This is a genomic window from Chryseobacterium phocaeense (assembly GCF_900169075.1).
Classification (GTDB): domain Bacteria; phylum Bacteroidota; class Bacteroidia; order Flavobacteriales; family Weeksellaceae; genus Chryseobacterium; species Chryseobacterium phocaeense.
Map to the genome: position 1 here is coordinate 692,057 of NZ_LT827014.1, position 57,671 is coordinate 749,727.

At 39.9% G+C, this 57,671-nt stretch carries 52 protein-coding genes (2 of these 52 running past the window's edge); 26 read left to right on the forward strand and 26 right to left on the reverse strand.

Annotated features, from left to right (window positions below):
• The 10 genes from B7E04_RS04675 to B7E04_RS04720 form a co-directional block, all read left to right on the forward strand.
• A protein-coding gene (locus B7E04_RS04675) for an MFS transporter (protein WP_080777591.1) crosses the window boundary here: on the forward strand, positions 1-316 show its final stretch. Its footprint begins 971 nt before the window's first position; the window shows 316 of its 1,287 coding nt (coding positions 972-1,287); its start codon lies off the left edge, out of view; the stop codon is at positions 314-316.
• A 42-nt stretch (positions 317-358) separates the two neighbouring features.
• Positions 359-1,330 (forward strand): glycoside hydrolase family 130 protein, encoded by a 972-nt coding sequence (locus B7E04_RS04680; protein ID WP_080777592.1) that lies wholly within the window; start codon positions 359-361, stop codon positions 1,328-1,330.
• 130 nt (positions 1,331-1,460) lie between these two features.
• Positions 1,461-3,692, forward strand: coding sequence for a GH92 family glycosyl hydrolase (locus B7E04_RS04685; RefSeq protein WP_080777969.1), 2,232 nt, complete (start codon positions 1,461-1,463; stop codon positions 3,690-3,692).
• A gap of 32 nt (positions 3,693-3,724) precedes the next feature.
• On the forward strand, positions 3,725-5,152 hold the full coding sequence (locus B7E04_RS04690) for a glycoside hydrolase family 125 protein (RefSeq protein ID WP_062651375.1): 1,428 nt from the start codon (positions 3,725-3,727) through the stop codon (positions 5,150-5,152).
• A 29-nt stretch (positions 5,153-5,181) separates the two neighbouring features.
• Complete coding sequence (locus B7E04_RS04695; RefSeq protein ID WP_080777593.1) at positions 5,182-7,506, forward strand: PIG-L family deacetylase; 2,325 nt, start codon at positions 5,182-5,184, stop codon at positions 7,504-7,506.
• A gap of 79 nt (positions 7,507-7,585) precedes the next feature.
• Positions 7,586-9,733: an endo-beta-N-acetylglucosaminidase H gene (locus tag B7E04_RS04700; protein ID WP_139785339.1), complete on the forward strand. Its 2,148-nt coding sequence runs from the start codon at positions 7,586-7,588 to the stop codon at positions 9,731-9,733.
• A gap of 49 nt (positions 9,734-9,782) precedes the next feature.
• Positions 9,783-12,194: an endo-beta-N-acetylglucosaminidase H gene (locus B7E04_RS04705; RefSeq protein WP_080777595.1), complete on the forward strand. Its 2,412-nt coding sequence runs from the start codon at positions 9,783-9,785 to the stop codon at positions 12,192-12,194.
• A gap of 192 nt (positions 12,195-12,386) precedes the next feature.
• Complete coding sequence (locus B7E04_RS04710) at positions 12,387-13,262, forward strand: ROK family protein (protein WP_080777596.1); 876 nt, start codon at positions 12,387-12,389, stop codon at positions 13,260-13,262.
• 4 nt (positions 13,263-13,266) lie between these two features.
• Positions 13,267-15,537 carry a GH92 family glycosyl hydrolase gene (locus B7E04_RS04715; RefSeq protein ID WP_080777597.1) on the forward strand — a complete coding sequence of 757 codons (2,271 nt, stop codon included), beginning with the start codon at positions 13,267-13,269 and terminating at the stop codon, positions 15,535-15,537.
• A gap of 48 nt (positions 15,538-15,585) precedes the next feature.
• A complete protein-coding gene (locus B7E04_RS04720) occupies positions 15,586-16,083 on the forward strand; it encodes a cupin domain-containing protein (protein ID WP_080777598.1) in 498 nt (165 codons plus the stop codon).
• 179 nt (positions 16,084-16,262) lie between these two features.
• Here B7E04_RS04720 and B7E04_RS04725 read toward each other — a convergent pair whose 3' ends face one another.
• The 5 genes from B7E04_RS04725 to B7E04_RS04745 all read right to left on the reverse strand — a co-directional run bounded on the left by B7E04_RS04725 (position 16,263) and on the right by B7E04_RS04745 (position 22,516).
• Positions 16,263-18,950, reverse strand: a complete 2,688-nt coding sequence (locus B7E04_RS04725) for a TonB-dependent receptor domain-containing protein (RefSeq protein ID WP_080777599.1) — start codon at positions 18,948-18,950, stop codon at positions 16,263-16,265.
• Positions 18,951-19,018: 68 nt separating this feature from the next.
• Positions 19,019-19,378 (reverse strand): hypothetical protein, encoded by a 360-nt coding sequence (locus B7E04_RS04730; protein WP_080777600.1) that lies wholly within the window; start codon positions 19,376-19,378, stop codon positions 19,019-19,021.
• A gap of 18 nt (positions 19,379-19,396) precedes the next feature.
• Complete coding sequence (locus tag B7E04_RS04735; RefSeq protein ID WP_165439409.1) at positions 19,397-20,032, reverse strand: hypothetical protein; 636 nt, start codon at positions 20,030-20,032, stop codon at positions 19,397-19,399.
• A gap of 79 nt (positions 20,033-20,111) precedes the next feature.
• Positions 20,112-20,798: a response regulator transcription factor gene (locus B7E04_RS04740; protein ID WP_002982671.1), complete on the reverse strand. Its 687-nt coding sequence runs from the start codon at positions 20,796-20,798 to the stop codon at positions 20,112-20,114.
• Between the two features lie 170 nt (positions 20,799-20,968).
• Positions 20,969-22,516: a sensor histidine kinase gene (locus B7E04_RS04745; protein ID WP_080777602.1), complete on the reverse strand. Its 1,548-nt coding sequence runs from the start codon at positions 22,514-22,516 to the stop codon at positions 20,969-20,971.
• A gap of 202 nt (positions 22,517-22,718) precedes the next feature.
• On the opposite strand from B7E04_RS04745, the gene B7E04_RS04750 reads away from it, so the two are divergent.
• Positions 22,719-23,201 carry an SRPBCC family protein gene (locus B7E04_RS04750; RefSeq protein ID WP_080777603.1) on the forward strand — a complete coding sequence of 161 codons (483 nt, stop codon included), beginning with the start codon at positions 22,719-22,721 and terminating at the stop codon, positions 23,199-23,201.
• Positions 23,202-23,368: 167 nt separating this feature from the next.
• Here the strand turns inward: B7E04_RS04750 and B7E04_RS04755 are convergent, their stop codons facing one another.
• From B7E04_RS04755 to B7E04_RS04775, 5 genes are all read right to left on the reverse strand, one after another.
• Positions 23,369-23,707 (reverse strand): hypothetical protein, encoded by a 339-nt coding sequence (locus B7E04_RS04755; protein WP_062651353.1) that lies wholly within the window; start codon positions 23,705-23,707, stop codon positions 23,369-23,371.
• A 157-nt stretch (positions 23,708-23,864) separates the two neighbouring features.
• The gene (locus B7E04_RS22345; RefSeq protein ID WP_228439817.1) at positions 23,865-24,041 is read right to left on the reverse strand and encodes a four helix bundle protein; all 177 of its coding nucleotides are present in this window, start codon (positions 24,039-24,041) and stop codon (positions 23,865-23,867) included.
• A gap of 90 nt (positions 24,042-24,131) precedes the next feature.
• Positions 24,132-26,174, reverse strand: coding sequence for a S9 family peptidase (locus B7E04_RS04765; protein WP_080777604.1), 2,043 nt, complete (start codon positions 26,172-26,174; stop codon positions 24,132-24,134).
• Positions 26,175-26,314: 140 nt separating this feature from the next.
• Positions 26,315-27,055 carry a uroporphyrinogen-III synthase gene (locus B7E04_RS04770; RefSeq protein WP_062651351.1) on the reverse strand — a complete coding sequence of 247 codons (741 nt, stop codon included), beginning with the start codon at positions 27,053-27,055 and terminating at the stop codon, positions 26,315-26,317.
• Between the two features lie 12 nt (positions 27,056-27,067).
• Positions 27,068-27,754, reverse strand: a complete 687-nt coding sequence (locus B7E04_RS04775) for a DUF4271 domain-containing protein (protein WP_317043782.1) — start codon at positions 27,752-27,754, stop codon at positions 27,068-27,070.
• A gap of 59 nt (positions 27,755-27,813) precedes the next feature.
• On the opposite strand from B7E04_RS04775, the gene B7E04_RS04780 reads away from it, so the two are divergent.
• The 4 genes from B7E04_RS04780 to B7E04_RS04795 all read left to right on the forward strand — a co-directional run bounded on the left by B7E04_RS04780 (position 27,814) and on the right by B7E04_RS04795 (position 31,218).
• On the forward strand, positions 27,814-28,530 hold the full coding sequence (locus B7E04_RS04780) for a polyprenol monophosphomannose synthase (RefSeq protein WP_080777606.1): 717 nt from the start codon (positions 27,814-27,816) through the stop codon (positions 28,528-28,530).
• Entirely contained in the window at positions 28,527-28,895 is a 369-nt protein-coding gene (locus B7E04_RS04785) for a DUF4296 domain-containing protein (RefSeq protein WP_080777607.1), read from the forward strand. Before B7E04_RS04780 ends, B7E04_RS04785 begins: the two co-directional genes overlap by 4 nt.
• A gap of 65 nt (positions 28,896-28,960) precedes the next feature.
• Positions 28,961-30,091: a tRNA guanosine(34) transglycosylase Tgt gene (gene tgt / locus B7E04_RS04790; RefSeq protein WP_080777608.1), complete on the forward strand. Its 1,131-nt coding sequence runs from the start codon at positions 28,961-28,963 to the stop codon at positions 30,089-30,091.
• Positions 30,092-30,108: 17 nt separating this feature from the next.
• Positions 30,109-31,218, forward strand: coding sequence for an LptF/LptG family permease (locus B7E04_RS04795; RefSeq protein ID WP_080777970.1), 1,110 nt, complete (start codon positions 30,109-30,111; stop codon positions 31,216-31,218).
• Here the strand turns inward: B7E04_RS04795 and B7E04_RS04800 are convergent.
• A complete protein-coding gene (locus tag B7E04_RS04800) occupies positions 31,212-31,928 on the reverse strand; it encodes a biotin--[acetyl-CoA-carboxylase] ligase (RefSeq protein WP_080777609.1) in 717 nt (238 codons plus the stop codon). The genes B7E04_RS04795 and B7E04_RS04800 overlap by 7 nt on opposite strands.
• A gap of 85 nt (positions 31,929-32,013) precedes the next feature.
• Here B7E04_RS04800 and rsfS point away from each other — a divergent pair, with 85 nt between their 5' ends.
• From rsfS to B7E04_RS04825, 5 genes are all read left to right on the forward strand, one after another.
• Positions 32,014-32,382 (forward strand): ribosome silencing factor, encoded by a 369-nt coding sequence (gene rsfS / locus B7E04_RS04805; protein ID WP_062651340.1) that lies wholly within the window; start codon positions 32,014-32,016, stop codon positions 32,380-32,382.
• Positions 32,383-32,398: 16 nt separating this feature from the next.
• Positions 32,399-34,417: an ATP-dependent zinc metalloprotease FtsH gene (gene ftsH, locus B7E04_RS04810; RefSeq protein WP_080777610.1), complete on the forward strand. Its 2,019-nt coding sequence runs from the start codon at positions 32,399-32,401 to the stop codon at positions 34,415-34,417.
• 134 nt (positions 34,418-34,551) lie between these two features.
• Positions 34,552-35,133 (forward strand): LUD domain-containing protein, encoded by a 582-nt coding sequence (locus tag B7E04_RS04815; protein WP_062651336.1) that lies wholly within the window; start codon positions 34,552-34,554, stop codon positions 35,131-35,133.
• A gap of 24 nt (positions 35,134-35,157) precedes the next feature.
• The gene (locus B7E04_RS04820) at positions 35,158-36,030 is read left to right on the forward strand and encodes a phosphatidate cytidylyltransferase (protein WP_080777612.1); all 873 of its coding nucleotides are present in this window, start codon (positions 35,158-35,160) and stop codon (positions 36,028-36,030) included.
• Between the two features lie 4 nt (positions 36,031-36,034).
• Positions 36,035-36,688: a phosphatidylserine decarboxylase family protein gene (locus B7E04_RS04825; protein WP_080777613.1), complete on the forward strand. Its 654-nt coding sequence runs from the start codon at positions 36,035-36,037 to the stop codon at positions 36,686-36,688.
• A 55-nt stretch (positions 36,689-36,743) separates the two neighbouring features.
• Here B7E04_RS04825 and B7E04_RS04830 read toward each other — a convergent pair whose 3' ends face one another.
• From B7E04_RS04830 to B7E04_RS04845, 4 genes are all read right to left on the reverse strand, one after another.
• On the reverse strand, positions 36,744-37,091 hold the full coding sequence (locus B7E04_RS04830; RefSeq protein ID WP_080777614.1) for a DUF1801 domain-containing protein: 348 nt from the start codon (positions 37,089-37,091) through the stop codon (positions 36,744-36,746).
• Positions 37,092-37,118: 27 nt separating this feature from the next.
• Positions 37,119-38,951, reverse strand: a complete 1,833-nt coding sequence (locus B7E04_RS04835) for an ABC transporter ATP-binding protein (protein ID WP_080777615.1) — start codon at positions 38,949-38,951, stop codon at positions 37,119-37,121.
• Between the two features lie 181 nt (positions 38,952-39,132).
• On the reverse strand, positions 39,133-40,053 hold the full coding sequence (locus B7E04_RS04840) for a M28 family peptidase (RefSeq protein WP_080777616.1): 921 nt from the start codon (positions 40,051-40,053) through the stop codon (positions 39,133-39,135).
• Between the two features lie 294 nt (positions 40,054-40,347).
• The gene (locus B7E04_RS04845; protein ID WP_062651318.1) at positions 40,348-40,737 is read right to left on the reverse strand and encodes a DUF4293 domain-containing protein; all 390 of its coding nucleotides are present in this window, start codon (positions 40,735-40,737) and stop codon (positions 40,348-40,350) included.
• Between the two features lie 145 nt (positions 40,738-40,882).
• Between B7E04_RS04845 and rho the strand changes: the two genes are divergently transcribed.
• Both rho and B7E04_RS04855 read left to right on the forward strand, forming a co-directional pair.
• Entirely contained in the window at positions 40,883-42,691 is a 1,809-nt protein-coding gene (gene rho, locus B7E04_RS04850; protein WP_080777617.1) for a transcription termination factor Rho, read from the forward strand.
• A gap of 335 nt (positions 42,692-43,026) precedes the next feature.
• Complete coding sequence (locus tag B7E04_RS04855; protein ID WP_080777618.1) at positions 43,027-43,623, forward strand: superoxide dismutase; 597 nt, start codon at positions 43,027-43,029, stop codon at positions 43,621-43,623.
• 108 nt (positions 43,624-43,731) lie between these two features.
• Here the strand turns inward: B7E04_RS04855 and B7E04_RS04860 are convergent, their stop codons facing one another.
• The gene (locus tag B7E04_RS04860) at positions 43,732-44,139 is read right to left on the reverse strand and encodes a DUF6146 family protein (RefSeq protein WP_228439818.1); all 408 of its coding nucleotides are present in this window, start codon (positions 44,137-44,139) and stop codon (positions 43,732-43,734) included.
• Between the two features lie 65 nt (positions 44,140-44,204).
• The gene (locus B7E04_RS04865; RefSeq protein ID WP_080777619.1) at positions 44,205-45,392 is read right to left on the reverse strand and encodes an endonuclease/exonuclease/phosphatase family protein; all 1,188 of its coding nucleotides are present in this window, start codon (positions 45,390-45,392) and stop codon (positions 44,205-44,207) included.
• A 245-nt stretch (positions 45,393-45,637) separates the two neighbouring features.
• Here B7E04_RS04865 and B7E04_RS04870 point away from each other — a divergent pair, with 245 nt between their 5' ends.
• Positions 45,638-48,505: a carboxypeptidase-like regulatory domain-containing protein gene (locus B7E04_RS04870; RefSeq protein ID WP_080777972.1), complete on the forward strand. Its 2,868-nt coding sequence runs from the start codon at positions 45,638-45,640 to the stop codon at positions 48,503-48,505.
• A gap of 27 nt (positions 48,506-48,532) precedes the next feature.
• Positions 48,533-49,846, forward strand: coding sequence for a M949_1556 family lipoprotein (locus B7E04_RS04875; protein WP_080777620.1), 1,314 nt, complete (start codon positions 48,533-48,535; stop codon positions 49,844-49,846).
• A 315-nt stretch (positions 49,847-50,161) separates the two neighbouring features.
• On the opposite strand, the gene B7E04_RS04880 is transcribed toward B7E04_RS04875, so the two are convergent.
• The 6 genes from B7E04_RS04880 to B7E04_RS04905 all read right to left on the reverse strand — a co-directional run bounded on the left by B7E04_RS04880 (position 50,162) and on the right by B7E04_RS04905 (position 54,196).
• A complete protein-coding gene (locus B7E04_RS04880) occupies positions 50,162-50,632 on the reverse strand; it encodes a DUF6702 family protein (RefSeq protein WP_228439820.1) in 471 nt (156 codons plus the stop codon).
• 58 nt (positions 50,633-50,690) lie between these two features.
• A complete protein-coding gene (locus B7E04_RS04885) occupies positions 50,691-51,443 on the reverse strand; it encodes an LOG family protein (protein WP_080777622.1) in 753 nt (250 codons plus the stop codon).
• Positions 51,444-51,451: 8 nt separating this feature from the next.
• Positions 51,452-52,165: a nucleotidyltransferase family protein gene (locus B7E04_RS04890; RefSeq protein ID WP_080777623.1), complete on the reverse strand. Its 714-nt coding sequence runs from the start codon at positions 52,163-52,165 to the stop codon at positions 51,452-51,454.
• Positions 52,166-52,240: 75 nt separating this feature from the next.
• Entirely contained in the window at positions 52,241-52,657 is a 417-nt protein-coding gene (locus tag B7E04_RS04895; RefSeq protein WP_080777624.1) for a RapZ C-terminal domain-containing protein, read from the reverse strand.
• 78 nt (positions 52,658-52,735) lie between these two features.
• A complete protein-coding gene (locus B7E04_RS04900; RefSeq protein ID WP_080777625.1) occupies positions 52,736-53,140 on the reverse strand; it encodes a GxxExxY protein in 405 nt (134 codons plus the stop codon).
• A 36-nt stretch (positions 53,141-53,176) separates the two neighbouring features.
• Positions 53,177-54,196 carry an aminoglycoside phosphotransferase family protein gene (locus B7E04_RS04905; protein ID WP_080777626.1) on the reverse strand — a complete coding sequence of 340 codons (1,020 nt, stop codon included), beginning with the start codon at positions 54,194-54,196 and terminating at the stop codon, positions 53,177-53,179.
• A gap of 258 nt (positions 54,197-54,454) precedes the next feature.
• On the opposite strand from B7E04_RS04905, the gene xrtF reads away from it, so the two are divergent.
• Both xrtF and B7E04_RS04915 read left to right on the forward strand, forming a co-directional pair.
• Positions 54,455-54,985, forward strand: coding sequence for an exosortase family protein XrtF (gene xrtF, locus B7E04_RS04910; RefSeq protein ID WP_080777627.1), 531 nt, complete (start codon positions 54,455-54,457; stop codon positions 54,983-54,985).
• Positions 54,972-55,418: an exosortase F system-associated membrane protein gene (locus tag B7E04_RS04915; RefSeq protein ID WP_080777628.1), complete on the forward strand. Its 447-nt coding sequence runs from the start codon at positions 54,972-54,974 to the stop codon at positions 55,416-55,418. The genes xrtF and B7E04_RS04915 overlap by 14 nt, the downstream gene beginning before the upstream one ends.
• Positions 55,419-55,430: 12 nt before the next feature.
• Here the strand turns inward: B7E04_RS04915 and B7E04_RS04920 are convergent, their stop codons facing one another.
• The 3 genes from B7E04_RS04920 to B7E04_RS04930 all read right to left on the reverse strand — a co-directional run.
• Positions 55,431-56,432 (reverse strand): cation diffusion facilitator family transporter, encoded by a 1,002-nt coding sequence (locus B7E04_RS04920; RefSeq protein ID WP_080777629.1) that lies wholly within the window; start codon positions 56,430-56,432, stop codon positions 55,431-55,433.
• Positions 56,433-56,485: 53 nt separating this feature from the next.
• Positions 56,486-57,478: an aspartate-semialdehyde dehydrogenase gene (locus B7E04_RS04925; RefSeq protein ID WP_080777630.1), complete on the reverse strand. Its 993-nt coding sequence runs from the start codon at positions 57,476-57,478 to the stop codon at positions 56,486-56,488.
• A 74-nt stretch (positions 57,479-57,552) separates the two neighbouring features.
• Positions 57,553-57,671: the final stretch of a hypothetical protein gene (locus tag B7E04_RS04930; RefSeq protein WP_080777631.1), read on the reverse strand. It continues 313 nt past the right edge of the window; the window shows 119 of its 432 coding nt (coding positions 314-432); the start codon falls outside the window, past its right edge — the gene reads right to left on this strand; its stop codon occupies positions 57,553-57,555.

Below are 57,671 nucleotides of genomic sequence, written 5' to 3' on the forward strand. Positions count from 1 at the left end.
TTTCCAGCCCGCAGAACTACTTCCGGTAGGTGTTGCAGTGGTCGTGGAATATTTTGGCTACGGGTTTGGATTTGTAGGGCTGATGTTATATATCATGCAGCAGATTGCGCCTGGTGAGCACAAAACGGCTCATTATGCATTTGCAACAGGCATTATGAACCTTGGGGTAATGATTCCCGGAATGTTCAGCGGGATGATCAGCGACTGGGTAGGATATAAAATATTCTTTATCTGGGTGTTGGTAGCTACAATACCTGCATTTATTGTGACATGGCTTGTTCCGTTTTCCTATCCTGAAAAACTAAAAGAACACTAAATCATTCATTAAACATAGTAAACAAAAAGTAAAAAATACTTTATGACATTTCAACCAGCAAAGATCCCCTGGCAGGATCGTCCGGAAGGCAGCCATGATATTATGTGGCGTTACTCTGCAAATCCTATCATCAACCGATATGCGATTCCTACATCCAACAGCATTTTCAACAGTGCAGTGGTTCCTTTTGAGGATGGGTTCGCAGGCGTTTTCCGCTGTGATAACAAAGCGGTACAGATGAATATTTTTGCAGGTTTCAGTAAGGATGGAATCAATTGGGAGATCAATCACGATCCTATTGATATGCAGGCCGGAAATACCGAAATGATAGAATCGGACTATAAATATGACCCCCGTGTTGCCTTTATAGAAGACCGTTACTGGATTACATGGTGTAACGGATACCACGGACCTACCATCGGGATCGCCTATACTTTTGATTTTAAAGAATTCTTTCAGTGTGAAAATGCATTCCTGCCTTTCAACAGAAACGGAGTCCTTTTCCCTGAAAAAATAGACGGAAAATATGCAATGCTCAGCAGACCTAGCGATAACGGGCATACCCCTTTCGGAGATATCTACATCAGCTACAGCCCGGACATGAAATACTGGGGTGAGCACAGATGCGTGATGAAAGTAGCCCCTTTTGAAGACAGCGCATGGCAGTGTACGAAAATAGGAGCGGGACCTGTTCCTATCAGAACGGAAGAAGGATGGCTGCTGTTTTACCATGGGGTAATCAATACCTGCAGAGGATTCAGATATTCTATGGGAGCGGCATTGCTTGACCTTGAAGATCCGTCAAAAGTACTGTACAGGACAAAACCTTACCTGCTGGCTCCTGCAGAACTCTATGAACTTACAGGAGATATTCCGAATGTAGTTTTCCCTTGCGCAGCGCTTTCAGAAGGAGATAAAGTAACAGTATATTATGGCGCGGCAGATACAGTGGTAGCCATGGCATTCGGATATATTTTGGAGATTATTGATTTTATGAAAAACAATTCACTGTAAAAGTGATTGAAAACGAAGAAAATAAGTTAGCAAAATTTATTTTCCCGCTTGTTGAAACCCTGATTAAGGCTTTTATATTGTGAAATAAACCCTTATCTTGAAGAATTTTTAAGATTTCTGTATTATGATTATGAAAAAAGAACTTCTTGTATGTTTACTGACTATCCTGTTTTCAACCGGCGGAAATGCCCAGAAACAGAAAGATATCCTTTCATGGGTTGATCCTTTCATTGGGACAGGCGGCCATGGCCATACCTTCCCGGGAGCCACCACACCGTTCGGGATGATCCAGCTGAGTCCGGATCAGAATACCAAAAGCGGTGACTGGGACTGGTGCTCAGGATATCACTATAGCAGTAAAACCATCATGGGTTTCAGTCATAATCACCTTAGCGGAACGGGTTGGGCAGATCTGGGAGATATTCTCGTGATGCCGACAACCGGGAAAATAAAGATGCTTCCGGGTTCTGAAGATAAACCTGAAAGCGGCTATCGGTCTACATTTACCCATGATAAAGAAACCGCATCGCCTGGGTATTATTCCGTGATGCTGGATAGTTATGGAATTAAAGCGGAATTAACGGCTTCCCCACGGGTAGGATTCCATAAATATACCTTCCCAAAGAGTGAAGAAGCCAATGTGATTATAGACCCTACAAATAAAATTTTCGGAAATATTTACCACACGCTGGTAAGCATCGAAGGAAACAATAAAATCAAAGGTTACTGCTACAGCAACGGCTGGGGAGGAAAACGATTCGCTTATTTTGTGATGGAATTTTCCAAACCTTTTAAATCTTACGGAACCTATTCGGAAGGAAAGATTAAAGAAAACGAAAAAATTGCGCTGGCCAAAAATGCCAAAGCGTATGTAAGATTTTCCACCCAGGAAAACGAAAGCATAGAAGTAAAAGTTTCCCTGTCTCCGGTAAGTACCGAAGGAGCACAGCAAAACTTTGATGCCGAAGCAACGAACGTAGATTTTGCTAAAGCTAAAGAAAACGCTCAAAACACCTGGAGAGACCTGATCAGCAGATTCCAGGTAACAGGCGGCACAGACGACCAGAGAAAAATTTTCTACACCGGAGTCTACCACACCTTCATTGCCCCGAATCTTTATATGGATACCAATGGAGATTATGTGGCAGCACAGGAAAATATGAACACCAAATGGTTCACCAACTACAGCACGTATTCCTATTGGGATGGCTTCAGGGCAACGCATCCGCTACTGACCATTATGGATCAGAAACATACAAAAGAATTTGCCAACTCCCTGATCAGCAGGTATACCGACCGCAAAGATCATATGCCGATCTGGGAATTATGCGGATATGATAATTTCTGTATGCTGGGATATCACAGTGTATCCGTGATCTGGGATGCTATTTCCAAAGGAGTGCCGGGAATTGATCACGAAAAAGCTTTTGCTGCGATGAAAGATGCTTCATTAACCGATAAAATGAGCAGCAGCGATGGGGGCGGAGGCCTTAATGATTACATTAAATTAGGCTACACCCCATCAGAAAACGGAGCTTCGGTTTCCGCAACCCTGGAATATTCCTATGATGACTGGTGTATCCAGCAGCTGGCTGAAAAACTGGGTAAAAAAGAAGATGCAGAAGTGTATAAGAAACGTTCAATGAGCTTTCTGAATACCTTCAACAAAGAAAATAATCACTTCTGGCCAAGACAGAAAAACGGTCAATTTATTCCGGATTTCAAATTAAACGACTGGAAAAAACTACAGCCGCACTGGGTTTCCGGAAATATCTGGGCGTATGATTTCTTTGTTCCTCACCAGATCGATGAAATGATGAATCTGTACGGCGGGAAAAAAGGCTTTGAGGAAAAACTCGATAAAACCTTTACGGAAGCTTTAAATATGGAAGGAGAGCAGCATGTGGATATTTCAGGATTCATCGGATCTCTGGGATTTGGTGATGAGCCGGGGCATCATGTTCCTTACCTGTATAACTATGCAGGAAGTCCATATAAAACCCAGAAAATGGTGAAATTCATCCGTGATAATATGTATGCCGCAAAGCCGGACGGAATTGTAAACAACGAAGACTGTGGCCAGATGTCGGCATGGTATATTTTCTCATCATTAGGATTTTATCCTGTGGCACCGGGGAAACCCGTATACGCGATCGGGGCACCGCAATTCCCGAAAGTATCCCTGAAACTTGAAAACGGAAAAACCTTTACCGTAACTGCTGATAAAATTTCAGATAAAAATATCTACGTTCAGAAAATGTTCCTGAACGGGAAAGAATTCAAAAGCTGGGAGATCAGTCACAGTGATATTATGAACGGCGGTGAACTGAAATTTGTAATGGGAAGCAAGCCTGTAAAATAAACCAAGTAAAAAATAACGAAACAAAAAGTATAATGGAAAGGAGAGACTTTATAAAGACAAGTGCACTGGCAGGAGCGGGATTGATGTTTACCCAGAATGTTTTTGCGAAGACATTAAGTGTAGAAGAATTCCCTGTGGTACGTGTTCCAAAAGATAAAAGACATTTTACCAGTGAAGCGGTAGAAAGTGCAATTGCAGCTTTTAAGAAAAAGGTAAAAAATAAAGAACTGGTCTGGCTCTTTGAAAACTGTTTTCCGAATACATTAGATACTACTGTTTTCTATAAAGAAACGAACGGAATTCCGGATACCTACGTTATTACAGGAGATATTGATGCCATGTGGCTCAGAGACAGCTCTGCACAGGTTTTTCCTTACCTCCAGTTCTCTAAAAAAGACGAAAAATTACATAAGCTGATCTCAGGCGTGATTCACAAACAGACGGAATTCATCCTGAAAGATCCGTATGCCAATGCGTTTTATAACGACGAAAATAAAATAAGCAAATGGAAAGAATATGATCACACGGATATGAAACCCGGGATTCATGAAAGAAAATGGGAAATAGATTCACTGTGCTATCCTATCCGTCTCGCGTATCATTTCTGGAAAACAACGGGTGATACCAAACCATTTGACACGAACTGGCTGCAGGGAATTAAACTGACTTTGCAGACGTTTAAAGAGCAGCAGAGGAAAACGGACCTTGGGCCTTATAAATTCGAGCGTACAACGGCCTGGGCTACAGACGGAATCCCGATGGGAGGTTACGGTTACCCGACAAACCCTGTCGGATTAATCAATTCCATGTTCCGTCCAAGTGATGATGCTACGATCTATGCATTCCTGATTCCATCCAACTTATTCGCCGTAGTAAGCTTACGCCAGGCGGCAGAAATGGTTTCGAAAATCAAAAATGAACAGACACTGGCCCAGCAGCTCAACAGCCTTGCCGATGAGGTGGATGCAGCTATCAAAAAATACGGAATCTATGATCATCCGCAATATGGAAAGATTTATGCTTTTGAAACCAATGGATTCGGAAGCTACAACCTGATGGATGATGCCAACTGTCCGAGCTTGCTTGGATTACCCTATCTGGGCGCAGTGAAAGCAGATGATCCGGTGTATGTGAATACCAGAAATTATGTATGGTCAAAAGACAATCCATTCTTCTTCAAAGGAAAGCTGGCTGAAGGAATCGGCGGACCTCACATTGGTCTTGACATGATCTGGCCAATGAGCATCATTATGAAAGCATTGACCTCCAATGACAAAAAAGAGATCAAATGGTGTATAGATACCTTACAGAAAACCCATGGAGGAACCGGATTTATGCATGAATCCTTCCACAAGGACAATGATAAGAAATTTACCAGAGAATGGTTTGCGTGGGCGAACACGCTGTTTGGAGAGCTGTTATGGGAAACCTTTAACAAGAACCCTGACCTGCTGACTTAGCGGACTGATAACACCAAATCCCTAACGTAATGGAAAAGAACAAAACTTTTACACCCGTAGAGCAGTCATTTTTAAATGACGTTCCACGCAACAATAAGGTGAATGTTCCCTATATCGTTGTAGATAACTTTCCGAATTTAGGAATGCTTACCGCGCTGAGGTTTCTGGAATGGGTTCATGATAACCCAGCCGGAGTCATCAGTCTTCCTACGGGTAAAACGCCGGAATATTTTATTTTCTGGACCAAACATATCCTTGAAAACTGGGCAAGCAATAGCATTATTGAACTCAGAAAAAGACACGGACTGTTATTTGAAGATAAACCGTCACTCGCAGATCTTCATTTTGTCCAGATCGATGAATTTTATCCTATTCAGTCATCACAGGCGAACAGTTTTTACCATTACGTTAACAAATATTATATCGAAGTTTTCGGGCTGAAGCGGGAAAATGCTTTGTTGATCAGTTCCAATGAAATTCCTTTAGCTGAAGGCAGAAGCTTCGAAGAAGTTTTTCCGGACCATAAAGTAAATCTGGAGCTGAGATACCGTGAAGCTCTGAATCCCGCGGAAAAACTGCAGAAAGAATCCATCTTCCTCATCGATAACTGGTGCTCGGACTATGAACAGAAGATCCGTAATCTGGGAGGAATCGGCTTTTTTCTGGGCGGAATTGGTCCCGACGGGCATATTGCATTCAATATCAAAGGCTCCGATCCTTATTCCACGACAAGGCTTACGTCTACAAATTTTGAAACCCAGGCTGTTGCAGCAGGAGATCTCGGAGGCATAGAAATTTCAAAAGAAAGACTGGTGATCACCATCGGTCTGGAAACTATTACGTATAACAAAAATGCGGTGGCTATTATTTTCGCAGCGGGAGAAGCCAAAGCTCCCATGATCAAAAATGCACTTGAGCTGCCACCATCCAACCTGTATCCTGCATCTGTGCTGGCCAGCCTTCCGAACGGGAGATTCTACATCACTTTGGGAGCAGCAGGAATGCTGAGTGATTATATTGATGATTATTACCGTTCAGGCAAATGGTCACAGGAAAAAACAGACAAAGCCGTGATGTCCCTGACCCGTAAACTGAACAAATATGCAGAACACCTCACTCTTGAAGATCTAAAGGAAGATCCGTATACCCGTCTTATTCCAGATTTTGGGGAGCATACGGTTCAGTCTGTCATTGATTCCATTAACGGGAAAATCAAAAGAGGGACAGAAAGGCTCAGCAGTGAAGTGTTTTACCACACAGGGCCGCACCACGATGATATTTCTTTAGGATTGCTGCCATACATCCACTATCAGTCGCGTAATGAGACCAATGTATCTCATTATTCGGTGCTTACATCAGGATTTACGGCGGTTACCAATACATTTTTAATCAGAATCCTTACTGATGCGCTTTCCTTTATTCAGAAAGGGGAAGTAGAAATGCTTCAGTATCCGGACTTTTTTGAGGAGGGATATAAAAATAAAAAAGACAAAGACGTTTACCATTACCTGATCAATATTGCTTCCGGGAATGCTTATGAACGCTCCAGGGCTGTTTCACACAGGATGGTAAGGAATATTGTTGAGCTCTGGAACCTGAAAAACAGGACGGATCTGGAAACCATGATCACCGAAATAATCAAGGCGGTCAATTCAAGCTATGACGGCCAGAATCCCGAACAGAAGATCCAGACGTTGAAAGGAATGATCCGGGAGTATGAAGAAGAGCTGGTTTGGGCTCATTTTGGAGTACGCACGAAAAACGTCCATCATTTGAGACTGGGATTTTACACCGGAGCCATTTTCACAGAAAAACCAAACAGGGAGAGAGATGTAATCCCGATCCTAGAGCAGCTGAGGCAGATCAATCCTACCGTGATAAGCCTGGCATTTGATCCGGAAGGCAGTGGTCCCGATACCCATTACAAGGTTTTGCAGGCCATTGCAGAAGCCGTAAGGGAATGGGGGAAAGAGAAAGACCTTTCAACCATTAAAATCTGGGGATACAGAAATGTCTGGTACCAGTTCAATGCAGCAGATGTTACCCATATTTTTCCGGTATCGCTGAATGCCATGAGCACCATGGACGAAAGCTTTACCAACAGCTATATGAGCCAGGTAGATGCTTCTTTTCCAAGTTACCGTTACGATGGAAAATTCAGTCATCTTTCCATTCAGACCTGGGTAGAGCAGCTGAAGGATGTGCAGCTGGTGTTAGGAAAACCCTATTTCTATGATCATGAAAGTCCGCGTCTCAGGGCAACACACGGCCTGCTCTTTTTCAAAGAAATGGATGTGGAGGAATTTCTGAAATCTGCACGCGAGCTGGAAAAATCTACAGAAGGGGCATTTTGATCCGGATAATACTGTCAATTTAAATTTCAAGGATGATTTAGATAACACCATACCAAAAACAACACTTAAAAAAGCCATTATGAAAAAAGCCATTACTTTATTGATCGTAATGATCATGCACGCTATCCCTGTGCTGAATGCACAGCAGCTTAGTCCTACGGGAATATGCTATGTGGAAGTAAACAACAACAACCTCCTGAATGCAGGATCTTACAAACTGCAGACTTCTGGTAAATATTTGTTTAATGTCGTCAATATTTTTGCGGCCAATATCAATTACGATACAGGCCGCAGCAGACCTTACCTGTACTGTAACAATAACGTTACAAAAGTACTGACCAATGCAGCTACCTACATCAAGCCGCTTCAGGACAAAGGAATAAAGGTAGTATTAACGATCCTTGGAAATCACCAGGGAGCAGGACTTTGTAACTTTCCTACCCGTGAAGCCGCCAGGGATTTTGCCCAGCAGCTTGCCCATACCGTAAATACGTATGGTCTGGACGGAATCGATTTTGATGATGAATATTCAGATTACGGACAAAACGGGACCGGCCAGCCGAATGCCAGTTCTTTTGTGATGCTGGTACAGGAACTAAAGGCTTTGCTGCCCAATAAACTGATCACATTCTACTATTACGGACCTGCAGCTTCCAGACTTTCATGGAACGGACTGAGGGTAGGAGATTATGTAAACTACAGCTGGAATGCGAATTACGGAACTTTTTCTGCACCGAATGTGCCGCCGCTTACCAAAGCACAGATCTCTCCTGCGGCTGTATGGATGGGAAATACGTCCAATTCTACTACAACCAGCCTCGCTACGCAGACCAAGAACGGGGCATACGGAGTATTTATGTGGTATGACCTTCACGGAACCAACGAAACATCCCAGCTTTCAGCGGGAACTCAGACGCTGTACGGAGAACAGACGGTCTTAAGCACGCCATTACAATCCTGGACACAAGGAACTAACTGTGATGCTCCGATAGGATTATTTACCAGTAATCTAACGGGAACAAGTGCCAAACTGAACTGGTCGGCAGTGGGAACCAATACATATGATGTAGATTATAAATTAGCAACTGCTGCCACATGGACCAATGCGGTGACCGCTACTACGGCTACTTCAGTTACCATATCAGGATTAACAGCCAATACGGAATATGATTGGAGAATCAGAACGAACTGCAGCGTAAAAAGCACCTATATTTTTGCGCCAAGATTCAACAGTGGTTCCGGGACGACAAATCCTTCAGGTTCTACCGCACTTTCTTTAGACGGAAGCACTGAATCAGGAGCAGCCGGAAACCTTAATTTAAGCGGGTCCGCACTATCTTTTGAAGGCTGGATCAAACCGTCATCTTTTAAATCAGGTTCGCCTTTTATTTCATCTCTTTTTGGAACGGAAGTGAGCGACAGTAATACAGCACTGCTTCGATTGGGAGATGCCAATATTGCGAATAACAAACTTCAGTTTGTGTTAAGCATCAACAATGTACAGCAAAAACTGACTGCTGCGACCGCATTGAATGCCAACACCTGGTATCATGTGGCGGCTACCTATGATGGTTCATCGATGAAAATTTATATCAACGGAGTTCTTGATGCAAGCAAATCCCAGACGGGATCTGTTAATTCCAACGGGGCATTCTATGTAGGATATTCGTACGCCACTTCCAGAAATTTCAACGGGAAAGTTGATGAGGTGCGTGTCTGGAAAAAAGCATTAAGTCAAACGGAAATCAGCCAGAATATGTGTAATGTAACGGTTCCGGCTACCTCTCTTGCGGCGTATTGGAAATTTAATGAGGGAAGTGGTTCTTCGGTTCAGGATAGCTCAGGAAACGGAGTGACGTTAACTCTTACCGGAGTTGATGCTTCCAACTGGGGAGCGGATGTGCCTTGCACAGGAACTCAAAAAGCTTCATCGGCAGCAAAGATTCAAAACTCTGAAAGTTTGGAAGAAATATCCGCTAAAAAACAAATCAGATTATCCCCGAATCCTTTAAATGCTTCTTCTCCGCTTACTATTTCTGTGCCTGAAGAATATAGCGAGGGAAAACTCACAGTTTATAATTATAACGGACGTCCTTTGGATACCAAAACATTGAAGGCAGGAAAAAACCAGTATGATTTCTCAAAGCTTACCATGGGAAATTATATCATCCGTTTTGAATCTCAGGACGGAAGCTTAACGCAGACTGAAAAATTAATGATAAAATAAAAACTGATCACCGGGCTCCGGTCCGGTGATTTTAAACTAAAACAATACTATGAAAAGAAAATCTATCCTTGCTGCCCTGATCCTGCTGATCGTTCATGGGACTTCCATGCTTAAGGCGCAGCTTAATCCTCTGGGCATATGCTATGTGGAAGTAAACAACAACAATATGCTGAATGTGGGATCTTACACCCTGCAGAATACAAACAGACAGCTTTTTGATGTGGCGATCATCTTTGCAGCCAATATCAACTACGATGTCTCCAAAAGCAGGGCTTACATCTCCAGCAATAATAACGTGACGAAAGTATTGAATGACGTCAATACTTACGTTCGTCCATTACAGCAAAAAGGAATTAAAGTACTTCTGGATATTCTTGGAAATCACCAGGGAGCAGGAATCTCTAATTTTCCGAACAGGGAAGCCGCCCGTGACTTTGCTTTGCAGATTGCCCATACCGTGTATACCTATGGTTTGGACGGTGTAGATCTCGATGATGAATATGCAGGCTACGGAAACAACGGAACAGGGCAGCCTAACAGCAGTTCTTTCGTTATGTTGTTACAGGAGCTTAAACTTGCCATGCCGGATAAGCTGATCACTTTTTATTATCTGGGACCAGCCACTTCAAGACAAAGCTACAATGGTGATATGGCCGGAAATTATATCGACTACAGCTGGAATGCGTATTATGGAACTTATGATGCACCTTCTGTACCGCCACTTACCAACGCTAAGCTTTCTGCAGCAGCTACATGGATCCGAAATACAAATCCTCAGTCTACTTCTGCAACCACCCTTTCAACTTTGGCAACAAACACTATGAATGATGGGTATGGCGTATTTATGTGGTATGATCTTAACGGGGTAGATAATGCAAGCTATTTAAGTACGGGATCCAATATTCTGTATAACGAAAATACCGTGCTTACAGGTTCTTTATACTCCTGGAGCCAGGGAGCAGCATGTGATCCTCCTCTTGGGCTTGAAACCGCTAATCTTACCGGAACTTCAGCTACCTTAAAATGGACTTCTAGCGGTTCTGCAACGTATAATATCGATTACAAACCTGCCAGTTCAACCACATGGATTAATGCCGGGACTAATTATTCAGGAAACAGCATTGTCATCAATGGTCTGACGCTGAATACGGAATATGACTGGAGAATACAGTCCAATTGTTCTGCAACCCTGACGAGCACGTATTTGTTCGCACCGAGATTCAACTCGGGAAACGGATGCGCAATGCCGTCAGGCATGAAATCAGAAAGCTTTCTTGGGACAACCACTAAAGTATCGTGGGATGCAGTAGCAAGCGCATCTGCTTACAACTTACAGTATAAAACAGCAGCAGCGACGACTTGGACGGATGTTCAGAATATCTCTGCCAATTCTTACACATTACCGGGCTTAACTGAAAATACCAATTATGTATGGAAAGTACAGGCAGTCTGCAGTGGATCAACAACCAGTTCGTACAGTGCCGAAACGTCTTTTAACAGTGGGTTTGCTCCTGTACAAAGTCCTGGGGCAAGATCACTTTCCTTCAATGGAAGTACCCATTATCTGAATGCCGGACAATTTAATTTAAGCGGTAATGCGGTGAGCTTTGAAGGATGGGTAAAAGTAAATGCTTTTAAAACAGGTTTTCCTTACATCTCATCAGTAATGGGAATTGAAGTGGGAGACAGTAACTCTGCAATTCTCAGATTCGGGGACGGAAACCTGGCGAATAATAAACTGCAGTTCATCCTGAGTTTCGGATCATCACAGGTAAAGCTTAATGCGGCCACAGGATTGAATACCAATACGTGGTACCATGTAGCTGCTACCTACGACGGAGCTTCAATGAAAATTTATATCAACGGCAACCTGGACGCAAGTGTAGCCGCATCAGGGAACTTTACGGCTAACGGAATTCTTTATCTGGCCAGAAACTATGATAACTCACGTACCCTGAACGGATTCCTGGATGAATTCAGAGTTTGGAAAAGAGCACTGACCGCCACGGAAATTCTTGCCAACAACTGCAATGTAGCTCCCAATGCATCTGGTCTTGAAGCCAACTGGAAAATGAATGAAGGAAGTGGAAACGGAGCTTTGGATGCTACGGCGAATACTCATTTTGCAACGCTGATCAATATGTCTGCTACCAATTGGAGAACAGATGTAGCCTGTGCAGCACCTCTATCGACACAGGATCTTGCTTTTGCCAGAGAAAATGCAAGCCAGGTATACCCGAATCCTGTAAAAAAAGGAAGTAACATCCATTTTAAGATCAATGACCATACCGCCACTGAAATCGTATTATACGACATGACAGGAAAAGTAGTCATGAATCAGAAAATTGATAAAAATGATACAGTCATCAACACCCAGAAACTATCTGCAGGAACCTATGTTTACAAAATAAACGCAAAGGAGAAAACAGTACAGTCTTCCGGAAAAGTGGTTGTAGAATAAAAGAATTAATCCTCAGTGGAAAATAAAAAGTAGAAATAAATTAGGGGATTTTATTAAGGCAGACAGGAGGCGGTTTCGCTTTCTTGTCTGTCTGTTTTAATAGTAAAAAAGAGTTTTACATCTTAGGAGGACACACGTCTGATATCTGATGTCTGACATCTGATATCTGGCTAAAAATAACATAACAGTATCATGCAAAATATAGTAGGAATAGACATTGGAGGTTCGCATATTACCATGGCTCAGGTAGATCCGGAGAAAAGAGAGATTATAGCTTCCACACATGTAAGAGAACATGTAGACTCTTTTGGAGACCGGGAAGCCATTTTTTCCGCCTGGATCTCTGCCATTGAAAAAGTAACCCATAATCTGGTTAAGGAAGATCTTCTGATCGGTATTGCCATGCCTGGCCCCTTCGATTATGAAAACGGGGTATCACTGATGCAGCAGGGAAAATTTATCGATATGTATCATGTTAATATTAAAGATGAACTGGCTGAAAGGCTCAGAATTTCAACAACGCAGATTCATTTTCTGAATGATGCGGGAGCTTTTCTTGAAGGTGAAGTTTTTGGAGGCTGTGTACAGGATTATAACAGGATTTTCGGGGTTACGCTGGGGACAGGCCTGGGCACTGCCTTTTATAATGGAGAAACAGCTTCAGATGAAGACCTGTGGGATTCACCTTTTAAGGATTCCATCAGTGAAGATTATCTGGCCACACGCTGGTTTGTCAATCATTACGCAGCATTAACTGAGAAAACAATATCCGGAACAAAAGACCTGCTGGATGAGCCTGAAGAGATGCAGACCATCATATTTGACGACTACGCAGATTCTTTTGCAGAATTTATTGTGAAATATGTAAAAAACTATAATCCGGAAGTTCTGGTGATCGGCGGAAATATCGCAAAAGTCTATCCTTACTTTAAAAACAGGTTAAATCAGCACTTAACAGCGCATAAGATTAACCTTCCTATTAAAATTTCCGCTATTTTTGAAGATGCGGCCATTCTTGGTGCTGCAGGCTATGCATTAAAGAAAGCCAGGATCAATTTAACAAAATGATATCATGAAGTCTCTATTTTCAAGTTTTTTTATTCTATTGAATGTCTTTGCGTTCGGGCAGGGAATTTCTCCGGCAGATTACGTCAATCCTTTAATGGGAACCCAGTCCAAACCGTCTTTGTCCAATGGAAATACCTATCCCGCGATAGGCCTTCCGTGGGGAATGAACCTCTGGACTCCGCAAACGGGTAAAATGGGTGACGGATGGGCCTATACCTATGACGCAGACAAAATAAAAGGGTTCAAGCAGACCCACCAGCCCTCTCCCTGGATGAATGACTACGGCGCCTTTGCCATCATGCCGGGAGTCGGAAAATTAAAATTTAAGGAAGAAGAGCGTGCCAGCTGGTTCAGCCACAAAGCAGAGATGGCAAAACCATACAGCTACAGCGTTTACTTGGCGGATATCAATGTGACAACAGAGCTGACTCCCACAGAAAGAGCCGCTTTTTTCAAATTTGATTTTCCAAAAACAGACAGCGCATACGTTGTTATTGATGCTTTAAATAAAGGGTCTTACATTAAAATCCTTCCTAAAGAAAGAAAAATTCTGGGCTATACTACTAAATATTCCAGAGGAAAATATACCAATTTCAAAAACTATTTTGTCATTCAGTTTGATAAAGACTTTGATTTAACCACCACCTGGAAAGACACTGCTTTTGTCAAAAACCAATTGGAAATTACAAGTGATCATGCCGGAGCAGTTGTTGGATTTAAACTGAAAAATAAAGAAAGCGTTTATGCAAGAACAGCTTCCTCATTCATCAGCTTTGAACAGGCAGAACTGAACCTGAAGCGGGAAATCGGAAGCAGAAACTTCGAACAGGTAAAAACGGATGCCAGAGATATCTGGAACAAAACTTTAAGCCGGATTGAAGTGAAAGGAGGAACGGATCAGCAGATGAGAACATTCTATTCATCACTGTACAGAACCTTATTCTTCCCTCAGAAATTATACGAAATTGATGGCCAAAACAAAATAAAACACTGGAGCCCTTACAACGGAAAAATATTGGATGGCAGAATGTTCGCCGGAACCGGATTCTGGGATACGTTCCGCGCATTATATCCTTTCCTGAACCTTGTTTATCCAAATATGAATGTGGAAATGCAGGAAGGGCTGGCCAATACCTTTAAAGAAGGAGGGTTTTTACCGGAATGGAGCAGTCCCGGATATTCCGATATTATGATTGGAAATAACTCCGCTTCAGTGGTTGCGGACGCTTACATAAAAGGCCTTCGCGGTTATGATATAGAAACCCTTTGGCAGGCGGTAAAGCATGGAGCCAACAACGAAGGTCCCATTGATGCAGTCGGCCGCAGAGGCGTGGAATATTACAATACGCTGGGGTACGTTCCTTACGATGTGAAGATCAATGAAAATGCAGCCAGAACACTGGAATATGCTTATGATGATTTTGCTATTTACCAACTTGGAAAAGCTTTGGGGAAACCCGCTTCGGAAATTGATATCTATAAAAAGAGAGCGTACAATTACAAAAATATGTTCGATCCGGAAACAGGCCTGATGCGCGGTAAAAACAAAGACGGAAAATTCCAGTCGCCGTTCAATCCTTTTAAGTGGGGCGATGCTTTTACAGAAGGAAATAGCTGGCATTACACCTGGTCCGTATTTCAGGATATTGATGGTCTGTCTCAATTGATGGGGGGCAAAAAGAAATTTGAAGCTAAACTGGATGAGGTGTTCTCGCTTCCACCGGTGTTTGATGACAGTTATTACGGAAGTGTGATCCACGAGATCCGCGAAATGCAGATTATGAATATGGGCCAGTACGCCCACGGAAACCAGCCGATCCAGCATATGATTTATCTGTACAATTATGCCGGAGCCCCATACAAAACACAGTACTGGACAAGGCAGGTGATGGACAAGCTGTACTATGCTACTCCGGATGGCTATTGCGGAGATGAAGACAACGGACAGACTTCCGCCTGGTATGTATTTTCAGCTTTAGGATTTTATCCGGTAACGCCGGCTACCGATCAGTATGTTCTGGGAGCACCGCTTTTCAAAGAAGCTGTGATCCATTTGGAGAATGGTAAGAAAATTGAAATAAAAGCACCGGAGAACAGTGCAGAAAATCTATATGTAAAATCATTGAACGTAAATCTTCGGTCTTATTCTAAGAACTGGCTGAGCCACAAAGAACTGATGAACGGAGCCGTTCTGGAATTCAAAATGGACAGCAAGCCGAATAAAGAAAGAGGCTCGCAGGAAAAAGATTTTCCCTATTCAATGTCAAAGGAATAAACAGGACAAACTTTATATTTTAAAATAATTAAGAAAAGGATACAATTTATGAGTGCAGAGAAAACAGAAATATTTGATAAAGTAGAAAAAATGCTGGTCGCACAGGGCTTTAACATTGCTGCAAAAGACAATACAAGGCCATGGGGAGGCTTCTTCGTGATCGATGAAAACCAGGCGCAGGATTTTGCGAATCAGTATTTTGACGGAATTGATGTAGAAAGCCTGAAAATAGGTGGAAAACTTAGCCCTAAAATCCTTCTTGTTGCTCCCAATGCCCGCCTGAGCTGGCAATATCACCACAGAAGAGCCGAGATATGGCAGGTAGTGGATGGTACGGTTGGAATTAAAACAAGCAACACGGATGAAGAAGGAGAACTGAAAGAATATCATCCAACAGATCAGATCAAGCTTCAGCAAGGAGAAAGACACAGATTGATCGGTTTGGAAAGCTGGGGTGTTGTAGCGGAAATCTGGCAGCATACAGACGCTTCCCATCCATCAGATGAAGATGATATTGTAAGAGTACAGGATGATTTCGGAAGATAATTCCTTATGGTATAAAAAGTAAAAACAGCATCGATCCGATGCTGTTTTTTTATTTATTTCTCGCAGATGGAGCTGATTATGCAGATTTTAAATGTAGGGATCAGCCTGATCTGCTCCATCTGCGTGAGATTACTAAGTATAATTTAGAGAGCTAAACCTATAAGAACAGGTTGAACTGATTAGAAAGTCACATCCAGCCCCACATAAAAATTAGCTTTCATAATAGGCGCATAGACCATCCCGCCATCAAAATAATTTCCAAAAGGATTCCTGAAATCCACAATGGCATTCTTCTGATAGTAAGACGTAAGGTTTTCGCCTCCTAAATAAGCCCTTATCTTTTTATTGAAATTCCTCGAAATCTGTGCATTCAATACCGCATACGATTCAGAATAAACCGGAAGCCGGAACTCAGCAGGGTTGCCGGATGTATCCGGAAGCCTTTGTTTTCCTACCCAATTCAGGGTGGTATCAAAACTCCAGAATCCGCCTTTATCATTTTTATTGGTTGCATAGGCAAGATTTACAAAGCCTCTGTGTTTCGCCATAAAAGGAACTTCTCTTCTGCCATCCAGATAATCAGCCTGAACATCATAATATTTGTAGGCCAGTCTTACATCAAAATTTTTGAAAGGCGTAAAGTCCCACTGAGTCTGGAAAGAGTTGGCAAATGATTTCCCTTCCAGATTATAAAAGGTAAGCTGTTGCGGAGACTTGTCCAGATCCACAAGAACCTGGTCCTGGAAATCCGTTCTGAAAAAATCTGCCACAATGGAAGATTTTCTTCCGAAAAGCTTGAATTCCTGCTGTAAACTGGCTCCGTAATTCCATGCGATTTCAGGTTTTAAGCCATAAATATTCCCACCGTTCTGCAGAATCTGAATACTTCTGTTAGACGCAAAATACTGTTGGTTTTCCGCAAAAACATTGGCCGTTCTGAATCCTCTTCCTGCAGAAAGTCTTAAGATCGTCTGAGGGGTGAAATCGTATTTAAAATTAATTCTTGGAGTAAACTGGGTTCCCGCAAGATTGTGAAAATCAGCTCTGGCTCCTGCAACTAAAGTATATTTCAGCCCCGTCAGCGTATATTCGGCAAAAATCCCCGGAACGATCTCATTTCTCTTTATATCGTCCTTTAAATACGTTTCCTCATAACCGTCATATAAAAAGCTCGCTCCCGCTTTATACTTATGGTTGGTATTTCCGATAATGCTTTCAAAGATTAAATTCGAATAATAGGTGTGTTGCTTTCCTGCATAATTTCTCAGCCCGAAAAAGCTGTCCTGCTGGTGATACACATACTGGTTCATCCATCCTAAACTCTGGTAAGGTTTTCCTTTGAAAACGTAGCCTGTTTTATTCCAGACCTGGAATCTTGAAATATCAATGCCTACACCATATAAATTCTGTTTATTCTGGCTTAGATTTTTATCAAAACCGATCTGTCCGGCTGTTCTTTCATCCCTGATGAAATTAATTCCGAAGTGAGAGCCGAAGCCGGATTTTTCAAGATCATTATAATTTAACAGGTAAGCAGCATTGATTTGCGTTCCCTTCGCTCTGTCCAGGAAAGTATCATCATTCATATCTGTATCGCCAAAAGTTCCGTTCCCATGCAGTAAAAAGGTTTGCGACCATTTTTCGTTGATAGGGGAGACGCTGGTGATATTGGCTTCTGCTCTTCCGTTGAAATCGGCGAAAACATTTAATGACGTTTCAGGCTCTTTGGCATTTTTCAGGAGTTCTGTATTGATCTGCCCTGTGATACTTTCGTAGCCATTGGTTACCGTACTGCCTCCTTTGGTCAGCTGAATACTTTCGATCCATCTTCCGGGAATGAAATTCAATCCATAGGCAGAGGCAAGGCCTCTGATTTCCGGAAGGAGTTCTTTTGTTAAGCTGGTGTATTTCTGATCCAGACCCAGCATTTTCAGCTGTTTCGTACCTGTAACGGCATTGCTGAAAGATACATCTACAGTCGCATTGGTCTCAAAGCTTTCGGAAAGGTTGCAACAGGCTGCTTTTAACAGCTCTTTTTTGTCAATATTAAAAACCAGGCCTGCTTCTTTTTTACTCAGTGCAGTAGCGGCTTTTGATCCGGTAACCACTACGCCGTCGATCTTTTTTTCATGCTGGCCATGATTTCCGGAAGTTTCCTCCGGCTGACTTTCCGAATGGTTGGCATGTTTTGTTTCTTCTACAAAGTGTACTTTTGGATTGGCTTCTCCAAAGGCAATATCCCTGTCGTAAAGGCAGCATCCCGGAAGATTTTTATAAACAGCATCGGAAGTTTTGTATTTTTCATTGTCATGACCAACATCTGCAATGGCTTTCAGAATTTTATCGGATGAGGTTTTTGACGGGTCAAAATTTAACATTACCGTTTGCTTTTCTGCACTCCATTCTGCTGAATCGGCGCCTGCAGCTTTGGCTGCCTTTTCAATTCTTGCTTTACAGGACTCACAGTTTCCTTTTACATAAAACTCGTTGTCTTTTTTAGCATGTTCATGGTGGGCTTTTGCTTCAGCCGGCTGAAGATCTCTTTCATAATGACAGCAGCCGGGAAGACCTTTGTAGGTTTCGTCAGTAGATTTGAATTTTTCGTTATCGTGACCTGCATCGGCCACTTTCTTTAAAATTTCATCTGCAGAAGTTTTGGTGTCTGTTTCAAAGGTTAAAGTCTGCAAATCAACAGAATAAACACCGGTTTTGGCACCTGCTTTTTTGGCGGCAGTTTCTATTCTGGATTTGCACATCTCACAGTTTCCTTTGACCTGAAACTGGTTCTTTGAAAGGTTTTGCGCTGATATAAACTGTGCGGACAGCATCATGAGACCAAGTATAAACCTGGAAATATATAATTTCATTTTGTTTAAAAATTTAGATTAAATAAAAACCGTCCATTACCATATGTAACGGACTTTCAGTGTTGTTATTAACCTATTTTAGGCGGCTGCCATATTTCTTTTAAACGGTCTGAAAGATAAGGTGCTGAGTATTGGAACTGAAAATTCTTACTTGCTTTGTAGTAAGAAAGTTCCAGGTGTAAATTTTTTGAAAAAGGAGTTTCAATATACGTGAAGCAGGTCACACAGGTAGAGCAGCAGTCATCATTGCATGAAGAATGTTTTGAGGTATCTTTAGTGTCTTTTGAACTGTGATCTTTGCAGCAGTCGCTTTTTTCTGATTGAGCTTTACAGCAGTTTTCCTGTGCGGATTGTGAAAATAAGCTGCCTTTAGGAATCAAGAAAATTCCCAAACAAAATACAATAGCCAGTATATGAAACAGCTTCATCTCTGCAAAAATACGAAATTAAGACAAAGGATCACCAACTTTTAACGCACAATTATGCCATGGCTCTCCGTGTGCCGGGTTCAGTTTCGGTTTTTCGCCCGTTGGAGGAGCGGCCGGTACCGGGCCGGGAACATTTTGTGCTGCACTTTGAACTGGTTGTGGTGTGGCTGCCGGAGCGGGTTTGCTGTTTAACGGTTGTCCTACGGCAATATCACATCGGTGTCCTGGCTGTCCGTGTGGTGGATTCATACCGGGAGCTGTTTTCACCTGCTTACCGTTGTTATCGATCACTACTTTTCCGGGAGTCATGGAATTCGGGTCTATTTTAATGGCATTATTCGGGTTTTGCCCGGGAGCGGTCTGAATGGCAGTCGGGCTTACATTAAGCGGCTGTCCTACCGGAATATCACATCTGTGGCCGGGTTGTCCGTGTGGAGGATTCTTTATTCCCGGAACATTCGTGGAAATAGGAGCCGGATTTGGATTGGATTGTACACCGGCCTGATCCATCAGGGCCGTTTTAGAGGTTGTATTAACTGCCACATTAGGCTGCTGAACTGCCGCTTCTTCTTTTAAATAAGTTGCTTTTTCGTCTTTTTTACATGAAACGGCAAGTAATGAAATGGCCATAACGCCCAAGAATGTATTTTTCATATCCAATCGGTATGAAACAAAATTAGCAAAACATTTTTAATTGCTTTGCTAATTTTATATTTATAATCAGAATTTAAGCTTAATTTTTTACCAAAAGCCTGAATCCTTCTCCGTGAACGTTGATAATTTCCAAACCTTCGTCATCTTTTAACAATTTACGAAGTTTGGCGATATACACGTCCATACTTCTGGCTGTGAAATAATTTTCTTTCTTCCAGATCTTTCTCAAAGCAAGATCCCTTGGCATGAAATCATTTCTGTGGATGCACAGAAGCTTCAGCAATTCATTTTCTTTTGGTGAAAGCTTGTATTCTTTGTCACCTACTTTCAGCTGTCTCAGCATAGAATCGAAGAAGATATTGCTGATCTTGAACTGTTCCTGCTCTTCGTTTTCCAAGGTAGAGCTTCTCTGCAGGATTGCTTTGATCTTGTACAGAAGAAGTTCCGTATCAAACGGCTTGGTGATATAGTCGTCCGCACCCAGTTGATAGCCTTTCAGGATGTCTTCTCTCATATTTCTTGCCGTAAGGAATATGATAGGTGTATTTTTATCGATTTTTTTTACGTCTTCGGCTAATGAAAATCCATCTTTTTTAGGCATCATGACATCAAAAATGCAGATGTCAAACTCATTTTCTGTAAATTCTTTCAAACCCTGTTCTCCATCTGTTGCAAGGGTTACTTCGAAGTTGTTGATGGTAAGATAATCCTTCAGCACAGCCCCGAAACTCTGATCATCTTCTACTAATAATATTCTGTTGCTCATGATTTTAATAATTAAAAATTAATGATTAAAAATTAAGAATGACGTTCTCACTCTATCTTCCTATATTTTGTTATTTGGTTTCTATTTTATAATTGATCAATGATTATTGATGACTGATTTTTTTATACGATTATTTATCAATTATCATTCATCGCTTATCATCGATATTCTCAGCTCATCGGCAGTTTTATCGTAAACGTACTTCCCTTGTCTTTGTGGGAGTCTACGAGGATCAGCCCTTTGTGCAGTTCTACAATTTTCTTCACATAGGAAAGTCCCAGTCCCTGTCCTTTTACATTATGGATATTTCCTGTTTCTTCTCTGAAGAATTTTTCAAAGATCTTGGTCTTGTTCTGGGTTTCCATACCCATTCCTTTATCGGAAATTTCTATCACATACCAATGGCCTTCATTTCTGGTCTTCACATGAATCTCCGGTGCTTCTGGTGAATATTTGTTGGCATTATCCAGCAAATTCACCAGCATGTTGGAGATGTGGAATTCATCTATTTTAAAATTATAGTGGGTGGCATTGAACTCCTGGGTGAGTGATCCGTTTCTCTGCTGTACGATAAGATTGAAAGACTCCGTTGTTTTTTGAATAAGTTCCCGTACGTTGGTTTCTTTTAAAAAGAGTTTTACTTCATTTCTTTCCAGCTTGGACATGTTCAGGACGTTTTCTACCTGCTTTTTCATTCTCAGATTTTCCTGCTTGATCAGCTCCGAATAATATTTTACCTTATCAGGATTGGTAGCGATCTTGTCATTGGCCAGAGAATCTGTAGCCACGGAAATAGTGGCCAGAGGGGTTTTGAACTCGTGAGACATGTTGTTAATGAAATCTGTCTTCACTTCTGCAAGCTTCTTCTGTCTCATCATATAATTAATGGAAATAATATAAATTCCAAGAATCGTTAGTAATGAAAGAAAGGTTCCCAGCAGCATCGGCCAGTTGTTCATGGCCAGGGAGTATTCTTTTTTAGGAAAAACCAAAGCCAGACTGTATAAAGTCCGGTCTTTTTTATCAGTGAAAAGAGGGTAGGTATAGGTATTGCTGTCTTTTTTTTCTTTATAGACCTTATTCACAACACTGGTCAGCTTATTATTCTTATCAAGTACGCCATACCCGAATTTTGCCGTAATTCCGCGTATTTTCAGCTCTTTTGCAATCACCGAATCAAGAACATTCGCGTCTACTCTTTTAGCGATCGGGATATTGGTTCCCACCACTTTTACAAATTCTTTGACGGCATAATCTCCGTTTTCAATATCATTGTTAAGTTCTGTGGTAAGAATTTCGCGGTTGGTAGTGTCTTTTTTAACCTTGTAGGCGGCATCATCAGTATATAAAGTAGTCAGCTTTACAGAATCGCCTTTTTGAGAGATCGGAAGCTGTGTCTTTGATATAATGTTTTTGGAATAAAAGATCTGGCGCTGTGTCCCGGAGTCTTCTACCTGCTGGATTGTCGTTAAGGAAGGTTGGTCTTTGCTGGCGATAATGGTATTCCTCAGGTTGTTATTATCCTGACTCAGATATTTATCGGCCTCAATTTCTTCAATGTTTTTTGAAGTATTTTCAAGAGCAGTGTATACTTTATTAGAAAACTCCTGCTCCAGAGCTCCGTAATAACCCTTCAGCCAATAAAATTGGAGCGTCACGAAAACAATCAGTGAGATTGTCATAAACACCGAAATTATTGGGATGAATTTATTATTCATTATTTGATTTTATATATATTGGGAAAAATGAATGTTAAAATTAATTATTTTAAGACTTGATAAACAAAAAACGAGCCAAAAAATTGTTTAATTTCTCTTAAAAGGGAGTTTTTTAACAAATATTTATGAATTTTAAATTACTTGTCCTGTGGAAAGACCTCCAAATAGTTTAAATGAGTAGCTTTGATAAAAATAATTACTTATGGAATCTAATATCGTTTTCAACAAAGATTTTGACTCAAACAGTGTGTATGTTATGAAAGTTTATGACGCTGATGTTTCAAAAGTGTGGGATTATTTTACCCAATCCGAATTACTGGATCAGTGGTGGGCTCCTCAACCATGGAAATGTGAAACTGTAAAACAGGACTTCAGCGAAGGGGGAATCTGGCATTATGCCATGGTAGGTCCGGAAGGCGAAAAAATGTATGGAAAGGTAACCTATGGCGAGATTATGGAACACCGCAGCTTTGACGGGGTTGATGCTTTCTGTGATGAAAACGGAAACATCAATGAAGATTTCGCACAGGCTAAATGGCTGTTTGGATTTACAGGAACAGAAGAGGGAACAAAAGTGACCATCAATATTCATTTCCCAACTCCGGAAGCAATGAAACAGCAGCTGGAAATGGGCTTTGAAGAAGGTTTCAAAACAGGACTGAGCCAGCTGGACGAGATTATTTAATTTGAATTTGATGACGACCGTTTATCAATTTGATTCTTTAATTTCAAAAACAAAAAGACAGACCAGGTCTGCCTCTGTAAATTTCTAAAAAAATGAGTTAATTTGAGAATGGCTTTGTGCCTGGCTCACATTAACTCATTTTCAAATTTTCAAATTGATTAAACCCCTCAAATCAGTTCTTCCTCCTGGAAGTACTGGATAATCGCTTTTTTCATAAGCAGCGACTGTTCATTGGGTCTTAACTCCGGAAGTTCTTCCAGTTTATCATACTGCGGCCATCCGTCTTCATAGTGGGTAAACTTATAGTAGCCAAAAGGCTCCAGAAGTCTGCATACTGCGATGTGGATTAAATTTACTTTGTCTTCTTTGGTATATTTCTGCTGGCCGCTTCCCAGCTCCTGCAGCCCGATCAGGAACAAAAGTGTTTCAATCGGGGGATTTTTTTCAGTTTCGAAATTGTCTTCAAAAAACTGCTCTATTTTTTTCCAATACTCGGACTCATTCATATAATTGATCAATGATGATTTATAATTGATTTTTAAATTACTTTTAAGTCTTCACCTAATTTCTTTTTATAAGATGATGTGGCTTTTACGATCTCATCAGCTTCTTTAAGAAGACTTTTTATTTTTTCTGTTTGAAGAAGATTCACTCTTCAATAAGTTACAGCCAAAATAATGTTTCATCGGCTTCTTCAACGACAATGCATATTTTGGAATATTTTTCTTTCAGAGAACGGGCTCTGCATATCGCTCTGTAACTGCTGGCTGTAGATGATACAGATCTGAAAATCTGCTTTCTGATATTTGATATTTTATCTGAATAAGGAATTTCAGACAATCATTAATAATAGTGATGGTCAAAGATTTGGTTCTTTTTTGAAAACATCTGATTATAATTATTGTCTGCATTCATATCACTCATCCTTTATCAATGATCATTTATCTTTAAAAGAAACGCATACTCCAACGCATCTTCTTTCAAAGATTCAAATCTTCCGCTCGCCCCACCGTGGCCAGAGCTCATATCTGTTTTGAATAATAAAAGATTGTTGTCCGTTTTCATTTCTCTCAGCTTTGCTGTCCATTTTGCCGGTTCCCAGTACTGGACCTGTGAATCGTGAAGGCCGGTGGTGATCAGCATATGTGGATAATCTTTCGCTTCTACGTTGTCATAAGGAGAATATTCTTTCATGTAGTGATAATATTCCTCGTCGTTGGGATTTCCCCATTCGTCATATTCCCCGGTTGTTAAAGGGATGGTTTCATCCAGCATGGTGGTCACTACATCTACAAATGGCACCTGTGCTACAATCCCGTGGAAAAGAGAAGGTTCGTAATTCACAACGGCTCCTACCAGAAGTCCGCCTGCGCTTCCACCCATGGCATACATATGTGCAGATGATGTGTAATTTTCCTTAACTAAATGTTTTCCGGCATCAATGAAATCAAAGAATGTATTTTTCTTAAACAGCATTTTCCCATCCTCATACCATTCTCTTCCCAGATATTCACCTCCCCGGATATGAGCGATTGCGTAAATAAATCCTCTGTCCAGAATGGAAAGCCTCACATTGGAAAAGCTTGCGTCTACCGTGTGTCCGTAGCTTCCGTAGCCATACAAAAGCAATGGAGTGTCTGCAGATTTTGGAGTGTCTTTGTGATAAACCAGTGAAATTGGGATTTTTGTTTGGCCGTCTCTGGATGCTGCCCAGATCCTTTCAGAGATATAGTTTTCAGGAAGGAATTTTCCGCCCAGCACTTCCTGCTGTTTCAGAAGCTGAGTGGTCTTTTCTTTCATATTGTATTCATACGTTGAGCTGGGCTGTGTAAGCGAAGTATAGCCATAGCGTAGGACTTCCGTATCAAATTCCATATTGATTCCTATGTAGGCCGTATACGTAGGATCAGAAAAAGGGAGGTAATAGGCTTCCTGGCTTTTTTCATCAATGATTTTGATCTGCAGCAACCCTTCCTCTCTTTCCTCAAGAACCAGATAGTCTCTGAAAATTTCAAAACCTTCCAGCAGGACTTCCGCACGGTGTGGAATAACATCTACCCAGTGTTCCATGGAGCAGTTCTCAATTTTCGTTTTTACGATCTTGAAATTTGTAGCATCATCTGCATTGGTGATGATATAAAATTCATCCTCATAATGTTCCACAGAATATTCCAGATCCTCTATTCTTGGCTGGATAATAGTCCATTCAGCAAAAACATTATCGGAAGGAATAAACCTGTGTTCATCCGAAACCGTGCTTGAACTGGCAATGAAAATGTATTCCATAGACTTGGTCTTGAAAACATTCACATCAAAAGTATCATCTTCTTCATGGAAGATCAGAACGTCCTCTGAAGAATCTGTTCCCAGTTTATGCCTGTACACCTGGAAAGCTCTTAAGCTCTCGTCCTTTCTGATGTAAAAAACATGTTCGTTATCATTCGCCCAGACCGCTTTTCCGGTGGTATTCAGGATCTGGTCGGAGAAAATTTCTCCCGTTACCAGATTTTTAAAATTGATGGTGTAAATTCTTCGGCTTACATTGTCAGTAGAAAAAGAAACCAATTGATTATTAGGAGAAACCGCAACGCTTCCCACTTCAAAATAGGTTTCTCCTTCAGCCAATACATTGACATCGACAAGGATTTCTTCTGTATGGTCTAAACTTTTGTGTTTTCTGCAGAAAATAGGATATTCTTTTCCTTCTTCGTAGCGTACAATATACCAGTATCCGTTAAAAAAATAAGGGAGAGACTCATCGTCTTTTTTGTAGCGGGCCTTCATCTCCTCAAAAAGCTCTTCCTGGAAAGCTTCCGTGTCTTTCATTATCTGCTCTTCATAAGCATTTTCCTCTTCAAGATATTTGATGACTTCAGGGTTTTCCCTTTCATTAAGCCAGAAGTAATTGTCTATTCTTCTGTCGCCATGTATTTCAAGTATTTTTTCTATTTTTTTTGCCTGTGGAGCTTTCATTCTATATTTTAGATTTTTCACGTCATGTAGTGTTTGCACAGGGACGTTACATTCAATATTAATTTCTGTTCAAATTTAGTTAAAAAAAAGCCATCTTTCCTGTAATAGAAAAGACGGCTTTTTTATATGGGTTCCTAAGGCTACTTGTGTAGTGCCTTAATGTACTTTTCAAGTGCCATGGTCATAGATGGAGTTTCCTTGGTAGGCGCCATCAAATCTACCTTTAATCCTGCTTCCTCAGCGGCAGCAAGTGTAGTGTTTCCGAATACTCCAATTTTGGTTTCTTCCTGCTTGAAGTCCGGAAAATTCTGTTGAAGAGATTTGATTCCCTGCGGGCTGAAGAAGATTAGCATGTCATAATCCTTCGCTTTAATATCGGTCAGGTCGCTGCATACTGTTCTGTACATGATCGCTCTTGTCCAGTCTACATTAGCAGTTTCCATTGTTTTTACGATATCCGGACTTAAAACATCAGAAGATGGCAGAAGGTATTTTTCGGTCGGAAATTTTTTAAACAGAGGCAGAAGGTCTGAGAAGTTTTTCTCCCCAAAGCTGATCTTTCTCTTTCTGTAAACAATATGTTTCTGAAGATAATTGGCAATTGCCTCAGACTGGCAGATGTATCTCATCGTATCCGGAACTGCAAAGCGCAGCTCTTCGGCAAGCCTGAAGTAATGGTCTATCGCATTTTTGCTGGTGAAAATAATCCCCGTAAACTGCGTAAGATCTATCTTCTGTGTTCTTAGTTCTTTGTTGTCAACTCCTTCGACGTGGATGAAAGGACGGAAATCAATCTTTATTTTTTCCTTCTTTGCTATATCCAGGTATGGAGAAGACTCACTAGGCGCTGGTTGAGAAACCAATATAGACTTTATTCTCATCATTGACTTTTATTAAAAAAATAACAACTTCCAAAGCAGCAATAAAGGTGCGATTTGGAGGGTGCAAATATACAAAAATTTATAATACCATTTTTCGGGAAGTATGTTGTTTTTGTGAAACAAATAGAAGAAAATCTTGAAAACCCCGACAAATGCGAAGAAGTAGAAATAGTATAAAAACATTTTATTTCTGTTCAAAGGGAAATAATAATGGGCTACACACAAAATTATCAGCAAAAATGAAAGAATGAAGTAGAATTTTGTGGAGGTAAAATAAAAAATTGTCCATTTTCTGCCATCTCCTATGCTTTGATAAAATAAAAAGCCCAATGCCGATTTTGTTATATAAAAAAATAAAACCGCCAGCAGTGTATAGCCGAATTTATTAAGTTGGTACCCCATAAGCTGCAGATCGCTGACGTATTTTGGGACAATCGGAACGTATTGCGAAATCAGGACGGATAAAGTAAGTGCCGTCACGCACGAAGTAATCATCCAGCTCGGAAGGTTATTGCTTGCATCAAAATATTTCTGAAGCAGGAAGTCCTTCAGACTGGCATCTCTTTCTATGATGTTCATCATAAAGACATACAGGAATATACATCCTATGAGTATAAAAATTACCCAGTCACTATTCTCGGGTATTCTTACATGGTTTATAAAGTTTTGTGACAACGGCAAAGGAAATATTTTTTGCAAAATTATAGATTATTTTGTATAAAATAAAAAGGTTAAATAAACTATCTTTGCAAACTGAAATGAAAAAACTCGTCATCATCCCTACCTACAACGAAAAGGAAAATATTGAAAATATTATTTCCGCGGTTTTTGCATTGGAAGATGACTTTCATGTTCTGGTTGTAGATGATTCTTCCCCGGACGGAACAGCGGAAATAGTAAGGGATCTTCAAAAGAGATTTCCTCACTATCTTCATTTGTCCGTAAGACACGTGAAAGACGGTTTGGGAAAAGCTTACATCCATGGATTCAAATGGGCTATCGAAAATAAATACGATTATATTTTTGAAATGGATGCCGATTTCTCCCACAACCCGAATGATCTTCCCAAGCTTTTTGAAGCCTGCCTGAATGCAGATATGGCCATCGGGTCACGGTATTCCAAAGGAGTAAATGTAGTCAACTGGCCGATGGGTAGAGTACTGCTTTCTTATTTTGCATCCAAATATGTAAGATTTATTTTAGGGCTTCCTATTCATGATACTACGGCAGGATTTGTCTGCTTCTCAAGAAAAGTCCTTGAAGAAATAGGTTTGGATAATGTAAAACTGAAAGGATACGGCTTTCAGATTGAAATGAAATTCAGGGCGTATAAAAAAGGTTTCAGAATTGTAGAAGTTCCTATTATATTTACCAACAGAATTTTAGGAGAAAGTAAAATGAACGGTGGCATTATTCATGAAGCAGTATTCGGGGTATTAAATTTAAAATGGAAATCCATCATCAACAGATTATGAAAAAGCTGATCTTCATTTTCGTTATGCTGTGTATGTTTTCATGCGGTGATTATATAGACAAGCCCAAAAATCTGATCGAGCCGGAACCTATGGCTGAGATCCTGGCTGATCTTGCTCTTGCGGACCAGGCCATTATGATCTATCAGAACAAAAATCTGGAAGCCGGAACAAGGTTTGTTCTTAAGGCCCATAAGGTAAAATCGGAAGATTTTGTAGAAAGCTTCAAATATTACGTCGTGAAAGACAAAATGAAAGATATTGCGGAAGAAGCCAAGAAAATAGTGGTAAAAAAAGATCCCAAAGCGGATCAGTATATAAAAAATAAACTGAAAAACAACGGGATGCCCCCAGTTTTAAGCAGATAATTATGTTGCAGAAACGCGTTCTGGTCAAAAAGAACCGTTCATGAGTGAATTAAAAGAATATACGGATGAAATTTTTTAATATAGAAAAAACCTCTGAAGGAAAAGCGAGAGCCGGCGAGCTTACAACCGATCACGGGAAGATTCAGACGCCGATCTTTATGCCCGTAGGAACGGTAGCCAGCGTAAAAACTGTCCACCAGAGAGAATTAAAAGAAGACATTAAGGCCCAGATTATTTTGGGAAATACCTATCACCTGTATCTTCGTCCTACCATGGATATTATGGAAGAAGCAGGCGGACTGCATAAATTTATGAACTGGGATCTTCCTATTCTTACCGATTCAGGAGGTTTTCAGGTGTTTTCGCTTTCCAAAAGCAGAAAAATGTCCGAGGAAGGGGTGAAATTCAAATCCCACATTGACGGAAGCTATCATATGTTCACTCCCGAAAAATCAATGGAGATCCAGAGACAGATCGGAGCGGATATTTTCATGGCTTTCGACGAATGTACACCCTATCCGTGCGAATACAACCAGGCGAAATCCTCTATGGAGCTTACCCACAGATGGCTGAAAAGATGTATCGACTGGACTGAAGAAAATAAAGAAATGTACGGCCATAAGCAGAGACTTTTCCCGATTGTTCAGGGTTCTACCTATTCAGATCTTAGAAAAATTTCTGCAGAAGTGATTTCCGAAGCTGGTGCAGAAGGAAATGCCATTGGCGGACTTTCCGTAGGAGAGCCTGAAGAAGAAATGTACAGAATCACTGATGAAGTGACGGATATTCTTCCAAAAGATAAGCCGAGATACCTGATGGGCGTGGGAACTCCGTGGAATATTCTTGAATCTATCGGTTTGGGAATTGATATGATGGATTGCGTAATGCCAACCAGAAATGCCAGAAATGCAATGCTGTTCACATGGCAGGGCGTGATGAATCTTAAAAATGAAAAATGGAAACGTGACTTTTCTCCTTTGGACGAATTCGGAACGAGTTATGTAGACCGGGAATATTCAAAGGCTTATCTTCGTCATTTATTCGTGTCAAAAGAATATCTTGCCAAGCAGATTGCTTCGGTTCATAATCTGGCATTTTATTTAGACCTGGTGAAAGTAGCCAGAGAACATATTATAGCAGGTGATTTCTATGAATGGAAAAAATCTGTGGTACCGGTTCTGAGACAGAGACTTTAAAAATAAGAGAGATCATGATCAAAATTGTAGACGGGTATATCATTAAAAAATATCTTGGAACATTCAGTTTCATGCTGATATTGTTGTCTATAGTGGTACTGGTGATTGATGTACAGCAGAAAATCCCGAGGATAGAAAATGCCAAGGCACTCGATCCAAAGCTGGATATGATGTATTTCCTGATCCATTTTTATCCCTTCTGGATCATTAACCTTGTGGTGACGTTCCTCGCGATCCTGGTGTTTATTTCCGTGATCTATTTCACATCCAGGATGGCAAATAATACTGAAATTGTTGCCGTTATCAGTAGTGGTGCCAGTTTTCACAGATTTGCAAAACCTTATCTGTATACCTCTCTTTTTATTGCTGTCATATCGCTTTTTGTGAATCATATGGTGCTTCCATGGGCCAATATCAAGAAAAATGAACTGGAAGCCTATACCTATAATGCCGCTAATAAGGAAAAAATCTTAGGAACAGGTCCAGCTTCCGCGCAGTTCAGCAAAACAGAATATATTTTCGTTAATTCCTGGAATAAAAGGGAAACCAGAGGATCAGGTTTTGTCTATCAGAAGTTTGACAAAGCAAGAAAAATGATCTACGAACTGAAGGCTTCCGAAGTATACTGGGATAAAGCCAAGAAACAGTTTACCCTTACCAATTACCTCGAAAAGACTATCAATAAAGACAATACGGAAAAACTGGCCAATGGGGTAGAAATGAGGAAAAACTACGGGCATTCCCCGGAAGAGCTTTTCCCGAACGAACTTCTCGGACAGAACAAAACCACTCCTGAATTGATGAAATTCATAGACAGGGAGAAAGAAAGAGGAAACAGCAACCTGAATTCTTATCTGAATGAGTTTCATCAGAGAACCGCAATGCCTGTTGCCATCATTATTTTGACGTTTCTGGCGCTTTCTCTGGCTTCCCAGAAGAAAAGAGGAGGTTTGGGGGTCAATCTGGCCATCGGGATTTCTCTGGCGTTTGTTTTTGTGTTCTCTTTTGAAGCATTAAAAGTGGTTTCCGAAAACAAGAGCCTTTCGCCGGCCGTTGCCATGTGGCTTCCCAATATGGTGTTCTTCCCGCTTACTCTTTATCTGTATCTGAAAAGAGCCAATCAGTAAAGCAGTTTGATCTCCTTATGATAAAAAGATTTTAAACCGTCTTTTTCGAGTTCTATCCAGAGCTCGCCCTTTTCGTCTGCATTCCGGATAATGCCATTTTGTCGCTCTTTTTCAATTTCGAAGACGGAGATTTCATCTTTGCGGAATAAATTCAGATTAAACTGATCAATAATATCCTGTTCGGACGGAATATTTTTCAGCTTTTCTGACAGGAATTCGTGAAGATTCAGGACAAAATCGTCCAGGTCGAAAACCGTTCCGGTTGTCGTCAGAAGCGATCCTGCATGGGATATTTCCTCAAATTTATCCTGCATCACATTGAAGCCGGCACCGATGATGAAATAATTATGCTGATTAATTTTTTTCTTTTCTATTAATATTCCGACGATTTTTTTATTTTTAAGAATGATATCATTCGGCCATTTTATTTTCACATCATGATCAGTCAAATTGGCAAGGAAATCCCGGATAATAACTGCGGTATAGTAATTGAATATAAAATCGGAGAGTACAAAACTCTGAGCCTTCACAGCCAGCGTATAAGCAACATTTTTTCCGGCTGCCGCTGCCCATGTATTTCCGTATTGTCCCCGGCCTTTGGTTTGGTTGTATGTGGAGAGTCCTATAAAATCTGAATTTTCATAAAGTAAAAACTTTGAAATTTCGTCATTAGTAGAAGAGCACTCTTGTAAGTGGAATAATTGGGTCATTTAAGAAAACTTTAAGACTTTAAAGGGCTAAAAGTAAGGCTAAAGTAAAAGAAAAACAATAAATTTGCAGATTATAGATATTTTAATGAATAAAACAGCAGAAAAGCAGGCACTAATAGATAAAATTGTTGAAGCCATCCAGGATGTAAAAGGAGAAGATATTATGATTTTTGATCTTTCGAAAATTGAAAATTCTGTGGCGGAAACTTTCATCATTTGCAGCGGAAACTCCAATACGCAGGTTTCTGCACTGGCAGGAAGTGTGGAGAAAAAAGTAAGAAACGACCTTAAAGATAGACCGTGGCATGTAGAGGGTACCGAAAACTCCATGTGGGTTTTGGTAGATTACGTAACCGTGGTAGTGCATATTTTCCAGAAAGAAGTACGTGAGTACTATGACATTGAAGAACTTTGGGGAGATGCAAAAATTACCAAAATAGAAAATGAATTTTAAATTTTAAAAAGTATAAATGAACAATAAAGGATTCAACTGGTTTTTTCCAATTGCAATCGTAGCTCTTTTGTTATTTTTTGGCTCCAACTTTTTAGGAGGCGACAGTGCAAAATCTATTGATGAGGATGCTTTCTTCAGGGAAATGCAGGCAGGAAAGGTCCAAAACGTTATCATATACAAAGACACAGAGAAGGCTGATGTTTTCCTGACAAAAGCAGCAAAGACCGCAATGGTTAATAAAACAACCAACCAGAGCAATCCTCTTTCTGCATTCGAAATGACTCCTAAAGCAGATTTTTCTGTAAAATACGGAGATCTTCAACTTTTCCTTCAAAAATTTGATCAGATTAAAGCGGCTAACGCTAAAATCACAACCACAAAGGATTACGGAGCAGGTAAAAATCCGTTCATGGATATTCTGGTTTCTGCCCTGATATGGATTGCCATCTTAGGACTTTTCTACTTCCTTCTTTTCAGAAAGATGGGCGGCGGCGGAGGCCCTGGCGGACAGATCTTCTCTATCGGGAAGTCTAAAGCAAAGCTTTTTGACGAAAAAGAAAGAATCCAGGTGACATTTAAAGATGTTGCCGGTCTTGAAGGCGCTAAAGAAGAGGTACAGGAAGTAGTAGATTTCCTTAAAAACTCTGAAAAATATACCAAACTGGGTGGTAAGATTCCTAAAGGTGTCCTATTGGTAGGCCCTCCAGGAACCGGTAAAACATTATTGGCAAAAGCCGTTGCCGGTGAGGCCAAAGTACCGTTCTTCTCCCTTTCAGGTTCAGATTTCGTGGAAATGTTTGTTGGGGTAGGTGCTTCAAGGGTAAGAGACCTTTTTGCACAGGCTAAAGCCAAATCTCCGGCTATTATTTTCATCGATGAGATAGACGCGATCGGACGTGCCAGAGGAAAAAATAATTTCTCAGGCGGAAACGACGAAAGAGAGAATACCCTGAACCAGCTTCTTACCGAGATGGATGGTTTCGGAACCGACGTGAACGTTATTGTAATGGCGGCTACCAACAGAGCGGATATCCTGGACAAGGCCTTAATGAGAGCCGGACGTTTTGACCGTTCGATCTATGTAGACCTTCCGGAACTGCATGAAAGAAGAGATATATTTGATGTTCACCTGAAGAAAATCAAGCTGGATGAAAATGTAGACAGGGATTTCCTTGCCAAGCAAACGCCTGGATTCAGCGGAGCAGATATTGCAAACGTTTGTAACGAAGCAGCACTTATTGCCGCAAGAAACAGCCATACTTCAGTTACAAAACAGGATTTCCTTGATGCGGTAGACAGAATCATCGGAGGTCTTGAAAAGAAGAATATGGCGATCAAACCTTCTGAAAAAAGAAGAGTGGCTTATCATGAAGCGGGGCACGCTACCATCTCATGGCTGGTAGAGCATGCGGCTCCCCTTTTAAAAGTAACCATCGTTCCTAGAGGACGTTCTTTAGGAGCAGCATGGTATCTTCCGGAAGAAAGACAACTGACCACTACCGAGCAAATGCTGGATGAATTATGTGCAACTTTGGGGGGTAGAGCAGCAGAACAGGTTATTTTTAACAATATTTCAACAGGGGCATTATCTGATCTGGAATCGGTGACGAAGAGAGCTCAGGCTATGGTAACCATCTACGGATTGAGCCCGAATATCGGAAATATTTCCTACTATGACAGCTCAGGCCAGTCTGAATATTCTTTTGGTAAACCTTATTCTGAAGAAACTGCCAAGAAAATTGATGCAGAGATCAAATCGATCATTGAAAATCAATATGACAGAGCCGTAAGAATTCTGGATGAGAACAAAGATAAGCTGGATGCTTTGGCCAACAAGCTTCTGGAGAAAGAGGTGATCTTCCGTGAAGACCTTGAAGAGATCTTCGGAAAAAGAGCCTGGGATCCTGAACTGACAGAAAAACCTGTCACGAATACCATCCCGCAAAAAGATGTTGAAACACCGGAAACACCGGAAATTAAAGAGAAAGAACAGGATAGTGAGATCCAGGCTCCCGAGAGTCCTTCACAGCTTTAAAGCTCTTTAAAATTTGATATATACAACCTGACAGTTTTAGAATTGTCAGGTTTTTTCATATTTGAAGGCAGTTTTTTAGCATCTATTGTAATTTATTTCTATTTTTGTATAAAGTTGACTAAAAATAAATTAAGTTGAATTTATTCAAGAGGATTGTAAACAAACTTACCAACCAGCCTGAAGAAGAAGAAAGACAGAGTCTGGAGAAGCTCGGGGATTCGCTGAAAAATGCTGATCTCGACTATAAGTTTGCGCAATTGTTTACGCATTCAGGGGGATTTTTTAATTATTGTGCGGATGAAGCGGAAGCTCTACAGACTTTAAACCAAATTGTCAAAATAGAAGGGATCAGCAATGTATTCTGCTGGGACAAAGAGCTCCAGAACTTTCTGAATGTGGTAAAAATACCATACACTTCAGAAATGGATTCATCCAATGATACCGCTTTTATTACCTGCGAATATCTTATTGCGTACGACGGAAGGATTATGCTTTCGCACAACAATATCCTGCATTACCATTCTTCAAGACTTCCGGGTAAAATCATCATTATGGCGAATGTTTCACAGATTGTAAACAACCTGAATGATGCCATGGGGAAAATCAAAAGAAACGGGAATATTAAAAACCTTACTTCCATCAGCGGAGGCCAGTCGAGTTTAGATAATTCCTCCGGAACCAATACAAAACTGTTTTTATTGCTGCTTGAAGATTAAGCATCAACTTATAAATTTTACATCTTGGACAAAAACCTTATTCAGAGAACCATTTCCGGGCTTGTTTACGTTGCCGTTATCATTCTTTGCACTACACCGCTGGGAGCCCAGCTGATCAACAGGATACATCCGGATCTCATTAGGCAGGAATACCTGTACCACGGACTCATCAGTCTTTTGCTGCTGGTGGGAACCTGGGAATGTATTAAGATCATGAAATTCGGGAAAGGCTATGAGAAATGGATAGTACTTCCTCTGGTCATCTTTATCTACTATGTTTTTTCCAAAAGATATTTTAACCATGACTTCTTTTTTGATTTCAGGCTGAATGAGATTCTGGCCATTGCCCTGATCGTTATTGCCGTGGTTACTTTATTCAAATATCCCAATGAGCTGTACTATGATAGCGGGAAGCTGATCTTTACCGTGATCTACGTAGCGCTGCCCTTCAGTTTTGCACTGGGATTGCCTAAATTTTCCAGCTATGATCAGACGTTTTCACTGGAAGTTCTTTTCCTGTTTATCCTGATCTGGAGCAGTGACACCTTTGCTTATCTTACCGGAAAGTTTTTCGGAAAACATAAAATGGCCCCAAAAATCTCCCCGAAGAAAACCTGGGAAGGGTATGCCGGGGGAGTAGTCTTAACGTTGGTTTTATCCTACTTTATTGAACAGTATCAGCCTGAACTTCGGGGCAACTGGATGGTAGTAGGTTTCCTGGTCGCTGCATTTGCTCCGCTGGGGGATCTGGTGGAAAGCCAGCTTAAAAGAAATTTTGGGGTAAAAGACAGCGGAAACATCATTCCGGGGCACGGTGGAGTGCTGGACAGACTGGACAGTTTTTTAATTTGCGTTCCTGTCGTATATTTGTACTTTATTTTAGCAAAATTTATTTAATCTCATGAAATTACATAAGGAATCAAAAGGAACGATTACGGTAGCTACAATACTGTTTATTATCATCAGTGTGCTGGCTATTTATTTTCTTAAAATGTGGTCGTTGCTGATCATTATGCCATTGCTTATTGTGTACAGTCTGGTGTTTTGGTTTTTCAGGGTTCCGGACCGTGATATTCTTGAACACAGGGAAAATGTAATTGCTCCTGTAGACGGAAAGGTGGTAATGATCAAAGAAGTAGAAGAGACAGAATTCATTAAAGGAAAAGCCATTCAGGTGTCTATTTTCATGTCACCGCTGAATGTGCATATCTGTAGGTATCCGGTTTCCGGAAAAGTGATTTACAAAAAGTATCATCCGGGAAAATATCTGGTAGCATGGCATGAAAAATCATCTACAGAGAATGAAAGAACTACGGTTGCAGTGGAAACGGAGACTAATCATCAGGTGGTTTTCAGACAGATAGCCGGATATGTGGCAAGAAGGATTGTTTTCTATTGTAATGAAGGAGATCAGGCCAAAGCCGGACATGAGTTCGGGTTTATTAAATTCGGGTCAAGAATGGATGTATTCCTGCCTTTAGATACGGAAATCATCTGCAAGATCGGCGATATTACCAAAGGAGGTCTTGATATCATTGCCAGAATGAAAGACTAAGACAATTTTTTAAATGTCAGAATACAAAAAAGGAGAAAACTTAATTTCTCCTTTTTTATTTTATATACTTTTTCACTTCGTTTGTAAGGTCAAGAATAAGTTCCACCGGTAAATCTTCTTCCATATCAATCAAAAGTATTTTAAACTTCTTTCTGCCCTCCTGGATCAGTAGTGGATGATCAAGCCTGTCCCCATGATAAAAACTTATGTAGTGCTGTTTATATTTTTTGCTGTAATAGAGGTAACACAGCATTTTCTTTTTGTATTTGAAAAATGGAAGCCCGAAACTTAAAGTTTCCGTAATGTTTTCCGTATCAGATTCAAGGATCTTTTTGCGGATAAACAAAAGAGTACTTCTTTCAGGCTCATCGATTCTGTAGAAGTACTCTTGTATAGGATTCATTTGAATGAAATTTAATTCAGTAAATGATTAGTCAAAATTCTGAAGTTCCACCAGCTTGTGGTACATGCCTTTTTTCGCGATAAGATCGTGGTGGGTTCCCTGTTCCACTATAATTCCTTTTTCCATGACTACAATCCAGTCTGCTTTCTGAATCGTAGAAAGTCTGTGGGCAATAACCAGTGAAGTTCTGTTCTCCATCATCTTATCCAGAGCATCCTGAACAAATCTTTCAGATTCTGTATCCAGGGCAGAAGTAGCCTCATCCAGGATCATTACCGGTGGATTTTTCAATACGGCTCTTGCAATAGAAACCCTCTGCTTCTGACCTCCGGAAAGTTTATTTCCATCATCTCCGATATTGGAATCGTATCCTTCAGGAAGATTGGTGATAAAAGAATCTGCGTTGGCAATTTTTGCAGCTTCCACAACTTCTTCTTTCGTGGCGTCAGGCTTACCCATCAGGATATTATTGTACACTGAATCATTGAAAAGTACGGATTCCTGGGTTACCATTCCCAGAAGCTGACGGTATTCTTTCAGTTTCAGATGTTTGATATCCGTTCCGTCTATTAAAATCTGACCTTCATTCACGTCATAGAATCTTGCCAGAAGGTTCGCAATGGTTGTTTTACCACTTCCGCTCTGTCCTACAAGGGCTATGGTTTTTCCTTTCGGAATAATCAGTGAGAAGTTTTTCAGGATTACATTGTCTTTATCGTAGTAGAATCCAATGTTTTTAAATTCAATCTGGCTGTTAAGCGTTGAAATAGAAACAGGTTCTGCAATTTCTTCTACTTTCAGGTCATAATCAAGTACTTCAGCTACTCTTTCAAGGCTGGCCATACCTCCCTGAATAGACGAGATGGCGCTGGACAGTTTTTTCGCTGGATCAAGAATCTGGAAAAACATTCCGATAAACACCAGGAAAGCCTGAGGTTTCATCGTCTGCTCCTCTAAAATCTGGGTTCCCGCATACCAGGTAATAATTAAGATGGTGACAGATCCGAGAAATTCGCTCATTGGGGAGGCCAGTTCTCTTCTTCTGCTCATATCGATGGCAAATTTCTGCCAGTTAGTCGTGGTTTGATTGAATCTATTCTTAAGAATTTTATCCGCATTGAAGATCTTGATGACTTTAGACGATTTTAAGGTTTCGTCTACCAGAGAGAAAAGATTTCCAAGTTCAGCCTGGGCATAATGCGCCTGTTTTTTTAGGCTTTTTCCGGTCCATGAGATCAAAAGGCCCATTACCGGGAAAACGATCAGTGAAAACAAGGTAAGCTGAGGAGACAGTAAAAACAATGCAATCAGAGAAGAGATAATCATGAACGGTGCGTTGATAATATCAACCAATACTCCCATAATTCCACCTTCCACACCACCGATGTCATTGGAAATTCTGGACATCATATCTCCCTTTCTCTGTTCCGTAAAGAATGAAACCGGAAGCTGAAGAAATTTATTGTACATCGCTGTACGAAGGTCACGGGTAATTCCTACACGGTAATTGACCAAAAGGAAAGCCCCGATATACCTGAAAATATTTCTTAGTAAAAATGAAACTCCCGTGATGGCACAAAGAACAGCCAGTACATACACAGCGCCATGCTGATCAATCTGGGTCTGTACAAAATAGTAACCTGTATCTTTTAAATAATTAAAATAATCACCGAAATTACCACTCCATACCGGTTCTTTTGTCTGCTTTTCGATAGTCCCGAACATTAATCCCAAAATAGGAAGCATGGTTCCTACCGATAAAATATTAAGTAAGGAGTAAAGAATGTTGAAAAACATACTCCCGAAAAGGTATTTTTGATGCGGTTTCGCGAAATAAAGAATTCTTTGTAATGGTTTCATTCAATGAAAAATTGGATAGCAAAATTACGTAAAATTAAAGGAAAAGACGTTCTTAATCCTTTTTTACTTTATTAATATGTTTCAACTCTTTCTGATTTGTTACAAACGTTTGTTTAATTTTAGAAAAGATGTTCTATTTAAGATATGGCAAAACCGCCATTGCGGCGGTTTTTGTTATGTATTAAAATTTTACCTTGTCATTATATTTCGGAGCAAAATTCTTAGGAGTAAGCTTTTCCAGGGTTTTCCCGACATTGTTGATAATAGTCGTTAAATTATCAAAATCTACCACCTTGATATCATCATTTTCGTTGTGATAATGGGAGGCCTTTGTCATATCCACGGTAGAGAATGAGTGGGCAATGATTTTCTTTTTCACAAAACTTACATTATCCGATCTGTAGAAAAGTTTCTGCGCCGCATAAGGATCAGGATTGATTTTTAATCCATTGGCTGCATATGTATTAAACAGTTCATCAAAATCAGAAAACTCATCACCGGTCATAAAAAGGGCATTTTTTCCGAACTGGGATTCTGTAGCCACCATTTCAAAATTGAATAATGCCGTCATATTGTTATAGATCTTATCCAGATTGGGATCTGTGGAAATCGCCCTTGAACCCAGCATCCCTTTTTCTTCACCATTGAACGCCATAAATACCATTGAGAATTCCGGTTTTTTATTTTTGAAATAATCCGCAATACCTGCTAAAGTGGTAATTCCGCTTGCATCATCGTCTGCACCGTTATAGATATTATCACCGGTTTTATCACTCATTCCTATATGGTCAAAATGCCCGGAGAATCCCAGGTATTTATCTGTTTTTCCTTTCTTAACACCACACACATTATAAGCTTTCTTACCATTATAATCGAAAGGAATCAGATAAGAATTCCCGGTACAGTATTCAAGGTTGTTTTCTTTAAAAAGTTTAGCAATATATTCTGCAGCCTTATCATTTTCAACGGTTCCGATCTCACGGCCTTTCATTTCATCCGATGCCAGTGTTGAAAGGATAGTGGTTACTCTTTCTTTTGAAACTTCCTGCGCGAAAGTAAATACTGAGCAGAATGACAGGGCAAGGTAGGTTAGTTTTTTCATTTTTAGATATATTTTAATTGTAAAGGATCAGTCGTATTCTTAACGGAAATGTTGCATACAATGATATAAAATTATTCTGATAAATAAATTTCAGCCATTGGAATGGTTTAAAAAGTTGTAATAATTAAGAAAATTATTTTCTTTTTTAGCGAAGCCAAACTTAATATTCTTAACAACTTAACATCATCTTAATGGTTTAAAAAGTATATGTTTAAAAAAAATAAAGTCTGACACCATATCAAAAAAAAAACAGCTCCTTTCGGAACTGTTCTCACTCAAAAAATCGTTGTAAGGCTATCGAAGTCGGTCCACAGATTTCACGAGCCTCTCATCTTTGCGGATAAATACGTTTGCAATAAGCAGACAGATCACCGCAATCAGTGGGAAAATCGGCTCAATACCCTTCTCAGGAATCTGAATTCCTCCGGATAAGTTTAGTAACCAGTACGCCAATACACCAATCAACAAAGCGTTTATAATGATGCCGAACGTGTTCAGCAAAATTTGTCTTTTCCTGTTTTTAAAACTGAAAATACTCAATGCACCTGTTAAAACAAGGGCAATACAGCTGATATCAACTACCGGAATATTGCCGAAAACGTCAACATCCTGTCCCGTAATGAAAAGGAAAACAGCAGCTAAAACTGCCAGAAGTGTCCATATAGTCTGTATTCTTTGTAACATTGATTATTAAATACCCGGCAAAAATAACATAAATTTTGCACAATTCAAAAATTAGTGTAGATTTGCATTATACATATGTACTTGAAAACAAAAGTCACCGGACTTACTTTTCTTACTCACAATTAATTACATTTTTACATTAAGTATGTTTAACATAGAAACGTTAAGGTCAAAATCCGTAACGGAACTGACTAAAATCTTAAAAGATTTAGGCGTTAAAGTTGCTAGAAACAGCAATGATAATGATAAGATCTTTGCCGTTCTTGACTTTCAGGCTTCTAACCCTAAAGTTGCAAAAGATTATTTCAACGCCACAGAAACCAGTATGAATACTGAAGAAACACCGGCAGATAAACCTGCCAAGGCTCCTGCAAAAAAAGCAGCGCCTAAAAGACAGCCTGCCAAACCGAAAGCAGAAGCAAAGGTACCCGCAGAAGAAAAACCACAAACGGAAGAAAAAGCGCAAGCGCCGGCTGCTGAAGAAATAAAGCAGGAAGAACCAAAAGCTGAAGCAGCTTCTGTTCCTGAAGAAAGCAGTACCGCGCCAGCTAAGAAAAAAAGAAAAAGAGTGGTTTCCAATACAGCGAATACAGAAACTCCTCAGGAAAGAGCAGAAGCTCCTAAAAACACACCTCAAGAATCTGCACCGTCAGAAGAAAAGCCGAACAACCCTCAATCTCAGGCCAGATCCCAGCAAAAAGGACACAACAACCCGCAAAACAGCGGAAACCAGCATAAAAATCAAAATCAGCATCAAAACCAGAATCCGAACCAGAATCAGCATAGACAAAACGCTGAAAAGGCTGAGGAGCATTCTGAACACAGAAAAGAATTCAGTTTTGATGGAATGGTGAGTATTGAAGGGGTTTTAGAGATCCTTCCGGATAACTACGGATTCCTTCGTTCCTCAGATTTCAGTTATATTTCTTCTCCTGATGATGTGTACGTTTCTACGGCACAGATCAGAAATTTCGGTCTTAAAACCGGAGATACGGTGAAAGGTATTGTAAGACTTCCCAAAGAAGGCGAAAAATATTTTTCCTTACTAAAACCAATCGAAGTTAACGGACGTGATCTGGCTTTTATTAAAGATCGTGTTGCATTTGAATATTTAACGCCGCTTTTCCCTGAAGAGAAATTTAATCTGGCAGGAGATAATTCCACAATGTCCACAAGGATTGTTGATTTGTTTGCACCAATCGGGAAAGGACAAAGAGCCATGATCGTTGCCCAGCCTAAAACGGGTAAAACGATGCTGCTTAAAGATATTGCGAACTCTATTGCCGCCAATCATCCTGAAGTCTATATGATGGTCCTTCTGATCGACGAACGTCCTGAAGAAGTTACTGATATGGAAAGAAGTGTAAATGCTGAAGTTATTGCGTCTACTTTTGATGAAGCAGCTGATAAGCATGTAAAAGTAGCCAATCTTGTGTTGGCAAAGGCTCAGAGAATGGTTGAATGCGGACATGATGTGGTGATCCTTCTGGATTCCATTACCAGACTGGCAAGAGCCTATAACACGGTGACTCCAGCCTCAGGAAAAGTGCTTTCCGGTGGGGTGGATGCCAATGCACTTCACAAGCCGAAAAGATTTTTCGGGGCAGCCAGAAAGATTGAAGGAGGTGGTTCATTAACGATTATCGCTACAGCATTGATTGATACAGGTTCTAAAATGGATGAAGTTATCTTCGAAGAATTCAAAGGTACAGGGAACATGGAGCTTCAATTAGACAGAAAAATCGCAAACAGAAGAATCTACCCTGCAATTGACCTTGTCGCTTCAAGTACACGTAGAGATGATCTTCTTCTGGATGAAGTGACTTCCCAGAGAATGTGGATCTTCAGAAAATACCTTTCTGAAATGAACCCTGTAGAAGCCATGGAATTTGTAAATAAAAACATCAGAGGAACTTTAAACAATGAAGAATTCCTGATGTCTATGAATAAATAGATTAATTTAATTGTTTGTTAAAAAAAGCACGCGGATCAGTGATCTTCGTGCTTTTTTGCGTTTGAGAGTCTGAGAATTTTAGAGTTTTAGGGTTTTTAGAGTTGTGTGTAGGTGTTTTTTATTTGACATGATATTCATCCATTAAAATTGAAAGAATGATGTGGAATGTATTTTAGACTGCAGTAACCTCCATCTTCTGTCTTCCATCCCACTGATAAAAATTAATTCATTCTAAATCAATATATCAATGTTAAAGATTTATTAAAGTAATACCCAGTTTTTGATTATCGCTTAAATATTGGTTAAATTTGACTATAACATTAAAAATAAAAATTATGTCATTTGAATTACCTAAATTAGGATATGCATACGATGCATTGGAGCCTACTATTGATGCGAAAACAATGGAGATTCACCACACAAAACATCACCAGGCATATATTGACAATCTAAATAAAGCAATCGAAGGAACTGAACTGGCTGGAAAAACTATCGAAGAAATCTGCCAGACAGGAACTGATAAGCCGGCTGTAAGAAATAACGGAGGAGGACATTTCAATCACTCTTTATTCTGGGAAATTTTAACGCCAGGAGGTAGCAGTGAGCCTGTAGGAAACGTTAAAGCAGCTATCGAAGCTTACGGTGGTCTTGAAAAATTCAAAACTGATTTTTCTGAGGCTGCTAAAACAAGATTCGGTTCAGGATGGGCATGGTTAGTGAAAAATGCTGACGGTTCCGTATCTGTTTCTTCTACTCCAAACCAGGATAATCCGTTAATGCCTGTTGCAGACGTTAAAGGAACTCCGGTTTTAGGATTGGATGTTTGGGAGCATGCTTACTATCTGAACTATCAAAACAGAAGACCTGACTATGTTGCTGCTTTCTTTAGCGTAGTAAACTGGGATAAAGTAGAGGAGTTATTCAACAAATAATTTTCAGCTATTATAAAAGTAAAGGTTCAGAAGCAATTCTGAACCTTTTTTATTTGGTTTAACACAGAGAAATAATCAATCTCTTGATTTCTTAATTCTTTAATTCCACTACCTTACGGCATCACTTCCCGTAAGCCCATTCATTTTCAGTCCATATTTCCATCTCACATAAGCAAATACCTGATAGAGTTTGTATTCAAACTTGATTCCATAGTTTTCCCGCGGATTGTAATCAATGCCGGACTCTATAACATTCCTGTATTTTCCGGAATTGTAGTAAGAATTCCATTCAGTCACAAGGAATGTGTTTTTTGTTTTAAGATAAGATTCCGAGTATTGGCTCATTGGCTTGGCTACTGCATTCAGAAAGTAATCGAATTGGGTATCGATTACCGTAAGATCCCACTCGCCGTCATCATTTTTAGACGGCTTCATTTCTGATTTCTCTTCATCCTTCTTCGTGTTGTCCTGGGAAAAACAGCTGAAAGGAATACAAGCGAAGAGAAATAGTATCATAAGATTTTTCATACCGTACATATTATAATAAAAAAGCACTCAAAATGAGTGCCTAAGTTTGTTTTTTATGGTTCTTTCTGAAGAATAACAAATGCCGGGAAGTGATCACTGTATCCTCCTGTAAACTGATCCCCGTTCCAGGACCTGAAAGGATAACCTTTGTAATTCCCTTCCTTATTCACTAAATAAGGCGGTGCAAAGATTTCTGCTTTGTAAACGGAATATTCTTTGGTAACCTGATCAGAAATTAAATTCTTTGAAACAATGATCTGGTCAAAAAGGTTTGGAGCATCCTGATAAGCCAGTGAAGCAATTCCTTTCTTATATAAAGGATACATCAGATTCAGATACGGTGTAGTTTCTGTAAGATCTTTAGGACTCGCCACTGCTTTCAGATGGTTCTTTAAACTGGCGCTTACAGGATCATCATTGAAGTCGCCCATGGCAAAAAGCTTAGTTGTAGGATCTGTTGTCCTGATACTGTCCATCTGCTGTTTCAGTAAGGCGGCAGCAGCATTTCTTTTAGGTAGTGAAACTGCTTCGCCCCCTCTTCTTGAAGGCCAGTGATTCATAAAGAAAGCCACCTTTTCATTGTCAAGGAAACCGGTTACAACCAAAATATCTCTGGTATATTCTCTTTTTCCATCATCCCCGAACACTTTCAGTTCTTTCTTTAGAGAGTTGGTTACCGTGAATCTCCTTTTCTGATAAATCAAAGCTACATCTATCCCTCTGTAGTCGTATGAATTATAATGAACAATTCCGTAATCATATTTGGCAAGAGCAGGCTGCTTTACCAGATCTTCAATTACCTGTCTGTTTTCCACTTCTATAAGGCCTACCACTGCAGGAGCGGTTTTTGTGTATTGAGCACCCAGCTCGGCGATTACTTTGGCCTCATTGGCGAGTTTGGCTTTATATATTCTAGTATTATAGTTTTTAGCACTTTTCGGAGTGAATTCTTCCGCACCGCTTTGATAGCGCACCACTTTTTTACCTATTAAAGCACCATCGCTCCAAGGACCATCATGTTTTTCTGCTTCCAGGAACTGGATGGAGTCAATAGGGATACTTCTGTGGAAAGCCGGATTATGGATGTCCTTGGTTCCATCAATATAATCAGCAGAACGGATGGTGTCCCAAAGGTTTTCCACATTCAAAAAGCCTACAGCAGCCACTTTTCTCAGTTTCCCCTGTTGTGCAAAAGCCATTACCGAAAATATGATGGCCATAAAACTCATAAATCTCTTCATCCTATTGAGTATTAAAATTAATTAAACGACAAATTTACCTTTTTTTAATTCAAGCCATTTTAAATATTTGTAAATTTAAAACAATATAAAATAATTCTCTTATATAATGAATCTTAAAAGGATGCAATGTTAAGAAAAAATAATGTTAAAAAAGTGGAGAATTACAAAATTTGACTAAATTTGTGCCCCCAACTTTTAAAACGTTGAAAATTAAGAAGAAAAGTATTAAAAAAAATAATATACTCATGATTAAAAAATTATCATTGGTCTCTTTATTTACTTTGCTTCCTGCATCATTCTATTTTGCGCAGACTACTGTGTTTGCGTATCTTAAGGATGCCGAAGGAAAGCCTGTTGAAAAGGCGGAAGTAGATCTTAAAGGGAGTGAGAATGATGTAACGGCGGACAAAATCGGATATTTCCAGTTTGTAGACCTGCAGCCGGGCCATTATCAAATTATGATTACGAAACCAAACTTCGAAACCAAAATGATGGAGTTTGACGTAACAAATGAGAAAAGAAAGGACCTAGGGACTATTACCCTTTATTCTGCTCTTACGAGCGCAGATCAGGGATTAGCGATCATCGACAGTGACGGAGATGATGAAGACAGCAATAGCGGTCAGGCTTCTACAGTAGGTTTACTGCAGTCTTCCCAGGACATCTTCAGCAGAATTGCAGCGTTTGACTTAGGATTTTACTGGTTCCGTCCCCGTGGTATAGATGGAAGATTTGGAGAAACGATGCTTAACGGGGTTTCCATGATCAAGTCTGATAATGGTAACGTTGATTTCGGAAACTGGGGTGGATTAAATGAGATTACCAGATATCCGGAAATTGCATCCAACCATTCACCGTCTGAATATGCTTTTGGAGGAAACAGCTCTGTTGTTTACAAAAATACAAAAGCAAGCGAGTACAGAAAAGGATTCCAGTTTACGCAATCCCTGACTAACAGAAACTACAGAAACAGAACTTCTTTACGTTACTCATCAGGGATGAGCAATAAAGGATGGGCGTTTACCGTAATGGGAGCGAGAAGATGGGCGGAAGAAGGAATCCAGGAAGGAACTTTCTACGATGCCTATGGAACCTATCTGGGAATTGAGAAAAAGTTTAGCGATAAACATACAATGACATTCAACTTCATCGGGGCCCCTTACAGAAGGTCTACTTCAAGCCCAAGCACTCAGGAAGTGTATGACTACAGAGGGGTGCATTATAACTCGTATTGGGGTTATCAGGATGGAGAGCAGAGAAGCGAAAGAGTAAGAAAAGGTTTTCAGCCTATCTTCCAGATTCAGGATTTCTGGAAAATCAACAAAAATTCTTCACTTTGGACCTCAGTATCATACCAATTCGGAAAAGACAAAGGCTCACGTCTGGACTGGCAGAATGTACAAAATCCATCTCCTACCTATTATAGAAATCTTCCGAGTTACTACGATTCTTTAGATCCTAATGCTTCCGTACACAACCCGGACGGATCAATGACGACCGCTCAGGATGCGTACAGAACATCTTTAGCAGGCTGGCAGTCCGGAGATGCTAATGTAACTCAATTAAACTGGGACAGACTGTACAGGAGAAATATGCAGCAACCGGCCGGAAACTACTACGGGCAGGTTGGTAAAAGAGCATTATACTACCTGGTAAACGATGTAAGTGATGATAAAATATGGAACGCAGCTACTCACTTCATTCACAACTTTAATGATACGACTAAATTCTTACTTAACGTATCTTATCAGAATTACCGTTCTGAACAATATAGAGAAGTAAACGATCTTCTCGGTGCTGATTTCGTATTAAACAGAGACCCGTTTGCAGCCACAAACCAGCCTGGAAAATCCGGTCTGTTCAATGAAGGTGAAGAAAATGTTACGAAAAGAGTAGGCGATAAAATGGGTTATGATTATATCTTCAGAAGACAGGAAGTAAAGATAAATCCGGGAGTGAAGTTTTCAACAGGAGCTTTTGACGTATTTATTTCTGCCATGGCAGGATATTCTTCTTCCAGCAGAGAAGGATTGTTTAATCATTATCTATATAAGGATTCTTATGGAAAAGGATCTGATTACAACTACTGGAACTATGGCTTAAAAGGACAGGCGATCTATAGATTAAATGGTAGAAATTTCATTGTGTATAATGGAGCATATTATTCTCAGGCACCTTATCTTGAGGATTTATTCATTAATCCGCGTGTGAACGGCTCTACTGCTCCTAACGTAAAGAACATGGTTGTTAATGCAAATGATCTAAGCTACGTGATTTCTACTCCTTTCCTGAAATTAAGGCTAACCGGATATTTGGTTGACACAGATAATGAAACCACGGTTCAGAGATTTTTTGCGGATGGAATTCAGTTAAGTAACTCAGATGACCAGGGAGATCAGACTATTGTTCAGAGTGCTTTTGTTACTCAGGTAATGACAGATGTTAAGAAAAGAAATATGGGATTGGAATTAGGGGTTGATTTGAAAGTACTTCCTACCTTATCTGTTCAGGCTTTAGCCAGCTTGGGTCAGTATACCTATAAAAATGATCCGACCACCTATTTTGCATCTGATGCTACAGGAACTTTCTCAAACGGACTTTCTTACCTGAACCTTGGAAAATCTTATATCAGGAATTACCGTCAGGGAGGAACTCCGCAGCAGGCGTTCTCCCTTGGCTTCCGTTATAATAACCCGAAATACTGGTGGGTAGGAGCAAACTGGAACTATTTTGATGAAAATTTCCTTGATCCTTCTGCTTTGATCAGAACAGAAAGTTTTGTTCAGAATAATAACTCCGGAACGCCATATTCTAACCTTACCGAATCTGAGCTTAGAAGAGTATTGGAGCCTACAAGATTGCCTTCTTCATTCTTTCTTAATGCCAATGCAGGTAAATCATGGGTGATTGGTAAATACTATGTTTTGATTTCCGGGACCGTGAATAATATTTTAAACAACAGAAAATTTATTACAGGAGGATTTGAACAGACCAGAAATGCAAAATTCCCTGATTTTGTGCAGGATGCAGACAGAGAATTTACCCTATTCGGACCAAAATACTGGTATACTCAGGGAAGATCATACTTCGTAAACCTACAATTCAGATTCTAATAACTACTTTAATTAAAACGATTTAAGATGAATACTATAAAAAAATACTTAAGTTTAGTAACAGGAATTGCTTTGGCTGCTATTTCTATTACATCTTGTGTGCAGAAAGACGAATGGGAGACGCCACCTATTAAATGTGAAAATAAGTTTCCCGCCACCAATATGACCATGGCAGATTTCAAAGCTCAGGCTCCTGCTTCGGGATATATTTATATAGGTACCGATCAGATTTTTGACGGATATGTGGTTTCTTCTGATGAAAGTGGAAACTTCTATAAAACAATTTCATTCCAGGATAAACCTGAAAATCCAACGGCAGGTCTTCAGATAGAAGTGGACAGATCAAGTAACTATGCAGATTTTCCGGTTGGTGCACACATCAGAATTAATGCGAAAGGTTTAAGATTAGGAACAGATAGAGGATCTGTAAAAATAGGTTCTGTAGATCCTGTATATGCTATCGGAAGGGTTCCGGGATCTTTGGTGAGCAGATATATTGCAGGTGTTTGCAATGGCAGCGGTCTTGATATTGCGGTTTTAAAGCCTACAGAATTGCCTACACTTAAAGTAGCTATGGATGAAAAGTACATCAATACTTTGGTAAAAGTACCAAACGTACAATTCTCAGCAGGAGAACTAGGTAAAAAGTACATAGATTATGTTGCCGGAGCAGGTGTAGATAGTGACAGAGGAATCGTTGATCAGGCTGGAAATGCTACGGTTATCAGAAACTCCGGGTTTTCTACTTTTGGTTCTACATTAATTCCTGAGGGTAAGGGAGATCTTACTTTCGTGGTGAGCCGTTATAATTCTTCATGGCAGATGCTGATCAGAAATCTTAAAGATGTAAACTTTACAGGGAAAAGATTCTTTTTTGAAGGCTTCGATGGAAATCTTGCGGATAATTGGGATGCTGTAAGTGTAACAGGAGCGCAGGTATGGAATATCCAGCAATTTGGAAATCCAAAACCATGTGTAGTGATGAACGGATTTGCAGGAACAAACCAGGTGAATGAAGACTGGCTGATTTCTAAACCTATTTCATTAAACGGGTTTACTTCCGCCGTATTATCTTTCGAAACTGATGTAAGATATGCCGGAAATGTTCTTGAAGTTTTTGTAACAGATACTTATACCGGTGATCCTACTACAACGGCATGGACACCTCTATCAGCTATTATGGATCCAAACAATACCGCATTTAACACGTGGACGAATTCAGGAGATATCAGTCTGAATGCTTTCGTAAACAAGAGTGTTCGTATAGCATTTAAATATACTTCTACAACGTCAGGTGCTGCCACATGGGAGCTTGATAATGTGAAAGTTGTTGGTAACTAATCATTATTGATATATTATAATTGGCTGTCTTTTAAGGCAGCCTTTTTTATGGAGTTACTTTAGGAATTTTAGACGCTTAGTAATTTAAAATCATCTTATGTAATGTAAACCTCGCTTTTTCTACAGGAGAAGTCCATGAAAAGCGGCTTATGATTTATATAAGGATTTGGAGATCATTAATTGTTTCAAAAGGGGAATGGTACTTCATCTCATACATTCCATTGTTGAATGGCCGGATCATTTTTAATCCTGAGTAAAAAAGCCAAAAAAAAACCACCGCGTCTGCAGTGGTTTATACTTTAAAAATTATTCTGTTTAGAACGAAACTTCATTCACTTCTTTTCCCCGCTGGAAATTCATTACTTTCAGGTTCCCTTTGTAAGCAATACTTACAACGTTACTCTGCTTAGGAAAAGTGCTTAAAAGAATCGTATTTTTAATCTTTATGGTATTGATGTCCGATACTCCTCCGGTTTCAAAATATACCCATACTGTTTCTCCACTTACCTGACTTCCCGTGAAAGTTATAGTTTTCGCAGAGCCATTGACGTACACATCAAAATTATTGTTCACATATTTTTTAACCTCTGCTTCAAATCCTGCTGTATTCGGATTGATTTTAATAGCATCAGAAATATGGTTGGTATTCATTTTTGTGGTAAACTTCAATGTTTTACTTCCATCTATATAATCCACCTTTGTCATTGAAGAGAAAAAGTCTACATACATAAAACTCATTAACACAAAAAATGTTAAAATTCCTGATATATATAAAAGTTTTTTCATCTTAATTAATAGATTTACAATCATACTTGCTTTATATAGGTCACAAATAATATGCCAATTAGAAATTTACATTCACCGAATATTTATCGTAAAATGCTTTAATATGGGCCACTGCTTCATCAGCCGTATCTACCACACGGTATAAGTCCAGATCATCTTCAGCAATCATCCCTTCTTTTAACAGGGTTGCTTTGAACCAATCCAGCAATCCTCCCCAGAACTCGCTTCCTACCAGAACGATCGGGAATTTTCCTATCTTATTCGTTTGAATCAGCGTCATAGCTTCCGTAAGCTCATCCAGGGTGCCAAAACCTCCCGGCATTACGACAAACCCCTGGGAATACTTCACAAACATTACTTTCCTTACGAAAAAGTAATCGAAATTCATGGAATAGGACTTATTGATATAAGGGTTAAAATGTTGTTCAAACGGCAGGTCAATATTAAGCCCGATGGATCTTCCCTGCGCATTGAAAGCCCCTTTATTTCCCGCCTCCATAATGCCCGGGCCACCTCCGGTAATAATTCCAAAGCCCAGTTTGGTGATCTTTTCGGCAATTTCCACGGCCATTTCGTAGTATTTACTTTCAGGTTTCAGCCTTGCAGACCCGAATATGGAAACACATGGGCCTATCTTGGCCAGCTTTTCATATCCGTCTACAAATTCCGCCATCACTTTGAAAACCATCCAGCTGTCTTTGGTGATGGTCTCGTCCCAGGTTTTCTGTCTGAGACTGTTGTGAAGTTTTGTTTCATTAATATCAAGGGCCGGATTTACCAGACTTTCATCCCTTGCTCCATCCATTTCCATTGCAAAAATTATTTAAAATGTTTTTCGGCCTCTATTACGGATTCAGGTCTTCCTACATCCACCAGAATACTGTCGTGCACAAATCCGTGGATATGCTCAGTCTGCATCAGGTCCAGATATTCCTCCATAACAGAAAATTTGCCGGTTCTTTTTATTTTTTCAAAGATAACAGGGTTGATGCAGTGAACGCCGCTGAAGGCAAGTGCTTTAAAGCCTTTATTGAACTCTGCTAGCCTTTGCTCACCAGACTGTACATTCAGCCATCCTCTCAAAACCATCTCATCATTGAAAAGCAGTTTTCTTGAGCTGTCCCTGTCTGAAACCGCTAAAGTAGCGAAATCTTTTATATTCTGATGATAGGCAACAAAGGCATCAATATTGATATTCGTTAGAATATCAGCGTTCATGATCAGAAAATCTTCCCCATGATCGAAGAATTTTCTAGCAAAAACCAAGCCGCCACCGGTTTCCAGCAGCTCATTGGATTCATCTGAAATCTCTATGTTGCATCCGAAATTACTGTTTTTATTTAAAAAATCAACAATCTGATTCCCAAAATGATGAATATTGATGACAAAATCTTTTATTCCGAAGCTTTTGAGATAATTGATATTTCTTTCCAAAAGCGGAATGCCGTTTACTTTGGCCAATGCTTTTGGATGATGATCTGTGAATGGTTTCAGCCTTGTGCCTTTTCCGGCTGCGAAAATTAAAGCCTTCATATAGTATAGGTAATGGGTGATAAGTAATGAGTAATGTAAGAGTTGAGCATAAAGTAAAATATTACTTATTGTTCATTACCCATTATTCATGTTCAGTTGGTGCTGCTCATCATGGTGAAGGCTTATTTCTATTCCTTCAGGGTATTTTTCTTTGATGAACTGGGCAATTTTAATGGCGGAATATACAGACCTGTGCTGTCCTCCTGTACATCCGAAACTGATCTGCAGATCTTCAAAACCTCTTTCCAGATAGTTATCAATATTAATGGAGATAATGGATTTTACCAGCTCCAGGAATTTAGGCATTTCAGTCTTGGTTTCAAGGTATTCCTGTACGCCGATGTCATTTCCGGTCTGTGCTTTATATTCTTCAATTCTTCCCGGGTTCAGGATTCCCCTGCAGTCGAAGGTGAAGCCTCCGCCGTTTCCGGAATGATCTTTGGGAATTCCTCCTTTTTTGTATGAAAAGCTGTGGATGTCTATGTGTAGCATTGTTCTTTATATTTTATTTTGAACCATTAAGATTCTTTTAAGGTTTTAAGATAAGTTAAGATTTTGATAAATCAAAATTCAGTCAGGAAGATCTCTGAAATATTCATTGATAAAAGGTTTTAAAGATTTTGTAATATTATTGGTGAAGAAGTTGATGAGTAAGCCTTGAGGTTTTTTGAGAACTTTCATATAAGTCAGCAGTTGTGCTTCATGGATAGGAAGTATTTCTTCAACAGCTTTTAATTCTAAAATAATAGAGTCGTTGACAAGTAAATCTACAACCAGCTTTGTTTCAATTTCCACTCCTTCATAGTTGATAGAAGTATAAAGCTGTTGCTTTACATCGTAGCCGTTTTTAATAAGTTCAATTTTTAAACATTCTTCATAAACACTTTCAAGAAGACCAGGACCAAGAGCTTTATGGACTTTTATAGCAAAGCCCGTAATTTCATATGATAGTTGGGTAACTTCTTTTTTTGTCATAAGCTAGCTTAATATTCTTAAAACCTTAAAAGAATCTTAATGGTTCAAAATAGTATTGATTTTCAATTTCACTTCTTCTGAAGATAACTGTTCTATCACTTTTTTCAGTTCCGGGAAGTCATCCATCTGTTCCCATGAATTGGCAAATTCTGTGATATTCCGGATCCCTTTTTCTAAACTTGAAATGAAATGCTGCTTTCTCTGGATCAGGCCTCTGAAGCCGTATGCACCCAATACCTGCAGGAATCTCATCATCTGGATAGGTTGTGCCGAGTTTTTTAGTTGAATTTTAACTTCTTCATTATTAAATTGTTCAATATAGTAATTGAGCATTTCATTTTTAAAATCTTCAGGGAAATCTGCTTTTGCCTGGAAAAGGAAAGATATTACATCATACATAAGCGGCCCTTTCATCGCAGATTGATAATCTATGAACGAAACTTTACGATCTTCATTCACCATAATATTCCGTGCCTGAAAATCGCGGATCATTATTCCTTTGGGCTCAAGGCTTTCAATAAGCCGGGAAATCTGTTTGAATTCTTTCAACAGGACTGATTTCCGGTATTCCAGTTCCAGAACATCCGCTACGAAATTTTTGAAATAATAAAGATCATGGATCACGGGAAGCTCATCATAACTTTCATATTCAAAAGTTTTTGAGAAGTCTATTTTCCCCTGTGTGCTGACCTGAAGCTGGAAAAGCTTTTCTAAAGTCTGTTTTACCAGTGTTTTTATACCATCGGAAAGACCTTCTTCAGTAATGATTTCTGAAAGCGTCTGTGATCCGAGAAACTCCTGGATATATATTTTCCTGTCCTCAGACACGGCAAAAATCTCAGGCGTATTAAGTCCGAGTTCAGAGAAAATTTCAGAATAATACAGGAAGCTTTCGTTTTCGGGAATGTTTTCGTTGCTGGTGATAATGTATTTCCCGGAATCAGCTACAGCCAGGAAGTTTATCCTCGCCGAACCGCTTTGAGCCAGCGTAATGAACTCAGAAGATTTTTCACCCAGATGTTTTTCAAAAAATCGTTTTGCGTTTTCGGAAGTCATAATATGGAAACAAATATACTAAATTTTTGAGTGCGGGGGTTTCGGAGTTTGAGAGTGGGAGGGTTTTAGAGTTTTAGAGCAGAGAGTTGCCGGTTGCAAGTTGAGGAATTCGGGTTTTAGAGTTATGAGTTATGGGTTATGAGTTATGACTTGCTGTTGCGTCTGATATCTGATGTCTGATGTCTGAAATCTTGTGTCTAAATCTGTCATAATCAAATTTGTTGGCTTCAATTTCGGTCTATTTTTTATCTTTGCATCATGCTAAAGGATTTTAAGCCGGTTTTACATATTTTGCTGAGGTTCATTGTTATCTATCTGGTGCTGCTTTTTGGGTACCAGTTTTACCTGAATGGAAGCAAAGCCGGCGGACTGGATCCTTTTTCCGGATTCATTGCAGATCAGGTGGCATCTATTCAGAATGGGATAGGATATCCTACTTTACTGTATGCCGATGCGAAAAACGAACAGGTCTGGTTTTATGTGAATAAAATGTATGTGACCAGAATGGTGGAAGGTTGTAATGCGGTTTCGGTCATGATCCTGTTTGTCGCTTTTGTATTTGCGTTTTATAAAGCAGCAAAAACATTTCTTTTTGCATTAGCGGGTCTTGCTTTGCTGTATATCATGAACCTTCTCCGTATCGTGGGCTTAAATATTGTGATGAGAGATTATATGGAATATGGTAAAATATTTCATGATTTTATTTTCCCGGCGGTAATTTATGGAACTGTGGTGGTTCTTTGGCTGGTATGGATTAAATTCTTTGCTTTGAAAAATGAAAATTCTTAACTGGCTTCTGGTCATCGCAGGGATCTGCGGGCTGATAGGTGTACGGATCCTTGAAGATCAAATTTTTTATGATCCTTTTCTTGAATATTTTCATGAAGCGAATAAAAATATCGCGTTTCCGGCATTTGAATGGGGCAAACTCATTGGAAGCCATCTTTTCAGGTTTATCCTCAATCTGATCTTTTCATGCCTGATTATTCAATGTCTTTTTAAAAACAGGCAATGGACAATTCAGAGTGCTTTTCTGATTGCCATTATCTTCATTATTACGTTCCCGATTTATCTTTACTGTATCTATGACCGTTTTGAAATAGGCTATCTTTTTTCGTTCTATATGAGGCGTTTTGTGATCCAGCCGCTGGCGCTTCTTTTGATTGTTCCGATGTTTTATTACAGGAAGCAGTTGCTGGGGAAAGATAGGCAAATAAGCTGATCTATGAATTGGCTAATCCGCGGTATGTTTATCCACACTGGTTACATTTTCCGGAGTCCATTGTACTCTTTTTACAAAATCTTTTTCGCGGACAGGGCAATCTTTAATCTGGCAGACAGAGCATGAGACAGGTTTACAGTCGTCCATATGGAAATTGAATTCTACACTTCTTTTAGTGTTTTTAGCTAAAACAATGATCATTTTTTCCATTTCGTTGTGGGCATCACGAAGGCTGTAATACCACGGCAACGTAATATGGGCATCGATATGAAGATTGGCCCCGAACTGCTGGATTTTCATATTGTGGACATCTATCCATTCTGTTCTTCTGTTTTCTTCAAGAACCCTGATAATCTGATTCAGGAGGTCCGGATCCTGCTCATCCATAATACCGCTTAAAGACTTCCGGACAATCTTATAACCGACAAAGATGATGTAGAGTCCAAAAATAAGGGCAACAACGGAATCCAGCCAGTAAATCTTCGTAAAGTACACGATAATCAAACTGAGCACCACGCCTAACGTAGTGATCGTATCGGACTGGAGATGTTTTCCCGAGGAAACAAGGACCAAAGAGTTTTCCGCCTGTCCTTTTTTAATGGAAATATAGCCAAGCAGATAGTTAATCACAGCGGTTGCCGCAATAATCCAGATTCCGAGATCAATTTTGCTCAGGGTTTTTCCTACCACAAGGCTGTTGATGCCTTCATATATAATCATAATTCCGGCAATAGCGATCAGGGCGCCTTCGATACCTGAGGTTACAAATTCTACTTTTCCGTGGCCGTAAGGATGGTCATCATCTTTAGGTTTTGCAGCCAGGTGAAGGGAATACAATCCCATGAATGCGCTGATGACATTCACAATACTTTCCATGGCATCGGAAAACACGGCATCGGAATTCGTCAGCTTCCAGGCAATGATTTTTCCAATGAACAGAATAAGCCCGAATGCGGCAATCAGCTTCTGGAATCCTATTTTGTTTTTGGTGGTATTTTTCTTTTTGTTGTCCATAGTTTGATAAAAAAAAGAATCTCAATTCTGAGACTCTTTTTTATTTTGTTAGTTTAAACTAAGTTGTGGGCTGCTAAGTATTCTGCAATCTGTACAGCGTTTGTTGCGGCTCCTTTTCGCAGATTGTCTGCTACGATCCAGAGGTTGAGCGTTTTGGGCTGTGAAAGATCGCGTCTTATCCTGCCGACGAAAACTTCGTCTTTCCCTTCAGAGTAGAGCGGCATTGGATATTCGTTGTTTTTAACGTTGTCTACCACCACTACGCCTGGGGTTTCGGATAAGATTTTTCTTACTTCATCAAGGTCAAATTCGTTTTCAAATTCAATATTCACGCTTTCTGAATGGCCTCCCTGAACAGGGACCCTCACAGCAGTAGCGGTAAGATTGAACGTATCATCCCCTAAAATTTTCTTAGGTTCTTTCATTAATTTGATCTCTTCTTTCGTGTAATCATCATCACTGAACACATCACAATGCGGAAGCGCATTTTTGAAGATCTGGTAAGGATAAACCTTATCTACATTTTCATTTCCGCTAATTTCTCCATTCAATTGGTCTACAGCAGCTTTTCCCGTTCCTGTTACCGACTGGTAGGTAGAAACGATTACTCTTTTCAGATCATATTTTTTATTCAATGGGCCCAGCACCATGACCAGCTGAATGGTAGAGCAGTTCGGATTCGCAATGATCTTATCCTCTTTGGTCAGAACATCAGCATTGATCTCCGGCACCACCAGCTTTTTGTCAGGATCCATTCTCCATGCAGAAGAATTGTCGATTACTGTGGTTCCGGCTGCTGCAAACAGAGGCGCGAATTCGAGAGAAGTAGATCCTCCGGCAGAGAAAATGGCGATATCCGGTTTGGCAGCTATAGCGTCTTTCATGCTTACAATCGTAAATTCTTCCTGTTTATACTTCACCTTCTTGCCTACAGATCTTTCGGATGCTACCGGAATTAATTCTGTTACAGGGAAGTTTCTCTCCTCCAAAACTTTAAGCATAACTTGTCCAACCATTCCTGTTGAACCTACTACAGCTACTTTCATTGATTTAATAAAAAATTTAAGGTTAAACGATCACAAGGTTATCCGTCATTACTGACCACCTTGTATTTTATATTTTAAGCCCCAAAGACTCTCGTCCAAGGGAATGCGAATGCAAATAAACCTACCGCAATTAGACCCATGATCACAATTCCTAAAGAAATGGTATCATTGGATTTCACTTTTTTGTTGATGA

Coding starts and splice junctions, on each gene's coding strand:
- B7E04_RS04890 (WP_080777623.1), bottom strand. CDS start 52,165: ATGAAGGCTTTAATTTTCGCAGCCGGAAAAGGCACAAGGCTGAAACCA.
- B7E04_RS04835 (WP_080777615.1), bottom strand. CDS start 38,951: ATGAAACCATTACAAAGAATTCTTTATTTCGCGAAACCGCATCAAAAA.
- B7E04_RS04860 (WP_228439818.1), bottom strand. CDS start 44,139: ATGATACTATTTCTCTTCGCTTGTATTCCTTTCAGCTGTTTTTCCCAG.
- B7E04_RS04685 (WP_080777969.1), top strand. CDS start 1,461: ATGAAAAAAGAACTTCTTGTATGTTTACTGACTATCCTGTTTTCAACC.
- B7E04_RS04780 (WP_080777606.1), top strand. CDS start 27,814: ATGAAAAAACTCGTCATCATCCCTACCTACAACGAAAAGGAAAATATT.
- B7E04_RS04720 (WP_080777598.1), top strand. CDS start 15,586: ATGAGTGCAGAGAAAACAGAAATATTTGATAAAGTAGAAAAAATGCTG.
- B7E04_RS04705 (WP_080777595.1), top strand. CDS start 9,783: ATGAAAAGAAAATCTATCCTTGCTGCCCTGATCCTGCTGATCGTTCAT.
- B7E04_RS04735 (WP_165439409.1), bottom strand. CDS start 20,032: ATGAAAAATACATTCTTGGGCGTTATGGCCATTTCATTACTTGCCGTT.
- rsfS (WP_062651340.1), top strand. CDS start 32,014: ATGAATAAAACAGCAGAAAAGCAGGCACTAATAGATAAAATTGTTGAA.
- B7E04_RS04750 (WP_080777603.1), top strand. CDS start 22,719: ATGGAATCTAATATCGTTTTCAACAAAGATTTTGACTCAAACAGTGTG.
- B7E04_RS04800 (WP_080777609.1), bottom strand. CDS start 31,928: ATGACCCAATTATTCCACTTACAAGAGTGCTCTTCTACTAATGACGAA.
- B7E04_RS04880 (WP_228439820.1), bottom strand. CDS start 50,632: ATGAAAAAACTTTTATATATATCAGGAATTTTAACATTTTTTGTGTTA.
- B7E04_RS04875 (WP_080777620.1), top strand. CDS start 48,533: ATGAATACTATAAAAAAATACTTAAGTTTAGTAACAGGAATTGCTTTG.
- ftsH (WP_080777610.1), top strand. CDS start 32,399: ATGAACAATAAAGGATTCAACTGGTTTTTTCCAATTGCAATCGTAGCT.
- B7E04_RS04920 (WP_080777629.1), bottom strand. CDS start 56,432: ATGGACAACAAAAAGAAAAATACCACCAAAAACAAAATAGGATTCCAG.
- B7E04_RS04725 (WP_080777599.1), bottom strand. CDS start 18,950: ATGAAATTATATATTTCCAGGTTTATACTTGGTCTCATGATGCTGTCC.
- B7E04_RS04885 (WP_080777622.1), bottom strand. CDS start 51,443: ATGGAAATGGATGGAGCAAGGGATGAAAGTCTGGTAAATCCGGCCCTT.
- B7E04_RS04870 (WP_080777972.1), top strand. CDS start 45,638: ATGATTAAAAAATTATCATTGGTCTCTTTATTTACTTTGCTTCCTGCA.
- tgt (WP_080777608.1), top strand. CDS start 28,961: ATGAAATTTTTTAATATAGAAAAAACCTCTGAAGGAAAAGCGAGAGCC.
- B7E04_RS04840 (WP_080777616.1), bottom strand. CDS start 40,053: ATGAAAAAACTAACCTACCTTGCCCTGTCATTCTGCTCAGTATTTACT.
- B7E04_RS04755 (WP_062651353.1), bottom strand. CDS start 23,707: ATGAATGAGTCCGAGTATTGGAAAAAAATAGAGCAGTTTTTTGAAGAC.
- B7E04_RS04680 (WP_080777592.1), top strand. CDS start 359: ATGACATTTCAACCAGCAAAGATCCCCTGGCAGGATCGTCCGGAAGGC.
- B7E04_RS04715 (WP_080777597.1), top strand. CDS start 13,267: ATGAAGTCTCTATTTTCAAGTTTTTTTATTCTATTGAATGTCTTTGCG.
- B7E04_RS04710 (WP_080777596.1), top strand. CDS start 12,387: ATGCAAAATATAGTAGGAATAGACATTGGAGGTTCGCATATTACCATG.
- B7E04_RS04900 (WP_080777625.1), bottom strand. CDS start 53,140: ATGACAAAAAAAGAAGTTACCCAACTATCATATGAAATTACGGGCTTT.
- B7E04_RS04695 (WP_080777593.1), top strand. CDS start 5,182: ATGGAAAAGAACAAAACTTTTACACCCGTAGAGCAGTCATTTTTAAAT.
- xrtF (WP_080777627.1), top strand. CDS start 54,455: ATGCTAAAGGATTTTAAGCCGGTTTTACATATTTTGCTGAGGTTCATT.
- B7E04_RS04770 (WP_062651351.1), bottom strand. CDS start 27,055: ATGAGAATAAAGTCTATATTGGTTTCTCAACCAGCGCCTAGTGAGTCT.
- B7E04_RS04730 (WP_080777600.1), bottom strand. CDS start 19,378: ATGAAGCTGTTTCATATACTGGCTATTGTATTTTGTTTGGGAATTTTC.
- B7E04_RS04765 (WP_080777604.1), bottom strand. CDS start 26,174: ATGAAAGCTCCACAGGCAAAAAAAATAGAAAAAATACTTGAAATACAT.
- B7E04_RS04915 (WP_080777628.1), top strand. CDS start 54,972: ATGAAAATTCTTAACTGGCTTCTGGTCATCGCAGGGATCTGCGGGCTG.
- B7E04_RS04925 (WP_080777630.1), bottom strand. CDS start 57,478: ATGAAAGTAGCTGTAGTAGGTTCAACAGGAATGGTTGGACAAGTTATG.
- B7E04_RS04830 (WP_080777614.1), bottom strand. CDS start 37,091: ATGAATCCTATACAAGAGTACTTCTACAGAATCGATGAGCCTGAAAGA.
- B7E04_RS04690 (WP_062651375.1), top strand. CDS start 3,725: ATGGAAAGGAGAGACTTTATAAAGACAAGTGCACTGGCAGGAGCGGGA.
- B7E04_RS04855 (WP_080777618.1), top strand. CDS start 43,027: ATGTCATTTGAATTACCTAAATTAGGATATGCATACGATGCATTGGAG.
- B7E04_RS04905 (WP_080777626.1), bottom strand. CDS start 54,196: ATGACTTCCGAAAACGCAAAACGATTTTTTGAAAAACATCTGGGTGAA.
- B7E04_RS04825 (WP_080777613.1), top strand. CDS start 36,035: ATGAAATTACATAAGGAATCAAAAGGAACGATTACGGTAGCTACAATA.
- B7E04_RS04745 (WP_080777602.1), bottom strand. CDS start 22,516: ATGAATAATAAATTCATCCCAATAATTTCGGTGTTTATGACAATCTCA.
- B7E04_RS04785 (WP_080777607.1), top strand. CDS start 28,527: ATGAAAAAGCTGATCTTCATTTTCGTTATGCTGTGTATGTTTTCATGC.
- B7E04_RS04865 (WP_080777619.1), bottom strand. CDS start 45,392: ATGAAGAGATTTATGAGTTTTATGGCCATCATATTTTCGGTAATGGCT.
- B7E04_RS04845 (WP_062651318.1), bottom strand. CDS start 40,737: ATGTTACAAAGAATACAGACTATATGGACACTTCTGGCAGTTTTAGCT.
- rho (WP_080777617.1), top strand. CDS start 40,883: ATGTTTAACATAGAAACGTTAAGGTCAAAATCCGTAACGGAACTGACT.
- B7E04_RS04895 (WP_080777624.1), bottom strand. CDS start 52,657: ATGCTACACATAGACATCCACAGCTTTTCATACAAAAAAGGAGGAATT.
- B7E04_RS04700 (WP_139785339.1), top strand. CDS start 7,586: ATGAAAAAAGCCATTACTTTATTGATCGTAATGATCATGCACGCTATC.
- B7E04_RS04740 (WP_002982671.1), bottom strand. CDS start 20,798: ATGAGCAACAGAATATTATTAGTAGAAGATGATCAGAGTTTCGGGGCT.